This is a genomic window from Streptomyces sp. NPDC093252, assembly GCF_040683675.1.
Classification (GTDB): domain Bacteria; phylum Actinomycetota; class Actinomycetes; order Streptomycetales; family Streptomycetaceae; genus Streptomyces.
The window spans coordinates 56,889-114,559 of record NZ_JBFBEM010000007.1 but is presented as its reverse complement, the minus strand read 5'-3'; the positions used below and the strand labels follow the sequence as shown (position 1 = coordinate 114,559).

The following is a 57,671-nucleotide window of genomic DNA, read 5'->3' as shown; positions in this document are numbered from 1 at the left end:
GGGTCGGCGCCGTGGCGCCAGTCGCCGGGGACGAACTCCACCTCCAGGCCGAGCGAGCGGGCCATGTCCTGCCAGAGGGTGGCGAAGTGCCCGGTCTCGAAGCACAGCACCCGGTCCCCGGGGCTGAGCGTGTTGACCAGGGCCGCTTCCCAGGCTCCGGTGCCGGAGGCGGGGTAGATCACGACCGGTCCCTCGGTGCCGAACACCGGCTTGAGGCGCTGGAGCAGCCCGAGGGTCAGCTCCGCGAACTCGGGACCCCGGTGGTCGATGGTCGGGGCCGACATGGCGCGCAGCACCTGGTCGGGGACGTTGGTGGGGCCGGGGATCTGGAGGAAGTGGCGGCCGGTGTGGAGAGTCATCCGGGAAAGCTCCTCGCTAGGGCTTGTGCCGTGAGGCGGCACGCTATACCGTCTTGTGGCATGGCGGAGCATAGGTACCGCTGTGCGAGGGAGTCAATGGACGGGATAACCTCCAGAAAGTTCCGTCGCACCCTCTTGACGCATGCCGATTTACGGGGCTTCCATACTCCCCATCGCGGAACTGCCCTTCCGCATATCGGAATTCACTGCGTCGGGTTGCCGCCGGAACGGGACACGGAGACAGAGCTGATCCGCCGGCACCATGCCGGGCCACGGCACACCCACCCCTTTTTCCCCCGCCCTCCCCCACAGGGTCTCGCCGGTGCGCCCGCACCATGACCGTCGACCGAAGGCGAGGAAGCCTCGTGTCAGATCACGTCATTTCCATCATCGCGCTGGCGTTGGTATTCACCATCGCCACCTTCACCTCCGTACATATGGGAGCGCTGGCGATCGTCGCCGCCTTCCTCGTCGGCACCTTCTTCGTCCACGAGACCACGGACGAGATTTTCGGCGGCTTTCCCGGCGATCTGTTCGTCGTCCTGGTCGGCGTCACCTTTCTCTTCGCCATCGCCAAGAACAACGGCACGGTGGATTGGCTCGTGCATGCCTCCACCCGGGCCGTGCGCGGTCGTATCGCCCTGATTCCCTGGGTGATGTTCCTGGTCACGGCCGTACTGACGGCGGTCGGCGCGGTCGTGCCGGCGGCGGTCGCGATCATCGCCCCGATCGGCATGGGATTCGCGGTCCGCTATCGCATCAATCCGGTGCTGCTCGGGCTGTTCATCATCAACGGGGCCAGCGCCGGGGGATTTTCCCCGATCAGTATCTTCGGGTCCATCACCAATGGGGTGGTGGAGCGGAACGATCTGCCGGGGAATCCGACGCTGCTGTTCGTTAGTTCGTTTGTGTTCAATGTGGTGTTGTGTGTGGTTGTCTTCTTCATGTTCGGGGGGCGAAAACTACTCGGGCGGCGGGCCGACGATCTGACGGACGCCCTGGGCGGTGGCACGGGGACGGCGCCCCGGGCCGGGGTGGGTACGCCGTCGGGGGGCGGCGGCACCGCGCTGCGCACGGCCCCGGCCCCGGCCCCCACCGGTACGGTCGCCCTCGACGACCCCGCCGGCCTGCGCCTCAACCGGGTGCGCGCCCTCACCCTGACCGGGCTGCTCGGCCTCGTCGTCGGCGCGCTCTTCTTCGATCTGAACGTGGGGATGCTCGCGCTGACCGTGACCGTGGTGCTGTCGCTGCTGTCCCCCGAGTCGGCCAAGGGGGCCGTCGACCGGTGCGCCTGGTCGACCGTGCTGCTGGTCTGCGGGATCGTCACCTTCGTCAGCATGATGGAGCGCATCGGCACCATCGACTGGCTCGGCACGAGTGTCGCCGACATCGGGGCGCCGCTGCTGGGCGCGCTGCTGATCTGCGGGATCGGGGCGGTGGTGTCCGCGTTCGCGTCCACCACGGGCATTCTCGGCGCGCTGATTCCGCTCGCCGTGCCGTTTCTGCTCGCCGGGGAGGTGGGGGCGGTGGGGATGGTGACGGCGCTCGCGATCTCGTCGTCGGTGGTCGACTCCTCGCCGATCTCCACCAGCGGGGCGCTGGTGACCGCGAACGCGCCCGAGGAGCAGCGGGATGTGGTGTTCCGGCGGCTGATGACCTGGGGGATGAGCATGGCGGTGATCGCACCGCTGGTGACCTGGACGATCTTCGTGGTGCCCGGCTGGCTCTGAGCGGATCTTCGCCCGTCCTGCCTCAGGGGGTGTCGTTCGGTACAACCCGCACCTTCCCTCCCATGTCCGAAAACTCCTCCTCCGGCCCGTCACAGGCTTGCGCGTTCCGCCGTCCGGCGGAGAGCCTGTGGCGGGCCACGGCGGTGTTCAATCCGGTGGGGGGATTGCGGGAATGGTTGCGCCTGCGGACATACATGCCTACGACTTGCGGCGGGCCCCGTACAAAATTCACTACCTCAAGATGATTGAGTTTCTCCGCGAGCGGTTTGCGACGTATGACCCGAACGGTCGGGGTGATGCGCGCTTCTTCCGGGTAAATGTGATGCTGGGTATCGATGAGAGCCTTAAAGAGACACCGGCTGTCGATCGGCAGGTACGTCTCTACTTCCTCAAGGAGAATCTGTACCTGGAGGGCTGGTCGATCCTGCACAACGGTACCGAACGATACTTGGCGGTGGACAAGAGGCAGGGGATGACCCCTCTGGGCCTCAACGACGCTGCCCCGCGCACAGCGATCCCACTCGCCTATGCCGGGAACACTTCGAAAGACCATCTCGGCGCGGATAGATTTGTCAAAGACTTACGATACCTCCACGCCTTCCTGTCCGAAGAACTGACTCCGAGGCCCAAAAACCGGAATACGAATCAAGAAAAAGCTCAAGCCTCATTCCACAGAATCATTCGGGTGACTGCGGAGATGGCCCGATTCGGAGGGTTCTGCAAGAGCTTTACGACGGTCTGGCCCGTCTCATGGCATCAGGGCACGGAGATCGGCGCTGACAAGCGCAAGAAGACAGAGTCCGAGAAGGAAACGGAAAACGAACCCGAGAACGGCTTCAAAAGGCCACCCTTCCACTGGGCGGTAAACAACTGGGACGCCCTGTCCCGGAAACTCCGTCTGGACGAGACCGCGAACCCGGTGTTCAAAGCGCGGCCTGTAACCCGGGATGAGGCTGAACAGATACTGAAGGACGGCGCCCCAACCCATCCCCGCTGACCGGACATCACCCGTACCGCGATCCGACAGAGGGGGTTCGATGGATCTCGACGCTCTGCGCACGCATCTCACCGGCCTGGGCCGGCCACCCGCCCTACGTTCCACCGACACCGCACTCCCCACCCCGCTGACGGACATGCTGGCCACGTTCCCCGACGGCACCTGCCAGGGAACGGCCGACTCGGGCCCGGCGGAGATCGACGGCGGGCGCACCCGACTGACGCTCACCCTCACCTGCGCGTCCACCACCTGGCCGGTCGGCGGACACGTCACGCTCGCGGTGACCGGCGTGACCCTGACCGTCGCAGCGGACGGCATCGTCAGCCTGGTTCTCAGCGGCGCCCTCGATGCCGTCGAAGTGGTGGCCACCGTGACCGAGGACACGGACGGGCGTCTCACCGCCGAGGTACGTCCACGGAAGCCGGGGGCATTCACTGATGAACTGGACAAGCTGGGTGGACTCCTCAGCGATGCGTCCGTCTGGCAGAGCGCGCGAGAAGGGCTGCACACTCTCGACTTCGCGGCCCGCGACGTCGCCGGGTTCGACTACCGGCTGACCCCCAGGGATGGAGCCGTACCGGCCGCCTACGACGTGACGTCCATGGCCGTCGTCGCCGCGCTCGACATCAAGGGACTGGGCCTGGACATCGCGCTATGGCTGCCCGACCTGACCATCGAGGGCACACCGCACGACAGAAAGCCGGTCAACGTCCGCTCCCTGCTGAACTCGTTCGGTATACCCGGGGACGAGATACCCGCCGAACTGACCATCAGTGACTTACGTGTCGACGCGCTTCTCGGTGAGGCGTACTTCATCACCATGACGGTCACGGGCGGCTGGGACATCGGACCCCTTTCCCTGACATCCATGTCCATGTCCCTGTACTACGAACCGGCCGCGCAGTTCGTGGCCATGGTGTCCGGCACCATTTCCCTCGGTCACTCCATCGACATAGAGGTCAGCGCCGCCCAGAGCGGTGGCGGCTGGGCCTTCAACGGCGGGCTGGCGACCGGCGAGGAGATCGGCATCGGCGATGTCCTCAGCGCCCTGCGCCTTCCCGATGTCCCCGAGCCGTTCAAGTCCCTGGAACTCACCAGCCTCTGGCTCTCCTTCGACACCGGCTCGAAGGCCGTCGAGTTCACCTGCCAGGGCCGCATCACCATCGCCGACGGCATCACCGCCATCCTCTCCCTCACCATCACCCGCGACGGCGCCGCCACCCGCTACGGCGGCACCCTCGATGTCGACGGGTTCACCTTCGGGGTCACGCTCGATGAGGAGAAGACCGGGACCGATCTCCTCGTCGCCACCTACCACTCCCCCGAGGACGCCGACGCGGGTGCCAAGGTCAGTCTCAAGGACTGGGTCGCGCACTTCTCCGCCGAGCTGGCCGCCGACATCCCCGACGGTCTGCACATCGAGCTGAAGGACGCGAAGTTCGTGCGGGTCGAACCGCAGGGCGGGCCCGCGCAGTTCGCCGTCGGCGTCGATCTGTCCGCCGGGATCGATCTCGCGCGGCTTCCGCTGGTCGGCGGGTTCCTCGCCCAGCTCGGCGGCACCCTCGCCGTCGACAACCTCCAGGTCCTGTACGCGTCCGGGGTGATCGACGCCGCCGCGACCGGCGCCGCCAACGCGCTGCTCGCGCAGGCCCAGGTGGTGGCGTTACCCGAGGGCGGGCTGAAGGGCGGGCCCGCCGCGCTCGCGGAGCTGCGGATCGGCGAGGAGCGCACCCCGGTCGCCCTCGGCCTGCCCGCCACGAGCGGTACGTCATCCGCAGGGAACGGCAGCGCCCCGGCCCAGAACGGCAACCAGGGAGCGAACCAGACAGCCAACGCCCCCGCGAAGACCGCCGGCACCCCCTCCACCTCCGGCGTCTGGATCACCGTCCAGAAGACGATCGGCGTCGTCCAGATCAACCGCGTCGGGGTCATCTACCAGCACAACACGCTGCTCTTCGGGCTCGACGCCGGGATTCAGCTCGGGCCGCTCGGGATGTCGCTGGACGGGCTGGCGGTCGGGTCGTCGCTGGAGCGGTTCGCGCCCGCGTTCCGGCTCGACGGGGTCGGGATCGGGTATGTGGCGCCGCCGATCGAGATCGAGGGCGCGCTGCTGCATCTGCCCGACGACCAGCTCGACGCGGATGTGGCGTTCCAGTACGACGGGACGGCGACGGTCGCCGTGCCGGACTTCTCGCTCGCGGCGGTCGGCTCGTACGCTCAGCTCAAGAGCGGGGAACCGTCGTTGTTCGTGTTCGCGCAGGTCGAGGCGCCGATCGTGGCGGCGCCGCCGATTCTGATCACCGGGCTGATGGCGGGGTTCGGGTTCAATCGGGAGCTGACGCTGCCGACGCCCCGTGAGGTGTCGGGGTTTCCGCTGCTCGCCCTGAACAAGCAGGGGCCGGACGCCAATCTGAAGCCCTCCGGGATGCTGGAGGTGCTGGAGGGGCGGGCGTCCGCCGTGCAGGGCAGTCCGGCGCGGAAGTGGATCGCCCCGCGCCAGGGGTCGTACTGGCTGGCCCTCGGGATCGAGTTCAGTGTCGCCGAGGTGGTCAACTCCAAGGTGCTGCTGGCCGCCGAGTTCGGGGCGGAGCTGGCGCTGGCCGTGCTGGGGATCGCCACGGTCCAGTTGCCGATGCCGGCCGAGTCGGCGACCCGTACCTATGTGTACGCGGAGCTGGGTCTTGAGGCGGTGATCCGGCCGCTGGCGGGGAGTTTCGAGCTGGCGGCGGAGCTGGCGCCGGTGTCGTACGTGCTGACTCCGGACTGTCATCTCACCGGGGGGTTCGCGGCGTCGGTGTGGTTCGGGTCGCATCCGAACGCGGGGCAGTTCGTGGTCACCCTGGGCGGCTATCACCCGTCGTTCCGGCGGCCCGCGTCCTATCCGGACGTGCCCCGGCTGGGGATCAAGTGGGCGGTGAGCGACAAGGTGTCGATCACCGCGGAGGCGTATCTCGCGGTGACGCCCTCGTGCGCGATGGCCGGGGGGCGGCTGAGCGTCACCTTCCACGCGGGGGACTTCCGGGCCTGGTTCACGGCCCAGGCCGATCTGCTGGTGTCCTGGCGGCCGTTCTTCTTCGACGCCCGGATCTCGGTGAGCATCGGCGCCTCGTACACCGTCAACGTCGGGCCCGTCCACAAGACGATCAGTGCGTCCGTGGGCGCCGATCTGGAGGTGTGGGGGCCGCCGACCGGGGGCACGGTGACCGCGCACTTCGTGGGGCTGTCCAAGACCATCAGTTTCGGGCCGCCGCGCGACGGCGGGGAGGTGACGGCCCTCGGCTGGGACGACTTCGCGAGCATGCTGCCGAAACCGGCGGACGTCATCACCATCGGACCCGTCAACGGCATCGACAAGACCGCCGAGGACAGCGGCCCCGACCCCGCGAACAGCGGCAAGGTGTGGTACGCCCGCGCCCGCGACCTGCGGTTCTTCACCCAGTCGGCGCTGCCCGCCAGTCATCTGCGGCTCGGCGACGACCCGTTGTCCGCCCCCGCCGCCGACGACACCCCCGGCGTCGACATCCGCCCCATGAACCGCACCGGCCTCGTCGGCGAACACCGTCTGCGGCTGTTCTACGAGGACGCGGCGGCCCCGCTGGACGGCTGGACCGTCACCGCCCGCACCCACAATCTCGCCGCCTCCCTGTGGGGCGCCCCGCCCGCCCCGTTCACCCACACCCCGGGCGCGCCCGACGCCGAGGTGCTGCCGGGCCGCCCGGTCGGCTACGACCTCCAGGCGCCCCGCCCGGAACTGGCCGCCTCGCGCGGGGTGTTCCCGCTCAGCGAGTACAGCGCCGACGAGATCCCGCCCGGCCTGGCCCCCCTGCCCACCGCACCCGTCGCCGACCGGGACTACGTGTCGGTCCCCGACGACGCGTGCGTGGCGCGGATCGGGCGGACCGACGGCGGTACCGCCCGGACCGGCCGCGACCAGGTGGGCGCGGCGCTGGCCGACGCCGGGCTGCTCAAGGACCCGGGGGACGCGCTGACCGCGCTGGCGGCGGGAGCGACCCACCTCTACCACCGGGCACCGCTGGTGCAGAACCCGTAGACCCGCCCCCGCACCCAGACCCCAGGGAGAGCCGGACGTGAGCGCGAGCCAGAGCCCGCAGCACCCCGCCCGCGACACCATCCCCATCGGGGACATCGAACTGCACGACCACTATCTGCCCGCCCTCTCGGCCGGTGACTACCGGATCGAGGCCACGCACGCCCTGCGCACCGGCACCGGGGCGGGCGCGGGGACGGTCGGGGGGACGTTCCGGGCCGTGCAGCGGTTCACCGTACGGGCGCCGCAGGTGGCCCTCGACGCCACGGCCGTGGTCGCCCGGCAGCCGCCGGACGCCTCCGAGGGGCGGTTCGCGGAGGTGCTGCCGCATGTGGTGCTGGGCGATCCGATGCTGCCGTGGGAGCGTCCGCTGCGCGGGGCGGACCGGTCGGCTCCGTGGCTGGCGCTGCTGGTCCTCACCGACGACCAGCTCCTCGGCGGGACGGGGTCCCCGAACCGCAGCGAGTCGAGCACGGTGGGCGCCTTCGTCGCCGACGACCCCGAGGTGCTGGGGCCCGAGCTGCGGCGCGAGTCCGACATCGGGGACGACGACCCCTGCGAGGTGATCCGGGTTCCGGCCGCGGTGTTCGCGCAGGTGGTGCCCAAGCTGGCCGAGCTGCCGCAGCTCGCGCACTGCCGGGGCGCCAACACCGGGGACCGGCCGATCCTGGGGCTCCAGGAGGACGGGCTGTTCTCGGTGCTGGTCGCGAACCGGTTCCCGGCCGCCGCCCCACCCGGCTCACCCGCCGACGCCCGCACCAAGAACATCGTCCATCTGGTGTCCCTGGAGGGCCATGAGCACCTCCTCGGATCCGGTGCGCCGGACTTCCGGGGGCGTACGTCGGTGGCGCTGCTGTCGCTGTGCGGGTGGTCGTTCTGGGCGGACCCGGACGGCCGGGCGCACTTCCGGGCGCTGGCCGAGGGGCTCGCCCGCACGCCGGACGGTACGCGGGCCGCGACCCGGGAGGAGATGTGGCTACGGCTGCCGTCCCCGTACCGGGACGACGACGGTGTCCCGGCCGCCCGGCGGCAGGTGGCCCGGCGGATGGGGGACGGGTATGTGCCGCTGCCGTACCGGACCCGGTCGGGCGAGCGGACCTTCGGCTGGTACCGGGGGCCGCTCACGCCCGTCCTGCCCGCGCCCGTGGACCGGGTGGCGACGGCCGCCGGCGCGGACGCCCTGCTCGGCTACGACCCGGGGTGGGGCAGCTTCGACGTGTCGCTGGCCGCCGCGTTCGAGACCGGCCGCGCGCTGGCGCTGGCCGACGCGGCGTTCGTGCAGCAGCTCATCGCCTTCAAGCGGGCCACCCACGATCTGGTCGACACCCTCTACCACCGGGACACCAGCAGTCATCTGCCGGGCGGCGGGGCGGGGGACGGCGGCGCGCGGGCCGCGTTCGCGGCGCTCCTGGACGGGCCGCTGCTCGCCACGCTGAAGGCGGGGCCGGTACGGCCCGAGGACCCCTGGTCGCCGCCCGCGCCCGAGCCCCCGCCGAGCGATCCGAGCGCCGACCTGGACGCCTATCTGCGCTCCGACGCGGCCCGGTCGGCGGTCACCCGGGCCCTGGCCGAGGACGCCGGACTGACGGAGCGCCTGGCCCCGGTGGTGGACTGGCTGGCCCGGCTGCTGCTGCTGTACGGCGTGCCGTTCGCGCAGGTGGTGCCCGACGCGCGGATGCTGCCGCCGGAGTCGCTGCGGTTCTTCCACACCGACCCGAACTGGCGGGACGCGCTGATCGGCGGGGCGCTGGGGATCGGCGCCCAGTCGAGCCGGGACACCCTCCAGGACGAGATCGTGGCCTCGGTGGTGCGGGCGGCGGTGGCGGACGCGGCCTCCCGGCACCGGGACGAGCGGCGCGAGGTCGCCGGGGACGCCCCCGGGGGGCCGCTCGGCACGGTGTGCGGGCTGCTGCTGCGCTCCGGGCTGGTCTCCGGCTGGCCGAATCTCGCGGTGCGGGCGGTGGACGCGGCGGGGACGGCGCTGCCGGTGCTGCGGATGGACCATCTGTCCCCGGCGGTGCTGCTGTGCCTGTTCAACGGGGTGCCCGCGACGGTCGAACTGGCCGAACCGCAGGAGGGGTTCCGGTTCGGGGTGGAGGACGACGGGCTGATCCCGCTGCGCAGTCTGCTGCCGGACGCCGGGCCCCGGCTGCCGCTGGGCGAGCAGCTCGGCACCGAGGTCACCTTCGACGTCCTGGCCCATCTGCGGCCGTCCACCGACCCCGGCGTCCGGGTCCTGGACCTCGGCTCGCTGGTCCCGGCCCTGAAGGACGCCCTGGACCGCGCGCACGGCACGTCCGTGGGCCCGGTCGGCCCGGCCGATCTCGCCCTGCAACTGGTCAAGGTGCCCGAGGCGATCCGGTTCGACGGCCCGGACGGGGACCGCTTCCCGGCGACTGGAGGAACCCCCGCATGAGCAACTCCCCCAGCTCCCCCGGCACCTCCGGCTCCCCCGGCTCCCCCGACCCCTCCGCTTCCTCCGGCTCCCCCGCCGCCCCCCTCTCTCTCGTCGTGCCGGTCGGCCTCGACGCGCTCGCGGTGACCCCGGCCGTGCTGGGCCGGGACGGCTTCCGGACCTGGCGGCAGAACCACCTCGCCCTGCGCGACTACATCAGCCCCGAGCCCGACGAGGGGGACCGCCAGAGCGACGACCCCCTGTTCCGGCACACCGGGGTCCATCTGCACTGGACGCTGCCGCGCGGACTGCGCCACGGGGTGGAGGACCCGGCCACCGGCGAGGTCGCCTACCCGCTGCTGCCCAACCGGTGGCTGGTCACCCGGTTCAGCGGCGGCGCCCGGCGGCAGCTCCGGGCCTGGGTGATCGAGAGCGACTGCCCCCACACCTCGTACGCGGCCCAGCGCGGCCACGCCCTGGAACGGTCCAGCACCTCCCTGGTCGGCACCGGCACCCTGGACGCCTGGCGGGCCAGCGCCGACCCCTACCGCGCCGCCCGCACCTCCAAGTCGGTGCAGGTGTCGATCGGGCTGGCCTTCCCGCTCACCGACGCCACGCCCTGGACGGAACGGGCCGGGCGGGACCCGCTGTTCCTCACCGCGATGAGCGCGGGCGACCCGCACTTCACCACGTACACCCCGCACAACACCAATGTGCTGTCCTTCCTGGACGATCTCTCCGACGTGCTGGGCGCGGACACCCTCGGCTACCAGGTCGTCGGCTGGTACTCGGATCCCGGCGCCGATGTCCTCGCCGCGCTCCCCCCGGACACCACCTACGCCGAACTGCTGGCCCGGCTCGGCTGGCGGGACCCCCGGGTCACCGGCAACCCGGTGCTGGACGGCGACCTCGCCCCGGCGGTGCGCAGCCTCTACCAGGGGCTGGCGCTGACCGTGCGCTGGGACCCGGCCGCGTCCGCCCCGCCCTCCCCCGACCCGCTGCACTCCGTCAAGGACAGCGGGGCGCTGAACGTGTCCCTGGGCAGCACGACCGAGGACGCGTTCACCGCGCTCGCCGGGCACGCCCTGAAGGCGACCGGCGCCCACCCGGCGGCCGAGGACATGCAGGTGCTGCGGGCGTTCCTGCACGATGTGCTGTCCGTCGCCGACGAGAAGGGCGGCGACGAACGCGTCCGGCGCGCGGTCCACGCGGCCTCGTTCGGCGCCGCGTCGGGCGGCTACCGCTGGACGGTGACCCCGCCCCCGGCCGATCCGTCGCCCGACGGCCCCCCGCCCGCGCCCTTCGCCCCGCCGGCCTGGCTGACCACCCTCAACGACGACCAGGACCGACTGGACGCCCTCCTCGGCGAGGTGTACGACCTCCAGTGGCGGCTGAACTCGCTGTGGCTGAAGCAGGGGCTGCTCGGCATCCTGGACCCGCGCCCCGTGGGAGCGCCCGACCAGGAGGACCTCCAGGCCGAACTCGACCCCACCCGGGCGGGCTCCCTGGCACACACCGTGCGGGAGCGGGCGGGGCGGGCTCGGGAGCTGGCGGCGCGGGTGCCGCAGCCCGACCCGGCGGCCCGGGGCGCGGGTGGGCATGACGCGCTGGCCGCCGGGATCCGTGCCTTCGCCGCGGCCAGGGGGCTGCCCGAGGGGGCGGCGCTCAAGGCGGTGCCCCGGCCCTCGTTCTGGCGGGGCGTCAATCCCGTGGTGAGCGTGTCGGGGATCATGCCGCCGGGGGACGCCGTCGTCCCGGACCCGGACCGGCCGCTGCCCACCCGGGTCCTCACCGACGCCTCCGACGGCTCCCCGGGCGCGCCCGTCACCGCCCTCGCCGTGGGCGGCCGGTCGCTCACCGCGGCACCCGGGCAGGGGCCGATGCCGGAACTGCCCGGCCTCGCCGGGCTCCCGGCCGGGGTCGCCGGGCTGCTCGCCGAGTACTTCCTGCTGGACCCGGGCAACGCCGCCGCCCTCGCCGGGAGCACCGCCGGGGTGTCCACGGCCCAGGTCGGCGAGGCCCTCGCCGCGCACCGCCCCGCCGACTACACCGGCACCCTGCCCGCGCGGGGCCTGGACCCCTGGAACCAGCCCTGGCAGCCGCTGTTCATGGAGTGGCGGACCTCCTACAGCCATATCCCGCACCGCGTCGGCGGCCAGGACTGCTGGGTCTTCGACGGCACCGACTACCGGTACGTCCCGGGCTCGGCGCCCGCCCCGGAGACCGTCGCCGTGGCCGGTGTCTCGGCGCTCGGCCCGCATCCGCGCACCCTGTTCGCGGCCCGGCTGAAGGAGTTCGTCACCCGGCACGGCTCCGACACCCAGCGCGACCGGCTCGGCGCCTGGCTGGAGGAGATCGGCGACTGGGGTGTCCTCGCCCAGGAACTGACCGGCTTCAACGAACGGATCGCGGCCCGGGACACCCGCGCCTTCCGCCGCCCCACCCCCCAGGACCGGCACTTCACCGAGGTCGCGGGCCTCACCGGGTTCCCCGACGCCGAGTCCGAGGACGCCCTGCCCGCCCGGTACCGGGGCCGGGTCACCAGCGTCCCGTACCTCCCCGGCGGGGAGAGCGCCGACTTCCACGCCACCCGGCAGGGCCAGATCCATCTGGCGGAGCTGTTCCTCTACGACAAGTTCGGCCGGGTCCTCGATGTGGTCAGCCCCGACACCAAGCAGGGCGGACTGCACGACCACCGCAACTTCCCGCTGGTCATCGACTCCGGCCTGGCCACCGAGTCGTCCCTCACCCCGACCATCGCCGCCGTCGCCCAGCTCCCGCCGCGCCCGCTCCAGCCCGCCCGGCTCGACTTCGACCTCCTCGACGCCGCCACCGGCACCCGGGTGGTGGAGACCGCCGCCGACCCCAGCCCCGTCACCGGCTGGCTGCTCCCCAGCCACCTCGACGGCAGCCTCCTGCTGTACGACGCCGAGGGCCGCTTCCTGGGCACCTACCGCACCCTCACCGACGCCACCGGCGCCCGCACCGGCCAGTGGGAACCCCCGCCCGACGGCACCCTCACCACCCTCGCCGAGGTCGCGGCGCTCGCCCCGGTGATCGCCGGTCTGCTGGGCTCCCGGCGGCTCGGCGACGAGGCCAACCTCAGTGCCTTCCTCGATGTCATCGACTCCACGCTGTGGACCACCGACCCGCTGGGCCGCCGCACCGACCAGACGATGTCCGCGCTCGTCGGACGGCCGCTGGCGCTGGTCCGGGCGCGACTGCGGCTGACCCTGGACGGGCCGCCGCTGCGCGACACCGGCTGGCGGGCCAGCCTCGACCCCCCGGCGCCCGCGTTCACCGCCGACCCGTTCGCCGTCCGCCTCGGCGACCAGCCCGCCCGCGACGACGGCCTGATCGGCTTCTACCGGGGCACCGCCGACGGCGGCTACGACTACGAGCGCTTCGACAGCGTCACCGCCCCCGACGACGGCCAGGACCTCATCACCCGCATCGGCCCGCCCGGCCCGCCCGAACCGTCCTCACCCACCAACTACCTCCGGTTGACGTTCGGGGACACCGATCCCACCGCCCTGCTGCTGCTCGTCGACCCGCGCGCGAGCGTCCACGCCGTCACCGGCATCACCCCCACCGCCGCCGTGACCGTCGCGCAGCAGCATGTCGACGGCCCGCTGCGGCGGCTCCAGGCCCTCTTCCGCTTCGGCCCGGTCGTCGGCGGCGCCGAGGACGGCCCGGTCCCCTTCCCCCGGCCCAGCACCCGGCACGGCACCTGGAACTGGCTGCGCCCGGCCCCGCCCCCGGGCGGCCCCTGGACCCCGTACGACCTGGCGGCGGCACCGGCCGACGCCCGCTTCCCGGACCGCCCGCCCACCCTCGAAGAGGGCCTGCTCCACCTGCTCCCCGACGCCGACCCCGACCCCGACCGGTCCGCCGACCCCGACCGGTCCGTCGAGCCCGACCGGTCCGCCGAGCCCGACCAGTGACGCTTCACCGCATTCCACCGCACCCGCTGAGGTACGCACACCCGCCCGCCCGTATCAGGAGGTCCCGCATGTCCGATCAGCCGCTGCTCACCTACCGGGTCGCCACCAGCCCGGCCCCGCTCCAGGCCGGTACCCAGGGCACCACGTCCCAGGGCCGTATCGCCATCACCGTGGACGCCGGGGCGCAGGACGCCTACTGCGACTGGATCCAGATAGCCGTGCCGATCGACGCGAGCGCCGGGGGCGGGTACTTCGCCAAGGACCCGCACCCGGTCTTCTCCTCCGACGGCAACTGGATCGCGGGGACCATGGTCCAGGTGACCGCCGAGCATCTGGGCCTGTCCGGTGACGGCGGGTTCTACCGGGCGGTCTTCCGCTACCAGGGCGACGACGGCGAGCCGTTCGCCGGGCCGGTCCACCTCGGGGTGAGCGGCGAGCTGGTGGACAGCACCGGCACCCTCGAACTGCGCATCACCGAGCACTCCGACACCGACTCGGACCCCGAGGACTTCACCGCGCACCACAAGTCCGTGCCGCTGCCGGTCATCGAGCCCGCCTTCTACCTCAACGCGTTCCTGGCCCGCGACGACGAGAGCGCCGACGCCCCCAAGACCAAGTTCACCAGCACCGCCACCCCGTATCTCTCCTGGGAGAGCAACGGCTCGCACTACCGGCTGTTCGACGGCGACGGGAACCTCCTCTACAACGACGCCGGCACCTCCTTCACCCTCCCCAGCGGCTCGCTCCTCCAGGACACCACCTTCACCCTGGAGGCGTCCCTGGCCCCGGCGAGCGGCACCGGCTTCGAGACGGCCTACCAGTACGCGGTCCTCACCCTCACCGTGAAGGACCCGACGCTGGACCGGCTGACGGTGAAGGGCGAGATCTCGGGCTGGTCCGGGCTGGACCTGACCGGCAGCGCGACGGTGGGCAACACCCTTTCGGTGAGCAACTCCGCCACCATCGGCGGCAGCCTCTCCATCAGCGGCAGCACCGACGCCCGCAACGACGTCACGGTGCACGGCTCCCTGTACGCCAAGAGCTCCCTGTACACCGACGGCGACCTGAAGGTCAGCGGCACCCTGGACGCCGACGGCGAGCTGAACGCCAACAACACCCTCAACGCCTACGGCCAGGTCAACGCGGTCAGCGACGACCACTACGTCCGCATCCGCGAACTGCGCGGCCCCTACGGCGTGAAGCTCACCGTCAACAGCAACCTCGATGTGCTGTCGGGGTGCAGTGTCACCACGGCGGAGGACATCTGGATCAAGGGCTACAAGGTGTTCTCCAACAACGACACCGTCTCGCTCTGGAACAACCACTACTCCGGCTACTTCTACGCGACGATGTTCGTGGACGACAACCGGCGCCAGGTGGCGGTGTGGGACCCGGGCAACGATGTGAACTCGGCCCAGTGGAAGATCTCGTTCGACTGACGGGCGCGCAGCGCGCGAAGGGCCGCACCCCGGTCACCCGGGGTGCGGCCCTGTCGCGTCTTCGCGCGGGTGTCAGCCGCGGATCAGGTTGCGCAGCACGTACTGCATGATGCCGCCGTTGCGGTAGTAGTCGGCCTCGCCGGGGGTGTCGATGCGGACGACCGCGTCGAACTCGGTGCCCGTGTCGGTGGTGACCTTGACGGTGGCCGGGGTGGTGCCGTCGTTCAGCTCGGTGACGCCCGTGAAGGAGAAGGTCTCCTCACCGGTCAGGCCGAGGGAGGCGGCGGAGGTGCCCTCCGGGAACTGGAGCGGGAGCACGCCCATGCCGATCAGGTTGGAGCGGTGGATGCGCTCGTAGGACTCGGCGATGACGGCCTTGACGCCGAGCAGCGCGGTGCCCTTGGCGGCCCAGTCGCGGGACGAGCCGGAGCCGTACTCCTTGCCCGCGAGGACGACGAGCGGGATGCCCTGCTCGATGTAGTTGCGGGAGGCGTCGTAGATGAAGGAGACCGGGGCGTCCGCCTGGGTGAAGTCGCGGGTGTAGCCGCCCTCGGTGCCCGGCGCGATCTGGTTGCGCAGCCGGATGTTGGCGAAGGTGCCGCGGATCATGACCTCGTGGTTGCCGCGGCGCGAGCCGTAGCTGTTGAAGTCGCGGCGCTCGACGCCGTGCTCGGTGAGGTACTTCCCGGCCGGGGTGTCGGCCTTGATGGCACCGGCGGGCGAGATGTGGTCGGTGGTGACCGAGTCGCCGAGCTTGGCGAGGACGCGGGCGCCGGAGATGTCGGTGACCGGGGCCGGGTCCATCTGCATGCCCTCGAAGTACGGGGGCTTGCGGACGTAGGTGGACTGGGCGTCCCACTCGAAGGTGTTGCCGGTGGGGATCGGCAGCGCCTGCCACTGGGCGTCACCGGCGAAGACATCGGCGTAGGACTTGTTGAACATGTCCTCGCCGATGGCGCCCGCGACGACGTCGTTGACCTCGGCCTCGGTGGGCCAGATGTCGGTCAGGAAGACCGGCTTGCCGTCCTGGTCGGTGCCGAGGGCGTCGCGGGTGACATCGACCTTCATGGACCCGGCGAGGGCATAGGCGACCACCAGCGGCGGGGACGCCAGGTAGTTCATCTTGACGTCGGGGTTGATCCGGCCCTCGAAGTTGCGGTTGCCGGAGAGGACCGAGGTGACGGCGAGGTCGTGGTCGTTGACCGCCTGGGAGACCTCGTCGGGCAGCGGGCCCGAGTTGCCGATGCAGGTGGTGCAGCCGTAGCCGACGAGGTTGAAGCCGACCTTGTCGAGGTAGGGGGTGAGGCCCGCCTTGTCGAAGTAGTCGGTGACGACCTTGGAGCCCGGGGCGAGGGTGGTCTTGACCCAGGGCTTGCGGGTCAGGCCCTTCTCGACGGCCTTCTTCGCGACCAGCGCGGCGGCGACCATCACATACGGGTTGGAGGTGTTGGTGCAGGAGGTGATCGCGGCGACGGTCACGGCACCGTGGTCCAGCTCGTACGTCGTGCCGTCGGGGGCGGTGACGGTGACCGAGTTGGTGGGGACGCCGTTGGTGGCGGCCGGGGCGTCGGAGGCGGGGAAGGACTCCTGGCCGGCCTCGTCGGCGGTGGCGACGTAGTTGAGGACGTCCTTCTTGAACTGCTCGGCCGCGTTCGCGAGGACGATCCGGTCCTGCGGGCGCTTCGGCCCGGCGATGGACGGGACGACGGTCGCGAGGTCCAGCTCCAGCTTCTCCGAGAAGTCCGGCTCGGCGGCCGGGTCCAGCCACAGGCCCTGCGCCTTGGCGTACGCCTCGACCAGCGCGACCTGCTGCTCGGAGCGGCCGGTGAGGCGCAGGTAGTTCAGGGTCTCGCCGTCGATCGGGAAGATGGCGGCGGTGGAGCCGAACTCCGGGGACATGTTGCCGATGGTGGCGCGGTTGGCGAGGCTGGTGGCGGCCACGCCCTCGCCGTAGAACTCGACGAACTTGCCGACGACGCCGTGCTTGCGGAGCATCTCGGTGATGGTCAGCACGAGGTCGGTGGCCGTCGTACCGGGGCGCAGCTCGCCGGTGAGCTTGAAGCCGACGACGCGCGGGATGAGCATGGAGACCGGCTGGCCCAGCATCGCGGCCTCGGCCTCGATGCCGCCGACGCCCCAGCCGAGCACCCCGAGGCCGTTGACCATGGTGGTGTGCGAGTCGGTGCCGACCAGGGTGTCCGGGTACGCCTTGCCGTCGCGGACCATGACGACGCGGGCCAGGTGCTCGATGTTCACCTGGTGGACGATGCCGGTGCCGGGGGGTACGACCTTGAACTCGTCGAACGCGGTCTGGCCCCAGCGCAGGAACTGGTAGCGCTCCTTGTTGCGGCCGTACTCCAGGTCGACGTTCAGCTTGAAGGCGTCGTTGGTGCCGAACTTGTCGGCGATGACGGAGTGGTCGATGACCAGCTCGGCGGGGGCGAGGGGGTTGATCTTCGCGGGGTCGCCGCCCAGCTCCTTGACGGCCTCACGCATGGTGGCGAGGTCCACGACACAGGGCACGCCGGTGAAGTCCTGCATGATCACGCGGGCGGGCGTGAACTGGATCTCCTGGCTGGGCTGGGCCTGCGAGTCCCAGCCGCCGAGGGCGCGGATGTGGTCGGCGGTGATGTTCGCGCCGTCCTCGGTGCGCAGCAGGTTCTCCAGCAGCACCTTCAGGCTGTAGGGAAGGCGCGCGGAGCCCTCGACCTTGTCCAGCCGGAAGATCTCGTACGACTCGTCGCCCACGCTCAGCGTGGTGCGGGCGTCGAAGCTGTTCGCCGACACGACAGTCTCCTTCATTCATGTGCGCGTACCACCGCATCCTGCCGCCACGCAGACTTGGCCAATCCGCTAAGGTCAGGCTAAGTTAGGTAACCCTTACCGGCTCTCCTCACCGGGGTGGGCGGCTGCGGCACGCCTCGGCAGATATCTCGATGTCGAGATAACTCTAGTACATGGACGCGGGGCGGTCATGTGCTGGGTGCTGGGTTCTGGCTGCGCGCGGGCGTCCGGGGGCGGGTCGGGCGATGTCCGAGGGCGGTCCGGTGGTGCCGGGTGCGGTCCGGTGGTGCCGGGGGCGGTCCGATGGTGCCGGGCGGCGGCGGACGGTCCGGTGGCGGGCCGGGTGCGGTCCGGTGGTGCCGGGCGGCGGCGGACGGTCCGCCACCACCCGGTTCATCGGCAGGCGCGGGCGGCTACGCGGCGGCGTCCTGGCGGGCCAGCCATTCCAGGATCGCCCGGTTGGTCTCCTCCGGCTTCTCCTGCTGGATCCAGTGACCGCAGTCCAGACCGACCACCTCCACCCGCGGCACGAACTCCGCCAGCCGCCCGGACCTCGGGATCACATCCCGGTCGCCATAGATCATGAGCGCGGGCTGGCGGACGACCGGGTCCGCCCCGGCCAGCAGATGCCAGTTGCGGTCCAGGTTCCGGTACCAGTTCACCCCGCCCGTGAACCCGGCCGACTCGAAGGTGGAGACGAAGACCGCCAGTTCGTCATCGCTCATGACGGGGTCACCGAGCGGCTTCTCGGCCAGGGCGAGATCGATGAACGCCATTCCCGGCCGGGGCTCCTGGGGCGGCACGTTCTTCCGGTACAGATTGCGCAGGAATTGAGCGGCGTTCTCGTCGAACACGGCGTCCGCCACGCCCGGCTGCCGATTGAAGTGGACGAAATAGAAATCGCCGCCCAGCATCTCCTCCATCACCTCGATCCAGGGCCGCTCGCCGCGCTCCTGGTACGGCAGACTCAGATTGATCACCTTGTTCACCCGGTCCGGGTGCAGCAGGGTCAGCCCCCAGACGACCATGGCGCCCCAGTCGTGACCGACGAAGGTGGCGTCGTCGTATCCGTAGTGATCGAGAAGGGCGACCAGGTCACCGGTCAGGTGCTCGATGTCGTAGTCGGTGACCTCGGCCGGACGGGACGAGTTCCCGTAGCCCCGCTGGTTCGGGACGATGATATGGAAGCCGGCGGCGGCGAGGACGGGGATCTGGTGCCGCCAGGAGAAGGCGTGCTCCGGCCAGCCGTGGCAGAGCACGATGGGCCTGCCGCCATTCCGCGGGCCCGCTTCGAAGACTTCCAGTTCCACGCCGTTGACGGGAATGAGGGTGGGCTCGGGGAACTCGGCCGGATTGACATCGGACATGCGCTTTTCCTCTCGGTGATTTCTTCTTTCGATCTCCGCTGACGCCATCCTGTCGAGGAAACAGGTCACCCCATGACCGGTTTCTGTGTAAATGTTGCCGGTGTGCGAACCGACCGGCTGGTGGCCCTTCTCCTTCTGCTCCAGCGGCGCGAGCAGGTGACGGCGGCGGAGGTCGCCCGGGAGCTGGAGATCTCCGAGCGCACCGCCCGCCGCGACCTCGACGCCCTGGCCATGGCCGGGGTGCCCGTCTACTCCGTGCAGGGCCGGGGCGGCGGCTGGCGTCTCGTGGGCGGGGCCCGTACCGATCTGTCCGGGCTGACCGCGGGTGAGGCCCGCGCGCTGTTCCTGGTCGCCGGACCGGCCTCGGCGGCGACCCCGGCCGTGAAGGCGGCGCTGCGCAAACTCGTCCAGGCCCTGCCGGAGCCCTTCCGGGTGCAGGCCGAGGCCGCGGCGGCGTCGCTGGTCCTGGACCCGCAGCGGTGGGGGTCGGCTCCGGTCGAGCAGCGGCCCCCGCCCCGCTTCCTCGACGCCCTCCAGGACGCGGTGATCCGCGGCGTCCAGGTGCGGCTCGGCTATGTCGACAGCACCGGTGCCGGGACCGAGCGGACCGTCCACCCGCTGGGCATCGTCGCCAAGGGTCCGTCGTGGTACCTCGTCGCCCATACCGGGGCCGGGCGGCGGACGTTCCGGATCGACCGGGTGTCGTCCGCCGACCCGACCGGCGAACCCGTGACCCGGCCCGAGGACTTCGACCTCGCCCGGTACTGGCGCGAGATCGCCGACGAGGTCGACCGCAGACGAACGCCCCTGGAGGTCCGGGCGGTGTGCGCGCCCGAGGCGCTCGGCGCCCTCCGGCTGACCTTCGGCGCCCGGCTGGAGGTGGGGGGTCCCACGGGCGACGGCCGTATCGAGGTCGTGCTCCGCGGGCACAGCGCGTCCACGGTCGCGGGTGAGCTGGCCGGGCTGGTCGCATGGCTCGAAGTGACCGGTCCGGAGGAGGTGCGGGGCCATCTGGCCTCGATCGGGGCCGCGCTGGTGGAGCGGTACGGGTGAGGGGGTGGGGGGGTGAGGGAGGGTGGCGTGCCTTTGCCCTGTGGTTTGTGCGGCGGAGTGGCGCCGGGGGCTCGTGGCGCGGGGCCCCGCCGGTGCTCAGTAGCCCGCGTCCACCCCGAAGACCCGGCGGAGCTGGGCCATGTCGGCGCGGTCGCGGTCGGTCGGGGGGTAGCCCTGGTGGAAGGCGATCTGCTGGTCCACGGAGAGGCAGGGGACACCGGCGCCGCCGATCGTGCCGGTGGTGAAGCAGTCCGCCGGGTAGAGATACGGGCTCGCCGGGTCGAGCGACCGCTGCACGGCCGACCCGTCCGGGCGGAACGTCACCGGGTGCAGATCGATGTCCCGGCCGCGCGGGTCCGAGACGACGAAACGGGCCGGGCGCCAGTCGAGGGTCTCCACATAACCGGCGGTGGCGAGCGCGGCCAGCAACGCCGGTTCCTGGTCCTCGCGGTGCGCCAGATCGAGGTCGCGGTGGTCGCGGGTCTGCTCGCCGATCAGCGCGTCGATCCCCCAGCCACCGGCGATCCAGACATCGGCGCCCGCACCACGGGCGAGGGACAGGATGGACAGGACGTCGTCGGAAGTCATCACCCGAGGCAGGGTAGAGGGAATCGGGGGCGGGGACGGGGAACTGAGGGGAGGGGGAGACGAGGGCGGGGGGACGAGGACGGGAGGCGGGCATGGGGACGGGGGGACGGAGTGGAGCGTGCGGGCCCGGTGGCGTGGGTTTGATGTGACCATGACTTCATGCCGAGCCCTGACGCTGGTCCCCCGTCATCCCAGCCCACCCCGTCTGCCACCCCGCCGCCCTCCCCTCTCTCTCCTCCCTCCCCTCCCTCCTCTCCCGCCCGGCTCTCGCGGCGCGGGCTCGTCGCCTCGCTCGGGGCCGGGGTGGCGCTGCCGTTCGTCGCACCCCGGTTGACCGCGCGGGCCGTCACCGCCGATACCGCCGCCTCGGCGTCGGGCACCGGCACCGGCACCGGCACCGGCACCGGGGTCACCCTCGCCGCCAACGACGCCTCCCTGTACGCCGCGCTGAGCCTCGGCGCCCTGACCGCCGTACCCCTGCCGGGCACCCCCGGGCGGGTCTCCGTGCGGCAGGCGGACGGTGCCGAGATCGCGCTGCTGACCACGGGGGCGCGGACCGTACGCCTGACCGGGGCGGAGCGGACGTTCACCGAGGACAAGAAGCCCTTCACCGATCTCTTCGACCGGGAGAGACCCGGCGACTGGGGCAGCGCGCCCGCGGGCGGCTCCTGGTCGACCGTCAACGGCGCCGCCACCGACTACTCCGTCCAGCCCGGCACCGGGACCATCGTGCTGAGCAGCGCCAACCTCAGCCGCCACGCCACCCTGCGCGACGACCCGATCGCCGATGTCGAGGTCCGCGCCGACGGCTCCTTCGATCTGGCCCCCTCGGGGGCGTCCCTGTCGTTCGCGGTGTCCTTCGGCTACCAGGACACCAGGAACCACTACCGGGCCCGCCTCCTCCTCCACCCCGGCGGCGCCGCCGAACTCCGCCTGGAGCGCGAACAGGCCGACACCGTCAGCCAGTTGGCGCCCGCCGTGCCACTGCCTAGCGGTCCCGGCACCACCCCCTGGTCGATCCGGGTGCGCCGCACCGGCGACCTGATGCAGGTCCGGGCCTGGCCCACGGCAACCGCCGAACCCGCCACCTGGACCGCCGAGGCGACCGACGGCGTGTTCCGCGCGGGGCGGGTGGGGGTACGGACCGTGGCGTCCACCGGGAGCGACAACCTTCCCGTCCGGTTGCGCGTCACCCGCTTCGCCGTCTCCTCCGCGCACTGGACCGAACCGCCCGCCGTCACCCACCGGCAGTGGATCCGCGTCCTGCCCGCGCCCTTCGACGGCACCTGGACCACCGCCCTGGAACAGACCGTGCGGGCCTGGGCCGGGTCCACCGCGCCGGACGTCCTCGCGCACGCCTTCATGTTCGTCGCGGGCGCCCCCGAGGTGCGGGCGGTGGCGCTGGACGGGGCGCGGGTCCTCGGGGAGGCCGGGTACGGACCGGCGGCGACCGACGGCACCCGGCGCGAGGGCGCCGACTTCCATGAGTACATGGGCCTGCCCTGGACCTTCCCGGTCGGCGGCACCCGTCCCGCCCCGAGCGCCCTGTGGCCCGGCCATCTGGACTGCTCGGGCTATGTCCGGATGGTGTACGGCCACCACGGCGGGGTCCCCCTCGCCGCCGCCGACGACCCCGCGCGGACCGCCCTGCCCCGGCGCTCCCACGACCAGTCCCTGCACGCCCCCGGCGTCACCCTCGCCCAGTCCGCCGCCGGGCCGCCGGACCTCGCCCTGCTCCAACCCGGCGACCTGCTGTTCTTCGACGCCGACAGCGCGGACGCCGGGGAGATCGACCACGTCGGGATCCATCTGGGCACCGACCACGCGGGACGGCCCCGGTTCCTGTCCAGCCGCAAGACAGCCGACGGCCCGACCATGGCCGACCTCGGCGGCCCCTCGACGCTGGACGGCGACGGCCTCTACGCGCTCGCCCTGCGCTCGGTGCACCGCCTCTGAGCCACGCCGGGCCACCGGGTCGTCACAGGGTCACCGGGCCGCAGGGCCAACGGGTCACGGGTCACGGGTCACCGAGCCGCCGGGCGGCCGGGACAGGCCGGGCCACCGGAGCGGCTACCAAGGTGACGGCTCTCCCAGCTCCCTCAGCAGGCCGCGTTCCGCGGGGCTGAAGGGAGGGCCGTCCAGCGGGCGGCGGTGCGGTCCGGCGAGGGCGGTGAGCAGGGCGCGCGGGCTCACCAGGGAGGCGGGCGGCGCCTGGAGCGACAGGACGTCGGTCAGCGCGGTCGCCGCGTGGAAGGAACCGGTGGCCGTGTGGGAGAGCCTGCCGACGTAGCGGTGCAGCAGCCGGTCGGCGAGGTTCGGGGTGCGGCCGGTGGTGGTGGCGAAGTGGATGTCGGTGCCCACCGCGAGGTCCCAGGCGTTGCCGACGCGGGCACCGACGGCACGCTGGACGCGGCGGGCGAGGCCGGGCACCAGGCCGGTGGCGCGCAGGTCGTCCCGGAGCGCGACGGCGCCCTGTGCCGCGGCCGACATGCCCTGCCCGTACAGCGGGTTGAAGGCGGCGACGGCGTCGCCGAGCACGACCAGGCCGTCCGGCCAGGAGGGGAGGCGTTCGTAGTAGTACCGGCGGTTGGTGGTGCTGTGGGTGACGCTGACCTCGGTGAGGGGCTCGGCGTACCGGATCAGGTCGGCTATGACGGGGTGGCGCAGGGTGCGGGCGAAGGGCTCGAAGGCGTCGGGGTCGGTGGTGGGGTGGCCGCCGGGGCCGCCCATCAGGCTGACGTGCCAGCGGTCGCCCTCGACGGGCAGGATGCCGCCGGAGCCCGCCGGGCCGGGGTGCCGGGGATCGGCCTGCACGGCGACGACGGGCCAGCCGGCGGTGGGGACGGGGGCGCGGTAGAAGCGGCTGGCGTAGGCGAGTCCGGAGGTGATGTCGTCCTGGACGAGTCCGGTGACGCCCAGGGTCCTGAGCCAGTGGGGGGTGCGGGTGGCGCGGCCGGAGGCGTCGATGACCAGGTCGGCGGCGAGGTCGCGTTCCGTCCCGTCGGCGGCGCGCACCCGTACTCCGGTGACCCGGCCGCCGTCGCCGAGCAGGGCGACGGCCCTGGTGTGCGGGCGGACGCCGACGCGGGGGTCCTTGAGGATCCGGTCGCGGACGACGGAGTCGGTGAGGTCGCGGCCCGCGGTGATCACCTGGTGGGTGGCGCGCCGCCAGCGCCGGTACCAGCCCTGCGGGGAGTACACGATCATGTCGGTGGTCACCGGGATCCGGTGCGCTCCCGAGGCCAGCAGCAGATCGACGGTGCCGGGCAGCAGATCCTCCAGGGCGTCGATGCCGCCGGTCTGGAGGAGGTGGATGTGCGCGGCCTGCGGCACCCCGGCGCGCGGCACCGGCCCCTCGGGCAGTTCATGGGCCTCGACGATGACGACGGAGCCGACGTGCTCCCGCACGGCCGCCGCGGCGAGCATCCCGCCGATGCTGCCGCCGATGACGACGGCACGGGCGGGCGGGCGGCTGGTGGGTTCCGTGCTGCTGGACATGACGGACTGCCTTCTGCCGGGGCACGCGGCGCGGTCCCCACGCCGGTGCGGAACGGATCGCGGATCGGATGACGCAAGGGCTGCCATTGACGGGACTGCGGGGGGCTGGAGGTGGGTGGTTGTCAGTGGCGGGGCCTACTGTGCCGTCCATGGAGACGATCTACCAGACGTGGGCGGAGACGGTGGCGCTGTTCGAACGGCGCGGCCTGCCCGAGGAGTTGTACGGCGGCCTGTACGAGGAGGAGTACATCCTGCACCCGGGGCCCGCGGCCCCGCCCGGCTCGCTGTGGCTGGACGACCACCAGTACCGGCATCTGAACCCCTGGATCAGGGCCGGGGGGCGCCCCGAGTACGAGGGGATCGACGGCGCGGTCACCGGCTATGTCGTGGACGGCGACCTGGAGATCGACGGCAATGTCCTGAACCTGGACTTCGGCAGCCCGGCGCTGATCGTGCTCGGTGATCTGAGGGTGGCGAACCTGGTGCTGGCGGGCGATGCCCGGCTGCTGGTCCGGGGCGGCATCGAGGCCGAGACGGTCATCGGCACGACGACGGACGGGGTGTTGGCGGCGGGCGGTGATCTGCGGGCGGGGCTCGCGGTGCTGTGGGACGAGTTCCTGCCGGAGATCGGCGGACGGCTGCGCGGACGTCCGGTCGTCCCCGGGTACGCCGACCTCGCCGGGGCCGGTCTGAGCGTGGATCAGCCGGACCCGGCGCGGGAGCCGGCGGAGCTGCTGGTCCCGGAGATCCTGATCCCCGCCGGAGCCGATCCCGGCGACGACGACCGGCTCGCCGGGGCGGGCCTGCGCTACGAGGGGATGCTGGACCGGCTGGTGGCGGGTCTGCCCCTGCTACGCGACGGCCGCGCGGTCGCCCCGCTGAAGGAACTGCCGCCCCCGCGATGAACGCCGGCCCCGACTGTCCGGGAGGACATCCTGTACGTCCGGGAGGACATCCTCCACGTCCAGGAGGGGCCCTCACCCCACCTCACCCCCGCCAGACCCACCCCCGTACATCCCCCTCCACCGCCGTCACATAGGCGCGGGCCACCTCCGCCGCCGGGGTGCCGGTGGAGCCGTCGTGGCCCAGGGACTCCAGGGTTTCGCTGATCCATCCCGGGCTGACGAGATTGAGCCGTACCCCGCGCGGGAGTTCGGCGGCGGCGTTGCGGACGAAGCCCTCCAGGCCGCCGTTGACCAGGGCGCCGAGCGAGCCGCCGGGGAGGGGTTCGGCGAAGGTGCCGCCGGTGAGGGTGACGGAGCCGCCCTCCCGGACGGCCCGCGCCGCCCGCCGGGCCAGCGCGACCTGCCCCAGCAGCTTGCCCTGCACGCCCGCCGCGAACGTGTCGTCGCCCGCGGTCACGAGGTCGACCAGCGGGCCGCTCGCGGCGCAGCAGATCACCGCGTCCAGACCGGTCGCCGTCTCGAACAGGGCGTCCAGGGAGGCCGGTTCCTCCAGGTCCACCCGGAGGGGGCCGCGGCGCGAGGCCCGCACCACCTCGTGCGCCCGCTGCTCCAGCGCCCGGACGACAGCCGTCCCGATCGTGCCGCCCGCGCCGACCACCAGGATCTTCATGACGCTCCTTCGCCGGGGGCCGTGCGCAGGCCCAGGAGGCTGTGCTGGATCGCCCCTGCGGGGGTCTTGTCCGCGCCGGACTCGCTGCGTGTCAACTCCACCAGGGCGGCGCGCAGTTCAGTGGCCGGTTCGCCGAGGACGATGGCGCTGAGCACCAGTTCCAGCATCAGCCGGTCACGGTCGTCGTCCGTGGGGCGCGCGCGGGCGGGGTCGCGTTCGACCAGGGCGCGGGTGATGCGGCGCCCGCCGCCCTCGGCCGGCGCGACCTCGGCGAAGGTGGCCGCATAGATGCCGCGGCCCGTCCAACTGCGGTGCAGGAAGACCTCGTCGCCCTCGCTGAAGACATGCCATTTCTCGTCCATGTCCCGCGCCCTGTAGCCGCGCCGGATGACCTGCCAGTCCGCGTCCGACCAGATCCGGGCGGGCGGCCGGGGCAGGGGGTGCGGCGTCGAGAGGGGGTGGAGGTCGCGGAAGGAGGAACGGGTGAGGGCGGGCTCGTCGTCGGCAGACATGCCGTGATCCTAGACAGTGACCCGCGACGACGCCCGTCCCTTTTCCGGAGGCCGCCGCCCCGCTCACGCCGCCGCCGGTTCCTCCGCCCGGCCCGCCGTCGCCGTCTCCGTGTCCCGGTGGATCGGCGCGCCGCTGCCCGTCAGGGGTGAGCCGGAGCCGCCCCGGCGGGCGGCGATGACCTCCGCCGCGATGGACAGCGCCGTCTCCTCGGGGGTGCGGGCGCCCAGGTCCAGGCCGATCGGGGAGCGCAGCCGGGTGAGTTCGGCGTCGGTCAGGCCCGCCTCGCGCAGCCGGGTCTCCCGGTCGGCGTGGGTGCGCCGCGAGCCCATCGCGCCTATGTACGCCACCGGCAGCCGCAACGCCTCCACCAGCAGCGGTACATCGAACTTGGCGTCATGGGTGAGGACGCACAGCACCGTACGGGCGTCGGTCGGGGTGGTCCGGAGATAGCGGTGGGGCCAGTCGATGACGATCTCGTCGGCGTCCGGGAAGCGGGCGCGGGTGGCGAAGACCGGGCGGGCGTCGCAGACCGTGACGTGGTAGCCGAGGAACTTCCCGGCCCGGACCAGCGCCGCCGCGAAGTCGATCGCGCCGAAGACGATCATCCGGGGCGGCGGCACGCTCGACTCCACGAACAGGGTGAGTCCGCCGGGGCAGTGCGAGCCGTTCTCCGAGATCTCCACACTGCCCGTGCGGCCCACCTCCAGGAGGGCGCGGGCCTCGGCGGCGGCGACCCGGTCGAGCCCCCGGGAGAGTCCGAACCCGCCCTCGTGGGAGCCGTCGGGGCGGACCGTCATGGCCCGGCCGAGCTGCTCGCGCGGGCCCCGGGCGACCCGGACCACCGCCGCGCCCTCGCCGCGGGCGGCGGCGGCCAGCGCCGCGGCGACGACCGGGCGGTCGGGGGATCCCACCCCGACCGGGGTGACGAGTACCTCGACCGTGCCACCGCAGGTCAGGCCGACGGCGAAGGCGTCGTCGTCGCTGTAGCCGAAGCTCTCGCGCAGGGTCTCGCCGTCGCGCAGGGCGCGCTCGCACAGTTCGTAGACCGCGCCCTCCACGCAGCCGCCGGAGACCGAGCCGATCGCCGTGCCCTCGCTGTCCACGGCGAGGGCGGCGCCGGGGCCCCGGGGGGCGCTGCCGCCCGTCGCCACGACCGTGGCGACGGCGAACGCGCGCCCTTCGGCCACCCAGTGGTCCAGCTCCCGGGCGATGTCGAACATCCTTGCCTCCGTGCACCGGCCGCGGAGCGGCCCGGCGGGTTCGGCCCCGGTGTCCCGCGGCACCGGGGTGTGGGGTGGTGTGTGCTCTGAGGTGAACGTGGGGGTCGGTTCGCCGGTTCCCCGGGCCGGTGTGCGGGACCCGTTCCCGGGGGCCGGTGTGCCGGTGACCGGGGCTGCGGGGCTGCGGGGCTGCGGGGCTGCGGGGCTGCGGGGCTGCGGGGCTGCGGCGAGGATCCTGTGCCGGTGGTCGGGCCTCCGGCTCCCTAGGGTCTCTCTCCGGGGCCGGGGGAGGATGCGGCCCCGATGGTCGGGCCCTGGACCCCTGTTCACGGATGCGGTGGCCGGGGTGCATGCGGTCCCGGCGGTCGGGCCCGCCTGCCGGGAATCCGCACCCGGAGCCGAGGCGAGGACGCAACCCCCGGCGATCAGGCACCCGACGGCCGGGAAGCCGTGCCCGGGGCCGGGGCGAGGACGCACCCCCGGTGACCCATCCCCCGGCCCCCGCGAGCCCGTCCCCGGAGCCCCAGCGAGGACGCCCCCCCGGGGGACCGGCCCCCCGATCCCGCAGGCCCGCCGCACCCGGAAAGGCCACGGCAAGGAAGCGCCCCCCGGCGATCAGCCCCCCAACCCCCCAGCATCCGCGCCCAGGGTCGCGCCCAGGACGCGGTCCGGGCGGAGCGGCAGGTCGCGGTGGCGGACGCCGGTCGCGTGCCAGACGGCGTTGGCGATGGCCGCCGCCGTGCCGACGATGCCGATCTCGCCGATGCCCTTGATGCCGACGGGGTCGTCGTCGTCCTCCGGCGGGGCGAGCCAGTGGGCCTCGATGGCGGGGACGTCGGCGTGGGCGGCGAAGTGGTAGCCCGCGAGGTCGGGGCCGACCGGGGCGCCGGAGAGGGGATCACGGGCGGCCTCCTCGTGCAGGGCCATGGACAGGCCCCAGGTCATCCCGCCGACGAACTGCCCCCGGGCGGTGAGCGGATTGACGATCCGCCCGGCGGCGAAGACGCCGAGCAGCCGCCGGACCCGGATCTCCCCGGTCCCGGTGTCGACGGCGACCTCGGCGAACTGGGCGCCGTAGGAGTGCCGTTCGCGGGCGGGCAGGGCGGCGAGGGCGGCGGCGGTGTCGGCGCGGGCGGTGATGCCCTCCGGGGGCGGGGCGGCACCGGGGACCAGTTGTTCGCGCAGGTCGCGGGCGGCGGTGGTGACGGCCAGGGCCCAGGAGCGGGTGCCGGTGGAGCCGCCCGCGATCGACGCCGGTCCGAAGTCGCTGTCGCCGATGCGGACCCGGACCCGGCCGGGCGGCACGTCCAGCGCGTCGGCGGCGATCAGGGTGAGCGCCGTGCGGGCGCCGGTGCCGATGTCGGCGGCGGTGATACGGACGGTGAAGGTGCCGTCGGCCTCGGCGGTGACGGCCGCGGTGGAGGGCCCGGCACCGGCCGGGAAGCAGGCGGCGGCGGTGCCGGTGCCGAGCAGCAGCGGGCCCTCGCGGCGCAGCCCGGGGCGGGGGTCACGCCCGGCCCAGCCGAATCGGGCGGCGCCCTCGCGGAAGCAGTCGAGGAGCTGCCGTCCGGCGAAGGGGAGGCCGGAGACCGGGCCGAGCGCGGGTTCGTTGCGGGCGCGCAGATCGATGGGGTCGAGGCCGAGGCGGGCGGCGAGTTCGTCGAGGGCGCACTCCAGGGCGAAGGAGCCGGGTGCCTCGCCGGGGGCGCGCATGTAGGTCGGGGAGGGCACGTCGAGGCGGACCAGGCGGTGGGCGGTGTGGTGGGCGTCGGCGGCGTAGAGCACGCGGCCGGTGGCGGCGGCGGGCTCGGTGAACTCGTGGACGGTGGAGGTGGGGTTGAGTCCCTGGTGCTCCAGGGCGCGCAGGTGTCCGTCGGGTCCGGCGCCGAGCCGCACCCGCTGGACGGTGGGGCTGCGGTAGCCGGCGAGGGAGAACATCTGGCGCCGGGTCAGCACGACCCGGACCGGGCGGCGCAGCAGGGTCGCGGCCATCACGGCGGCCACCTGGTGGGCGCGCAGCCCCTTGGAGCCGAAGCCGCCGCCGATGTGCTCGGAGCGGACGCGCACCGCGCCCGGGTCGAGCGAGAACATCCGCGCCAGGCCGCCCTGGACCCAGGCGGCACCCTGGTTGGAGTCGATGAGTTCGAGTCGGCCGTCGTCCCAGCGGGCGGTGGCGGCGTGCGGCTCCATGGGGTTGTGGTGCTGCTCGGGGGTGGTGTAGCGGGCGTCGACCAGGACGGCGGACGCGGCGAGCGCGGCGTCGAGATCGCCCTTGCGGACGGCGGCGGCGACATGCGCTCCGTCCGGGGGGACGTAGGCGCCGGGGTGGTCGGCGCGGAAGGCGGTGTCGTGGGGTTCGGCGTCGTACTCCACGGCGAGGGTCTCGGCGGTCTCCCGCGCCTGCTCGGGCGTCTCGGCGACGACCAGGGCGACGGGCCAGCCCCGGTGCGGCACCCGGTCGTGCTGGAAGACGGCGCTGGTGGCGTCCCCCACGTCCCGTTCGACGTGCGGGGCGTTGCCGTGGTGCAGGACGGCGAGGACGCCGGGCCGGGCGAGCGCGGAGGCGCTGTCCACGGAGCGGATGCGGCCCCGGGTGACGGTGGACAGCACCAGCCAGCCGTGCGCGAGGTCGGCGAACGGGACCTCCCCGGCGTAGCGGGCCGACCCGGTGACCTTCTCGGGCCCTTCGACCCGGGTGTGCGGGACACCGACGGCGGCGGTGGAGGTGGGGGTGAGGGTCATCGGTGGCCCCCCTGGGCGGTCGTCGGGGCGGGTCCGGCGGCTTCCGCGGGTGCCGCGAGTTCGGTGAGCAGGGCGGTGACGAGGTTGCGGACGAGGGGGATCTTGTAGGCGTTGTCCCGCAGCGGGGTGGCCGCGGCGAGTTCGGCGTCGGCGGCGCGGGTGAAGGCGTCCGGGGTGGCGGGGCCGCCGAGCAGGGCCCGCTCGGCGACGCGGGCCCGCCAGGGCCGGGAGGCGACCGCGCCGAACGCCAGCCGGACATCCCGTACGACGCCGTCGGCGGTGTCGAGGGCGGCGGCGACGGACCCGATGGCGAAGGCGTACGAGGCGCGTTCGCGGACCTTGCGGTAGCGGGAGCGGGCGGCGACCGGGGCGGGCGGCAGGGTGACGGCGGTGATCAGCGCGTCCGGGGGCAGCACGGTCTCGCGGTGCGGGGTGTCGGCGACGGGCGGGTAGAGCGCGTCGAGGGGGATCTCCCCGGCGCCGTCCCGGCTCTCGTAGGCCACGACCGCGTCGAAGGCGGTGAGGGCGACGGCGAGGTCCGAGGGGTGGACGGCGACGCAGTGCGCGGAGGCGCCGAGGACGGCGTGGCCGCGGTGCTCGCCCCGGACGGCGGAGCAGCCGGTGCCGGGGTCGCGTTTGTTGCAGGGGGCGGTGAGGTCGGTGAAGTAGGGGCAGCGGGTGCGCTGGAGGAGGTTGCCGCCGATGGTGGCCATGTTGCGGAGCTGGCCGGAGGCGCCGGACAGGACGGCCTGCGCGAGCGCGGGGTGGGCGCGGCGGACGTCCGGGTGGGCGGCGAGGTCGCTGTGGGTGACGGTGGCGCCGATGCGCAGGGAGCCGTCGGCGGTGCGCTCGACGCGGTCCAGGGGGAGGCGGCGGATGTCGACGAGGCGGGTGGGGCGTTCGACGCCGGACTTCATCAGGTCGACGAGGTTGGTGCCGCCGCCGAGGTAGCGGGCGTCGGGGTCGCGGCCGTGGAGGGCGAGGGCGCCGGGGATGTCGTGGGCGCGGTCGTAGCCGAACTCCCTCACGCGGCGCCCTCCTCGGGGGTGCTGGAGGTGGCGCCGGTGAGGCGGGCGGCGTGCGCGACGGCGTCGACGATGGCGACGTAGGCCCCGCACCGGCAGAGGTTGCCGCTCATCCGCTCGCGGATCTCGGCCGGGGTGAGGGGCGGGGGCCCGCTCTCCGGACGGAGGTCGGTGGTGACGGCGCTGGGCCAGCCGGCCGCGTGCTCGTCCAGGACGGCGACGGCGGAGCATATCTGGCCGGGGGTGCAGTAGCCGCACTGGTAGCCGTCGAGGTCGAGGAACGCCTGCTGGACGGGGTGCAGTCGGCCGCCGTCCCGGGCGAGCCCCTCGACGGTGGTGATCTCGGTGCCCTCGGCGGCGACGGCGAGGGTCAGGCAGGCCAGGGTGCGGCGTCCGCCGGTGAGGACGGTGCAGGCGCCGCACTGTCCGTGGTCGCAGCCCTTCTTGGTGCCGGTGAGGTCGAGCCGCTCGCGCAGGGCGTCGAGGAGGGTGGTGCGGTGGTCGGCGGTCAGCGCGTACTTCTCTCCGTTGATGTGGAGGGTGAGGTCGCTGGAGGTCGGCGCGGGGGCCGAAGCCATGGTCAGCCTTCTTTCGCGGATCGGTCGCGGATCGGTCGCGGGTCCGGGCGTCTTGGGGCCTTGCGGGCGCCGGTGGGCGCGGGTGGGAACCGGTGGGCGCGGGGGTGGGAACCGGCGATCGCGCGCTGCGAGACTGGGCTCGGCGCCGCCACCCCCGGAGACTCAACCGGACAACTGTCCGGATACGCTCAGGAACGTAGCGGACAGCCGTCCGGTTGGCAAGATCGAGTGCGCGTGGGACAGGCCGGGAGGGGCGACTATGAGACAGCCGAGGGGCGAGGCGGCGCGGGGGCCGGACGGCCCCGCCCAGCGGGTGGACGCCCAGCGCAACCGCGAACGCATCCTGGCGGTCGCCCTCACCGAGCTGACCCGCGACGCCGGGGCCCCGCTGAGCGCCATCGCCAGGAAGGCGTGCGTCGGACAGGGCACGCTCTACCGCCACTTCCCGAACCGCGAGGCGCTGGTCATCGAGCTGTACCGGCACGAGATGCAGCAGGTGGCGGACGCGGCGCCGGAACTGCTGCGCACCCGCGCCCCGGAGCGGGCCCTGCGCGAGTGGATGGACCATCTGGCCCGCTACTACATGACCAAAATCGGACTGGCCGAGGCGATCCGCCGGGCGACGACCGCGCCCGGCGGATCACCCCGGCCGGGCGCCGCCCCCCTGCTGGAGGCGATCGAACTCCTCCTGTCCGCGGGCGAGCGGGCGGGGACCGTCCGCCCCGGTGTCACCGCCGACGATTTCGTGCTGGCCATCGCGGGCCTCTGGCAGATCGACCCGGCCGACGACTGGCAGCCGAGGGCGCAGCGGCTGCTGGACCTGGTGATGCGGGGCCTGAGCACCACACCCCCCACCAACCACAACACACTCCCCCATCCACCCCACCAACCCCCAATCCCCCCCACCTCCGACACAAGCGTCCCCACCAGCGGCTCTTGACGCCCTTTCACCCGAACGGACCCCCCAGCGAGCGCCATCTCATATCTGAGATAGCCTCAACGTCATGGCAGACGACTACCTCGAACGCATCGGCAAGCTCATCCGAGACGCCCGTCAGCACCGGGGCTGGACCCAGTCGCAGCTCGCGGAGGCACTGGGCACCAGCCAGAGCGCCGTCAATCGCATCGAGCGCGGCAACCAGAACATCAGCCTTGAGATGATCGCCCGAATCGGTGAAGCCCTGGACAGCGAAATCGTCTCGCTGGGCTACGCGGGCCCGATGCACCTCCGCGTCGTCGGCGGTCGCCGCCTGTCCGGCGCGATCGACGTCAAGACGAGCAAGAACGCGTGCGTGGCGCTGCTGTGCGCGACGCTGCTGAACAAGGGCCGTACGGTGCTGCGCCGGGTGGCGCGGATCGAGGAGGTCTACCGTCTGCTGGAGGTGCTGGGCTCCATCGGCGTCCGCACCCGCTGGATCAACGGCGGGGTGGACCTGGAGATCGTGCCCCCGGCCGACCTCGACATGGACGCGATCGACGCGGACGCCGCCGTACGCACCCGCTCGATCATCATGTTCTTCGGCCCGCTGCTGCACCGCATGGACCGCTTCAAGCTGCCCTACGCCGGTGGCTGCGACCTCGGCACCCGGACGATCGAGCCGCACATGATCGCGCTGCGCCGGTTCGGGCTGGACATCGCGGCGACGGAGGGCCAGTACCACGCGCTGGTGGACCGGGCCGTCCGCCCCGACCGCCCGATCGTCCTGACCGAGCGCGGCGACACGGTGACCGAGAACGCGCTCCTCGCCGCCGCCCGCCACGACGGGGTCACCACGATCCGCAACGCCTCCTCCAACTACATGGTCCAGGACCTGTGCTTCTTCCTGGAGGCGCTGGGCGTGCGGGTGGACGGCATCGGCACCACCACACTCACCGTCCACGGGGTCCCCACGATCGACGTGGACGTGGACTACTCCCCCTCCGAGGACCCGGTGGAGGCGATGAGCCTGCTGGCCGCCGCGGTGGTCACCGAGTCCGAACTCACCGTCCGCCGGGTGCCCATCGAGTTCCTGGAGATCGAGCTGGCGGTCCTGGAGGAGATGGGCCTCGACCACGACCGCAGCCCCGAGTACGTCGCCGACAACGGCCGCACCCGGCTGGCCGACCTGACCGTGCGCCCCTCGAAACTCGAAGCGCCGATCGACAAGATCCACCCGATGCCGTTCCCCGGCCTCAACATCGACAACGTCCCCTTCTTCGCGGCCATCGCCGCGGTGGCCCAGGGCAAGACCCTGATCCACGACTGGGTCTACGACAACCGCGCGATCTACCTCACCGACCTCAACCGCCTCGGCGGCCGGCTCCAGCTCCTGGACCCCCACCGCGTCCTGGTCGAGGGCCCCACCCGCTGGCGCGCCGCGGAAATGATGTGCCCCCCGGCGCTCCGCCCCGCGGTGGTCGTCCTCCTGGCGATGATGGCGGCGGACGGGACATCGGTGCTGCGGAACGTGTATGTCATCAACCGGGGGTACGAGGATCTGGCGGAGCGGCTGAATTCGATCGGGGCGCAGATCGAGATCTTCCGGGATATTTAGCGGGCGGGGGGCTGCCGCTCCCCCGTTGACCTGCTGCTGTGGTGAGTCAGAAGCTCTCGGATCCGGGCCGGCGCGAACGGATCCAGGCGATGGTGTCCCGATGGACCCGCTCCACCGGGTGCGCGGTCTCCGGCCATTCCCGCAAGCGGATGGTCAGGGGCCGCGCAACGGCACCCGGCTGAACAGTCCTACGGTGGAGCCGGCCCGCAGTGACTGTCGGTCATCCCGGCGCCGTGCGCTCACCCTCCCAGCGCCGGGCGAGGTCAACCGCCGTCGCCCGGCGGTCGCTTCCCTCTGGTGGCCGGACGGCGTGGCGTCAGTCCGCGTCGGCGGTGGGCGGCGCCGGGTCCGACACCTGCGCCCGGACCGGTGATTCCGTCTCCCGTGCCGTCTTCGTCGCGGCCACCGGGAGTACGTACTCGCCGGCCAGCCGGGCCAGGTGGAGCGGGAGCGGGCGGGCGAGCGGGGGATAGTCGTCCAGGTAGCGCATCTGATGGGCGAGCGTCGCCCAGTCGGCGGGCCGGTCGGGCTCCTTGCCTTCGCGCCCCGAGTCCGCCAGGGCCTTCTCCGAGAGACAGCCCAGTACGGTGATCTCCAGTTGCGCGGGGTTCCAGGCGGTCTTTCCGGGTGCCCTGCGGTCCTCCGCCGTGGGCACCAGCTTCATCAGCCCCTTGTGCAGTTTCGCCGTGTGCGGCTTGGCGGCCGTACTGGCGAAGACCCGGTTCTCGGGCTCCACCGCGCCCCACACCCCCTCGGCAAAGCCGACCCGGCCCCGGGCGTCGTAGGCGTACCACTCCGCGACCTCCTCCCGGTTGTTCGCGTCGCGCACACTCACCAGGCGCAGATCGCTCCCGTAGGTCGTGAGTCGCTGGTCGGGTTCGGTGCCGAAGCCGAGCATGTCGCGGGCCAGCGAGCCGTTGCGCAGCCGGGGCCAGCACTGACGCAGATTCGCCGCGTCCACCATCAGCAGCGTCGGCCGGTCGCGGAGCTGGAAGAGCAGGGCCCGGACCTGGCTCTCGGTCTCGCGCTGCGCCCGCAGCGCCGCGCCCTCGCTGTCGACGGCGCGGCGTTCTCGCGGGGTGGCGTCCGGGTGTTCCCCCCGGTGGTCGGTGCCGCTGTCCTCCGCGGCCGGTTCGGGTGTCGTGGACAGGAGCCGCAGCAGCTTCGGATACGGCACCCACTCGGCCCGCTCGGCGTCCCAGCCCTGAAGGGCGCCCGGGCCGTCTCCGGGGCGTACCCGCACCGCGACGAGCCGGCGGACCGGGCAGCGCGTGGGTCCCTTGCGGGTGTGACGGACAAGCCACAGCGCCGCGTACTGGAGGTCGCCCGGGATTCCGGCGCCCGCCCGGTGCGCGGGCGTGGTGACGGCGCCGAGCTGCCGGAACGCGTCCAGCCAGGTCCACCGGGCACGATGCTCAAGGGCGGTGTCGGTGCCGTCGGACGGATTGACGAACTGGCTGAGCCATCCCTGCCTCGCCCAGGCGATACGCAGGGCGTGTTTGGGGTCGGAGTCCGGGACGGCGGCGAAGCGGTCCTTGTCGGCGATCTCCGCGATGACGAGGCCGAGGCCGGTCCGCGGCGGGGCCATCCGCTCCGCGACCAGTGCGCAGCGTCCCTCGACGGCCTCGGCGAACCGCACGGCCCTCGGGCGCTTGCGTTCCCGCGAGACGGGCAGGGCGTCGGCCAGAGGTCCGGCGGGGCGGGCACGCACCCTGATCTCGATGCCGTCGCTGCGCCACTGCCAGGTGCCGTCGGCGTCCGATCGCACCCGTTCCCCGGCGGTCGCGCCGATCAGCTTCGGCAGTTCCGCCAGGAGCGCGGCCCGGGTCTGCGGGGACTGCCAGTGGATCTCCACCTCCAGGGGGCGTCCGTTCAGCGCGTGGATCAGGGCGGTGCGGCGCAGCGTGGTGAGCTGTGCCTCGCGGGCCTCCGGCTCCGCCCGGGGGCCGGAGCGGGGGATCAGTGCGGGGGTGTTGTTCCGGGTGGCCCTGGTGAGGTCGGCGACCCGGCGCAGCATCGGGCGGAGTCCTTCCTCGACCCAGGCATCCAGTTCCGCCCGTTCCAGGGGCATCAGGCCACTGCCCACGCCGTGCGGGCCCAGCGAGGTGTGGTGGACGATGCCAGCGGCCACCTCGCCGCAGCCGTGGATCCAGCGTTCCGGATGGGTGAGGAGTTCCGCCGGTTCCGGGTAGTGGCGCACGATGTCCAGCTCCGGGAGGAGCGGTGCCGGGCTGCGGTGACGCCAGGTGACCTCCTTGAGGCGGCGGTCGTAGCCGAGGGAGTTCACCGCCAGCCGGTATCCCCGGTCCGGTCCCTCCGGCCACGGCAGCGGCGCGTCCAGGAGGACCGTCGCGCCGCTGAGCTGGTGGGGACGCAGGTCCAGTTGCGTGGTCCACCGGCGCACTCCGGTGGACACATGGACACGGAAGCGCGGGGCGAACGGCACCGTCTGCACGGTGATCGTGAGACAGGCCGAGTAGAACCAGGTCTGTTTGCGGTGTTCGTACTGCTGGGGTGGCCAGGAGATCAGCCGTGTGCCGTCCCCGGCGCTCTCGACGCGGAAGTGGAGCGTGGCACCGCGGGTACGGAACGGGCGGGCGGCCAGCCGGAAGGCGATCGATTCCGGCAGCAGGTGGTAGAGGCGCGAGGCGGGTTCGGCGGTGCCGCCAGCCGAGGTCACCGTTTCGGTGAGGTCGATCCGCTCGCTCTCCCAGTGCGGAAGCCGGACCGGGTCGGGCCCCTCCGTCGTCAGCAACTGCTGCTCCAGGTCGGGGCCGTCGCCGTCGTCGTCCCCTGCGAACCGCGTCGCCGCCCAGGTGCCGATGAGCGGGGCGAGCGCCTCGGGTGGGACCGCCTCGCGCGCGTAGAGCCACGGCAGGCGGCCATCGGTACCCGCCCGGCGGCCGGTCGCGATGACGCCCGGTGCCAGTGCCTGGAGCAGGGCGTTGAGCTGCCGCACGGGCAGCCGGTCGGGGTGGCGCGAGCCGCTCGCGGTCTCGCTGTGCAGACGGGTGAGCTCCTGGTGCAGCTCCTCGCCGAGCGGCAGGACCCGGAGTTCCTCCTGCCACGGGCCGTGCCGCGGGTCGGGTTCGTAGGCCGTGGCGCGAATGGCTTGGTACACGGATCGCCTCCTAGGTGGGGGACGGCTCTTGGGCGCCGGTGGTGGCGCGGGATTCGGTCAGCAGACGGGTGAGCATCCGCCGGAACGGCTCGTAGAGGGATCGGGCGATGAAGCGCTCCTCGGCGGTCTTCGTGTCGCCTTCGAAGTACGGGTCGAGTACATGGAGCACGCTGTGCAACAGGCTGGACCTGGGGGTGTCGGGGCGCGACGAGGACGCTCCGAGGTTCGGGGCGAAGGCGACATCGACGAAGACGACCCGGGCGGGTACTCCGCCGCGCACCAGCCGGCCGATCACCTGCCACATCAGTACCAGTTGGTCCCAGGTGACCCGCTCGCGTTCCTCGCCCAGGCTGTTCCAGGCCATGGACCGGTTCAGTACTTCGTGCCAGCGGGAGCGGGCGCGGCGGCGGACCTCGTCGGCGCCGGCCTCGACCGAGGGGGCACCGCGCACCCAGGAGGAGAATTCACCTCCGGGTCCCATGGCACGGACGATCCAGTCGTTGATCGCGCTGACGGCGAGGGACAGATCGTCGGGATGGGGATTGGGGCGGGCCAGGAAGTAGACCGTGCCGATCGCGGCCTCGTCGTCCTCGTTGAGGATGTTGTGGCCCCGCTCCACGGCCAGGAGCGGGGCCACCAGAACGCTCGCGGTCAGTTCCGCGAGCCGCTCGACATCGCCCCGGCGCAGTGTGCGGGCGCGGTGGGCGGAGGGCAGTTCGTCCTCGGGGGCGATCTCCTCGTCGTCGGAGACCAGACACAGCACGCTGTTGTGCCAGCGGCTGTTGAGATTGTGCAGGGTGTCGGCGACCACGCGCGCCTCGGCGTAGCTGCCGACCAGGAGCAGGATGTGGTCCCGCCCCTGCGGGAGGTCCAGCAGTTCGCGTTGGAGCGGTCCGCCGTCCAGGGCGTCGTGGTCGCCCTCACCCAGATACCGGGCGATACGCCGCAGCTTCTCCGGACGGTCCCGGGGTGCGGTGCCGGACATCCGCAGTTTCTCGTCGCCGTCGTCGATGAACTCGAAGCGCATCCTGCTCTCGTCGGCGATGCGCTCCGTTGTCTCGGCCGGTGGTTCGATGATCACGCCCACCGGGACACCCACGTGGTAGCGGCCGGAAGCACCGGCCCAGCTACTGCCGGACATGAGCAGCACATGTGCCCCGGGACGGCCGTCCACGGTGGCGAGATGGGGCATGGCGCGCAGCAGTTCGCGGCCGACGCCGCTGCACCGGAAGAAGGTGAGTTCGCCGCTGCGGACGCCGCCCTCGTCCTCTCCGGCCACCCTGAACTGAAACCCCAGGACGTTGCCCATGGGTGCCTCGGGCACCATGGGGCCGTAGTCGAGCGGGCGGCGGTACATGTCGTTGTAGCCGAGATCGAGGGCCGCCTCGACCCTGGGCCACATGGCGTTGATCATGGCCAGCCGGGGTTCGAGCGCACTGAGCAGCAGAGTGAACTCGAAGCGGGTGGCCAGCTCCTTCTGCCAGACCGCGGGGGATGCCGGGGGCTTGGCCTCCAGACGCTCCAGCGCTTTGCGGGCGCCCTTCTTCCGAAGGGCCTCCACGTCGCTTTTCCATTGGGCGAGCTCTTTCTCGTGATCCTGCTGCCGGGAGGCGAGGTACTCCGGAGTGAGTGCCATGACCTTTTCCACCTCTTCGGTCAGGCGGCGTCGGGTGTTCTCCGGGTTTCCGGTGTGCAGCAGTTCGTTGAGCAGGACGGTGAGGTGGTGGAAGTTCTCGTCGGTCCGCCGGGCCCGGTCGCCGAAGGGGTTGTCGCGGAACGCGTCGAGGAGCTTGCCCAGGCTCTCCCTCGGTGCGAGGTTCTCGTGGTCCGGACCGCTGCCGTCGGGGAGTGGATAGCGTTCGTCCAGCAGGCCGAGCTGGAGGGTCCAGGCGCTGAAGTACCCCGTCCGGACCCACTTCCGCAGGTCGGGGTCGCCGACCAGCATCGCGTACAGCCGGTCCGTCGCCAGGGCCGCGGTGCTGAGCGCGGCGGCGAAGGTCTCCACGTCCCGGTCGGAGAGCTGGGTCCGTCCGCTGGCCGCGAGCTCCCGGATCTTGTGCGAGCTGAGCGCGTCGATGAGGCCGTTGTCCTCGTCGCCGGCGAGCACGGTCGCGGGCGCGAAGATCTGGTCGAGTTGCATCTGCACCCGGTCGACCTCGTCGATGATCACGAGATCGCTGCGGCGGCAGGCGAGTTCCAGGTACCGGATGCGCTCGCCGTTCTGCGGACGGGGCGGCGCGGCGTCGATCAGACCGGCCGGGGTCGCCACCCAGATGTGCGCGTCGACCAGGACCCGGGCTCCGTGATGCCGGGGGCAGTCGGACCAGTACGGACAACTGGTGAGGTTCTTCTGCCAGGGGGACTTCCGCGCGCCGGCCGGCCCGCGTCGCGGGTCGCTGGGCGGATTCAGCCGGGCGCACGGCGCCGCGTTGAAAGCCAGGGGTTCGGCGAACGGCGAGGTGTCCTGCCTGCGGACGTTCAGGACGCAGGAGGTGCCCAGGTAGGCGAAGGCCGGGTCGTCGTGGGCGAGCAGCCGGTGCTCGCCGCGGCCGGCGAGCCGGCGGTGCAGTCGCTGGGCGTGACGCTCCCGGCCGGAGACTCCGAGTACCGGCGCGGCCCTGCCACCGGTGTACCGGTTGTACATCTCGACCAGCTTCAGGACCTCGGCGACATCGGAGACCACCACGGTGGTGCGCAGGCCGAGCTTGGCGAGGTGGACGGCGATGATGTCACGCAGTGTGCTCTTGCCGGCGCCGACGATGCCGAGCAGGTGCTGGATCTCGTCGACGGTGAACGTGAAGTCGCGGTCCTTGCGGAACGTACCGTTCTCCTTGACCGACATCTCGAAGTCGTCCAGTCGCCGCGCCCACCCCGGCCGACGCTCCTCGTCGTCACCAGCGTGCAGCGCGTCCATCTCCGCCGCGGTGCGCTCCAGATCCTTCCGGGTGAAGACCAGCGGCGCCCCCTTCGCGGCCGGGACCATGTCCAGGTCGTGGGCGATGACCGGGGCGGGGCGAACGACCGGCAGGTCGACGACGGCCAGTGAGCGGCTGACCTGGAACGCGTGCGGCCCCGGTCCCGCGACCGGCAACCGCTTGCCCGCCAGGGGCGGGGCCACCGTCAGCAGCCGGTCATAGACCTGAAGGCGGCCGGACGCGACGGAGAACTCCTGGTCCGCGGCGACCGCCTCGGTGTCCGGTACGTCGTAGGCGCGTACCGCGGCGTCGAACTCCTGATAGCGCTCCAGGGCTTCACGCCAGGCCCGGCCCCTGCGCAGTGTCCACAGCGAGTAGCGCGCGACCCGCAGTGTCTTCGCCGCGTCCGGGGGCAGGGGAACTCCGTACGCCTCCGCGAATCCGTAGCCGCTGAAGAGCACCCAGGCGCTCCCGGCGGGTGTGCCGGGCATCAGCTTCCGCTGGAGATACAGACCGAGTTCCACCTCGCAGAACGCCTCAAGGGCGGGCTTGCGGACGGACGGTCCGAGGAAGGCCATCAGGTCGGCGAGCACATCGTGCAAAGGGGGTGTGATGCTACGCATCGTCTTCGTCCTCGCTTCGCTTCGGTTCCGGGCCGCCTCGGTCCGCCGTCGAATCGGGGTCGCCCCCGGCGGCGGATGCGGTGAGGCGGTGTACGAGGTTGTCGGGTGTGGTCAGCACCAGCCGCTCCCGGAGGAGGGCGGGCAGCGCGTCGGTGAAGTGCGCGCGGTAGCCGTCGCGGTCCGCCAGCCGCTCGGGCACCACGACGAAGGTGCGGTCCGAGTGGGGGGCCGTGTCGGTGAGATGGGCGGCGAGGAGACCCGGTTGCAGCCGGTCGTACACATGCATCTCCCGCGTACCGGATCCGGTGCCCCGCAGGTGGTACGCGCCGAGGCGGCCCGCGGCGGCCTCGTACTCGATTCCGGTCCGGTCGAGTTCGCTCAGGGCCGCTTCCTCCACGGGGTGCGGCAGGACCAGGAAGGTGCGCAGGGACCGCGGGAGGATCAGAGCGAGGCCGGGTTCACGGATCGGTTCGAAACGGTCCGGCCGCACACAGTCCTCTCCCTCGCACCAGATCGCCTCCCCGGCCGCCGGCCGTACCGGGTCGGACACGATGCGACCGCACGGCAGAGCGGGAAGTCCGCACACCGGACAGGGCAGGAAGAGACCGTCGACACACAGCGCTTCCGGCAGCGGCCGGTACAGCTCCTTGACCCTGGCCCATACCTCTTTGCTCCAGCCACGCGTGCGGCGGTCCTCCTGCTGCACCACGGGGTGGCTCGCCAGGAAGTGCCGGCACCGCGCGTACCGCTCCGCCGATCCACAGCGTGCCTCCAGGTCGTCGAGGAGGGAGCGGGCCTGGGCCGCCACGCCTCCGGCCGCCCCGTGAGAGGCCAGTTCGAGGCACGTCCGGGTGGGCATCTGGCCGATGCGGTCCACCAGTGTCGCGCCCGGGGTGACGAGGGAGGCCGGCACCCCGAACAGCTCGTCGTCCGCGCCGATGTCCCGGCACCATTCCCAGAGTTCGGGCAGGCTCCTCGGGGGCCTCCTTCCGATGCCGAGGCAGCGCATCACCGTGTGATCCAGCGCCCGCTGGGCGTAACCCGGGTAGGGCAGCGTGAAGGAGCGCAGGCTCCTGGTCTCGGCCAGGGCAGCCACCATGCGGGCCAGTTCCAGGAAGAGTTCCGTACCCGCGTTCGCCGCCTCGTCCTGTTCCCGTCGGGCGCTACGGCGCCGGGCCGTGGCCGCCATCAGGCGAGCACCTCGGCAGGGCGGGAGGCCGGGCACCAGCGGGCCACCTCACAGCGACGGCATGCATCTCCGGGGGCGGGCGAGAAGTGGTCGTCACCGTGCCACTCCGTCACCATCTCCCGCAGGATGCTCTCCGCAGCCGCCCGGTTGGCCGGGGCGAGGGGGTCGATGATCTCCAGATCCGCACCGCCCGGGCGCAGCACCTCCAGTTCGACCCGGGAGCGGGCCGACCCACCGCCGAGATCGCCTCGCGCGGCGAGCAGGACCGCCAGCGCGAGCTGCGGGTAGAGGTCCAGCAACGGCTGCTTGGACCGACGGTCGGTCGCCGAGGTCTTGGTCTCGCGCCACACCCAGGAGTCCCCGTCCCGGTAGAGCAGATCGGGCTGCGCGATCACCACGACATCGGCGGCGGTGTCGTGCCGGACCACCCGGGGCTCGGTCCGGACATCCGTGCCGTTCCTGACACACCGCAGGGGGCAGACAGCGGCGTGCCTGCGCAGCAGGCGTACCCCGAGCCGACGTTCGTCATCGGGCAGGTCGTAGCCGTCCGGCACCCACTGCTCCGGGACATCGACCGTGCAGGGCCGGGGTGCCGCCTGGCCGTGCCGGTCGGCGAGGTAGGCGTGCAGCGCCCGGCCTCGCTCCGCCGTCACGTCCCGCTCCACGGAGTCCGCCGCGGGCAGGCGCAGTCGGCGCAGATGGTCACGCGCCGGACAGATCCGATAGTTCCGCCCATTGGTCACCGACCAAGTGCGCCGCGTTCGTGCCGGGTTCTCGATCCCCAGCAGTCCCGCAGCGCTCCGCAGGGCCGGGCAGACCCGCACGTACGGGCATTCTCCACAGGCGGAGCCGGGTCGGTACTCCTGGCCGTTGAGAACGTCGGCCAGCGCCCCGGGGCCGTTCTCCCGGTAGGCGGCGAGCGCCTGCGCCCTGCTTCCGGCGAAGAGTTCCCGTATCTCGCCGTCGAGCAGCGCGAACTCCACGATCCGTACCTGTTCGGGCCGGGGACCCGGCCCGCCTTCGGCCAGCACCAGGGCTGCGGCGGCGACGAATCCCTCCGCAGGAGGCTTCGGTCCCAGCCGGTGCACAGGCAGCCGGAGTTCACGAAGTTTTCCGTCACCGGAAGCCAGGCAGCGACCCCAGACGGTGAACCGGTACTCCTCCGCTGTCCGCGCGTCCGGTGTGGACGGCCGGTAGCGGTAGGTCCACCGCTCGCGCACCTCGCGCAGCGGACGCTGCGGATCCACGGGGAAGGCCGCGTCGTACCGGGCCAGTCCGTGTTCCGTCCAGGACCGGAGACCCTCGTGGAGCACGCCTTCGCGCCCGCCGACCGGGACATCCGCGGTCTCGGTGGGACGACGGGTCCGTGCGTCACAGACGGCCATGAAGGGAGCGAGAGTGAAGTGTTCCAGCCTTTCCCGACGCCGCGGAGCCGCTTCCAGGGGGAGGTAACTGCGGGCTTTGAGGGCGTCGGCGGCCGGGCAGCGGAAGTCGCCCCGCTTGAACATGCCGGCAGATACCGTGATGGTCTGGGTGGTGCGGTGCACCCGCACTCCGTCAGGGGGCAGCCAGGTTTGTGACATGGTTCTCTCCTCTTCCGAGCGATATGAGAAAGCGAATTGACTGGAAATTCGGAGGCACATCATGAATGAAATCCACGACATCGGGGACATCACCAACCACTACAAAGTCGAGGGCCGGTTCGATGACGGAGGCTACGGTGATCTCTACATCGGCAGCGACCTCCGATCCGAGAAGCAGGTAGCGATCAAGACTCAGAAGCCCTGGCGGATCGGGGCCAAGAGCATCTACCACAGCGACGGCAGGCGGCTGGTCGAGGAAGAGGGCTCTCACATGATCACGCTGAGCGGAATCGAAGCGATTCCGAAGCTGATCGCGAAAGGAACGTACCGAACAGACCGCTGCCTTGTCATGGAATTCATCAAAGGACGCCAACTCCGCACGGCCCTGGAGGAAGAACCGCCGATCAAGGATCCGGCCACAGTTGCCTCGATCATCGGGCAACTCTGTGAAATCTTCCGGGATGTGCACGAGAAGAACCTGGTGCACTGCGACCTGAAACCGGAGAACGTCATCGTGGAACCCGATGGCCGTTTACGACTCATCGACATGGGCCAGGCCGTACGCATGGAAACCCCGACCGATGACTATCGCGGCACACCGGGTTACGCCTCACCCGAGCAACTCGACGCGAACCCCGACGGCCTCACCGCCGGAGCGGACATTTTCACGTTGGGCGCCATGCTGCTGGAGATGACCGTCATGCACCTGCCCTATGGGGGGCTGGAGCGGAGGGTCGAGATCGGCCACCCCGTGCTGCCTGCCGACCTGGTCGCCAAAATCCCCGCAGAGTTCCATGATCTCGCGCTGCACATGGTCCAGTGGAATCCCGAGGATCGCCCGAAAGATGTGCAGGAGGTGTTCGATCGCATCCGCTGCCATCTGCCCGAGAAGGGCTCTCGACGCCCCCGAAAGCCCCTGCGTCCGGACCCCACGGAGTACTACCGCACCCGCGCACCCCGGCTATGGCACCGCCTTCCCCGGGGGACGACATCATCGCAGCCCTTCCAGTAGTTCCCGGATCTCCTGGACGTCGGTGCCTTTCATCTGTTCACGGAGCATCTGGACCCTTTCGAGTTCCAGCACAGCGGCAGACGTATCTCCGGACGAGATCAGCACGTCCGCCAGGTGCCGCCGGGTCTTGTCCTCGTCGGGCCAGTACTCCTGCGCCCGGAAGAGGTCGCACGCACGGTGGAGCAACTCCACACCATGGGCCCGCTCGTCCCGCGCGATCTGCACTTTCGCCAAGGTGAACAGCACGTCGGCCCGGCAGCGGTGGTCCGTCGTCCGCTCCACCACGCGGAGGGCTTCCTCGCACAGCCGGTGTGCCTCAGCATGGTCGCCCCGGTCGTTGAGGAGCGCGCCGATCGCGTTCAGCGCCGCCGCCTCGCCGACGAGGTCGAGGAGCTCCCGAGACAGCTCCAGGGCCTGCCGGAGCTTGTCCTCCGCCGACTCCCTGCTCTCGCCCTTGCGCAGGGTGATCCCGAGCGCGTAGAGCGAGCGGGCGAGGCTGAGCCGTCCGCTCGGGCTCTCGTCCTGTTCGCTCAGGCGGACAGCCCGCTTGAGCTGGGCGGCGGCCAGGTGGTAGTTGCCCAGCCGCCATTGGGTGCCGGCCTGCATCCGCCGGACCATGGCGCATTCGACCGGGGAGGCGACCGTCTCCGCGATATCGGCGGCGCGGTTGAGGTCTGTCGACGCGTCTGTCAGGTGGCGTCGACGCCATTGGTAGGGCACCAGGGCCATCGGCAGCATCCACATGTACCGATCCAGGCGTTCATTGAAGGCCAGCTCGACACCCTGCCGAAGAGTGGGGTATTCGTTGTCCAGATACTCCAGGGCCTGGTCCAGGTCCGCAGGTTCGATCACATGGACACCGACCGGTTCGCCGATATGCAGCAACCGCTGATCGTCGAGCATGCGATCCCAGGCCCAGGCATTCTGTAGCTGATGCTCCAGTACTTGCCGCACGGTCGCCTTCCTGATGGCCGCTTGACCGGCGGTCAGCTCCTCAGTGGCCTCTGCTTCGACGGTCGATCCGACCTCGGCAGTCGTCGGGCTGACATGGTGGCGGGCAAAGGCCCGCACCAAGTCATGCAACTGATAGCGATCGGACCGGAACATCACAAGGTTCGCCGCGACGAGTTCCCCCAGAACTCGCTCCGCCCGCATTCCACCCCCCGCCACACCGAGATCCTTCACTGCATGCCACGTGATACTGGGGCCGGGATGGATGCCCAACTGCCATAGCAGGAGCCTGGCTTCCTTGCTGAGCACCCGTGCGGAGCAGGTGAGCGCAACGAGCATCGACAGCTCGTGATCAGGCCGATCCAGTTCTTCGAGCCTGCGCCTTTCCATCTTCATGTCCCGCACCAGATCCGGGATGCTGTTCCGTGGCTCGTACCGCAGTCGCCGCTCCACGACGGTGAGAGCCAGCGGCAGGTTGCCACAGAGTTCCACCAGTTCACCGAAGGCGATGGCGTACGTCTCCCGATCCTTCTGAGACACCTCCTTCTGGAGTACCTCCAGGGCGGCGTGGTCAGTCAACAACTCCACTTCGCGGCGACGCACCTTCCTTCCGGAGCACAGACCACCCAGTTCACGACGACTGGTGATGATGACGGCACAATTCCCACTCCCGGGAAGCAGCGGGAGTACCTGCTTGGTACTGAAGGCGTCATCGAGCACCAGCAGCAGCGACCGATGGGCCGAGGCTGTACGGAACGCGCCACTCTTTGCCTCCAGGCCCACAGCATCGGAGTAGGGTGCGAGCTCGGCCAAGAGACCGTCCAGAATGGGTTCCGGATCGGCCGGGCCCAGATCGTTGTCGCTGAATCCGTTGAGCTCTCGTACGAAGGCTCCGCCGGGAAACTGGTCCACCACCAGTTTGGCGAGGTGGTACGCCAAGGTGCTCTTTCCCACTCCTGCCATACCGGTGAGGAAGATCAGCGGCATCCGGCCCGCACGCCTTTCCTCGGATATGTACTCCACAAGACTCCGCAGCAGGTCGTCCTGCCCAATCGGGTCGGGCACATCCGCGATCAACTGCCTGGGGATCGGCGGCAACACCGTCGCGGTCGACTGAGGAGCGGCCCCACGCAGTCGATCGATAACAGTCTGTAGTTGGGGGTCCGGGGTCGTGCCGGTATCCACTACCCATTGACCGACGAGTCTCTCAAGCTCCTCGCCGGACATCCTTCGGCCGTGTGCTATCAGGTAGTACTGAAAAATCCGCATCCGTTGCGGTAATCGGGCATACCATTTCTCCGACTCTTCTTCGAGCAACCCGGAGTATCTGGCTTTCCAAGCAGCCTCCAGCAGGGCGCACACAGCGGCGACCCGATCCTCCAACATCCGCTCCCGCCGCAGCTCGAAGCCCTTGCCGAGCAATCCGCGCAACGGCTCGCCGTCCTCACTCCACTCCTCCAAAGCGGCCCGGATCAGGGCGAACTGCTCCGGGGGAGGCAGTTCCGAAGCTCGCTGCCAGCTTTCGCGAAAGCGCAGGTAGTCCGTGCTCCCGGCCGGCGCATTGAGGGTGACGAAGCCCGACTTCCCGGCGTGGGGCAGGACTTCGCCGCCCAGTACCTTGCGAAGGTCCGTGACCACCCGGTCCACCCGGCCATCGACCCCCGTCTCGCCGGGATACAGAGCGTCGGCGATCTCCTCCCGGCTGCACCGGCATCCCGGTGAGGTGACCAACAGCGCGAACAGAGCCGCGGGCTTCCGCGTGCCCAACGCCTGTTTCCCGCCCTCGCCCTTGACACTGACCGTGCCCAGCACCCGTCCGTCCATCGCTTCCCCTCCCGCCGGGTGGCAGCAGGCCACCCCCAATGGGCCCGCACCGCGCTCCTTCAACTGTGCACATCCGACGCCCAGTTCATACACATGCGCTCCTTCGCGCCCCCCTGGTTCTCAGTTATCGCTCAGTTTTCAATCTGCGGCGCCATGGCCACCCGGGCACGATGTTCATCAGCCGCTCGCAACAGCGCGAGGGATCGGCATCGTCGTGCAACAGAAAGGGTCGTCAGTACATGAACAACCGCCAGCGCAACCGCCGGGTGATCCGGCTCCGGACCTCGCCCGGTTTCCCGCCGAGCCGTCGCAAGGAGAAGGCCGGCCTGACCGAGGGCTCGACGCCGTCGGCCGCGACCACCGAGTCGACGGACACGCCGAACACCTCGTCCACCGACACGGCCTGAGCCGTCCCGACCCGGAGGGTGCCCGTCCCATCGTCGGGGCGGGCACCCTCCCCGGCCGCCGGACCCGCGTGAGGGCCCCTTCGGCGCCTCTCATCCGCTCGGTGTCAGCGATAGCGGCAGTCCGCGTGCACGTCCGGCGCTTCATCCAGGAGTAGAACAATGGGGCGCCTGGGGCTGCTTCCCGTTTTGTCCCATTCTCAACGTCGGGACCGCCGCCTCACCGAGCCGCCGACACCCCACCCCATCTCGACCCACCCCAGGAATCTCCCTCACCACAAAGAGAGGATATTTCATGATAACTACACCTTCTGCGAGCGTGTTCACCGCAGTGAGGCAGCATTTCGACGACCTCCACACCAACGAGACGGCACCGGTGATTCTCGGCCGTCGGGCGAACGAGAGCGAAGGTGGTGAGCCGGTCCGGCTGACCGCCGCCGAGGCATACGAGGCCCTGTACGGGCCGGACCGGGATCCGCGCCTGTCCGCCACGGTCTGGGACGCCGTACTCAGTACGGCTCGGGCCGACCGCTCCCCCGACGGGACCGGGAAACTCCTGCTCATCTGGCTGGCCGCACCCCGGCTGACCGGGACGGTCCGGAGGATCTGCGGGCGCCTGCGCGTCGACCGCTCGGACGTGGAGTCCGAGATGGTCCTGGCCCTGCTCGAAGCTCTCGAGGAGCAGGCCGGTCAGGAAGAGGCCGCGCGGTCGGCCCACTGGGGCGCCATGACCGGCCTCGCCGTCGGGCCGCTGCTCAGGGCAGCCCGCACCAGGGCATGGCGATTCGCCCGTGCCGGTCTGCGGGAGACCCCTTCCACCCAGGTGGAGCGCCTCTCCGAGGACCGCGCCCTGACGCCTGCGGCGGCCGACACGGCGGAAATCGACACGGCACGCGACGGGCTCGACGTACGGGTCGACCGTCCGGACGGGCCGGACGGACTGCGGGCCTCCTTGAGGTTCCGGGTGCGTCCGGAGCAGTTGCGGGCGGAGGCACTCACCCCTACCCAAGAGGAGGCCGGGGCCCGCCCGCCCCAGGGCCACGTTCCCCGCAGGCGCGTGCCCAGGCGTCGGGTACGCACCCTCGCGTCCCGCCCCGTCACGAGGAGGCCGTGATGACCTCGTCCCACGGTCGGCTCAGTTTCACCGAACTGTTCGAACTGCCCGTCGTCATCGACCTGCGGACAGCGGCCCGTGCGCTCGGTGTCTGCAACGCGACGGCCTATCGGCTGGTGCACCGGGACGAGTTTCCCTGCCCGGTGCTCCGGGTGGGGCGCCAGTTCAGGGTTCCCACCAGCCAGTTGATGCGCGCCCTGGGGATCGAGGAGCGGCCCCTGTACGACTTGGACCTGGATCCGGACCAAGGCCCCGACACGGAACCGGACACGGACGACGACTGGCGGACGGGCTCGTAGTCCGCGCTCGGCGTCGCTGAGTTCGACCAGAAAAACCCTCCGGGCGGTGCCCCGCGCGACAACGCGTGGGGCACCGCCCGGAGGAAAATCAACCGGCGAGGAAAGCGAAGGAACTCGTGCAGTAAAGGAGTCTGAGAAGGAAGCCCCTTCATGGCCTCGCCGTTCCGTCACGCTAGCACTCACGCCGGGATCATGTCGCGCAGGTTTTCGAGGGTGATGATCCGGGAGTCCGGGTGGAGGCCCTCGGGGCGTTCCAGGCCGAGGTAGAGGACGGGCTCGGCCGGGACGGGGTCGCCGGGCCGCCGGGTGGCCACCGGTGTCGTGCCGTCGGACATCAGGTCCGCCAGGTAGCGGACCGTCAGGTACTCGCGGGCCACCACCGCCCGCACCACCTTCGCCACCGACACCTGGTTCTCCTCGACCCGGTTGGCCGCCGAGACGCCCCGCAGGTACAGGTGCAGCCACTTCGCGCTCCAGCGGCCGTCCTTCGCCCGGCGGAAGACCAGCGGCAGCGCCACCCGGCCCGTGCCCCGCAGGTCCGACTTCATGCGGACCGTGCGCGGCTCGAACGGGCGGCCCCGCTGCTCGCCGTCGCGCAGCATGAAGCCGAAGAAGGACTCCTCGACCTCGTGGAAGCCCTCGCCCTCGTAGATGTTGACCTGCGGCACGATGAAGGGGGCCCGGATCCGGTCCAGGGTCAGGCCGATGAACTCCGAGGCTCCGTCGGGCGCCTCGGTGATGTCGCCCGAGTGCCGGCCGCCGACCGTCTTGAGGGACGTGTAGGAGAGGAAGGTGTCGGTGCTGTAGTCCGTGTTGAGGAGCAGCGCGGACAGGTCGTAGTCGGTGCGGTGCCTGGTCTGCTTCCAGTGGACGAAGAAGCGCAGCTCACCGCCGTCGACCGGGGAGAGCGAACCGCGCGGGAGGATGCCGAGCCCGGCCGGGGCCGCCCGGCCGCTGAGCGGCAGCGCCACATCGAGGATGTCCGGGTCGACCAGGATCCGGCCCGGCGGCGCCGGGAGCCTGCGGCGGATCTCGGCGTCGAGGGCGGCGATCAGCCGGTCGCGGTCGGCGGCGGGGACGGGCGGCCGGGCGTCGGCGGCGACCCAGCCCCGGCCCCGGCGGTTGACGAAGATCCGGGGCGCGCCGGTCTCCCGCTCCCGGTTGTGGAAGTGCTCGCGCACCGACAGCACCACCCGCCCGGACACCTTCGGCGCGACCCGTACCGCCGCCTCCACCACCAGGTCCCGCTCGTCCTGGTCGACGGCGGCCCGCAGCAGCAGGTCCAGCGCCCGGAACAGCTTTCCCGGCGCCGACGACAGCATCCGTACCGCGCCCGGGACGTCGTGGTCGTGCAGGCGTTCGTCCACGCGGCTGTCGAGGGAGCGGCGGGGCCGCCGGTCGCCCCGGGCCACGGCGAACACGGAGGCGGCGTGCGGCCACTGCGGGTACTCGTGCGGGTGCAGTCGCTCGCCGAGCCGCTTGAACGGCTCCCGGTGCGCGAGCACATCGGCCAGCTTCGCGGGATTCGCCGCGACGATCCCGTCCAGGCCCGCGAGCAGCGCGCGGCGCACCGGCCTCGGGAGCGTCCGGAACCGGGTCGGTTCCGTCAGGGTGACATCGCCGCCGGACAGCGCGCACGCCAGCCGCAGTACGTCGGTCACCGTGTCCAGCAGCGGATCCGCCCCGGCGGAGAGCCGCGCCCCGTTGACGACCGCCCGGATCTCGCGCACCGGGATCGTCTCCGGCTGGGGCCCGAGCACACACCACCCGGCGAGGAAGGAGAGGTCGAGGAGTTCCTCCTCCCCGAGCGGCGTCGCACCTCCCGCCAGGGACAGGTACAGCTCCGTCAGTTCGTCGTCCAGGTCCCGCCCGAGATGCAGCACGGTCACCCGGTCCCCCGCGGCGGCGATCAGCTCGTCCTGCGCCGCGAGCATCTGCTCGTAGGTGTGCTGGTAGCGGCCGTAGGCGGGGAGGCTGAGCAGGTCCAGGACGCCCCGGGCCAGTTGCGACAGCACGGTGGTGCGGGATGTGCGGTCGGCGAGCGCCTTCGCCACGCACCGCATCCAGAACTCCTCGGTGTCCGGGACGTTCGCCGGGAAGTCGATGAAGTAGCTGTTGTGGCGGACGTGGTCGCCCAGCATCTCGCGCACCGTGCGCAGGGTTCCCCGCGCGGTACGGGTGACCGCCGCCGGGGTCAGCCCGGACAGCCGCTCCAGCAGCTCCGACGACAGCTTGAAACCGACCGAGGCCAGCGCGGCGTCGAACTGCCGTGCCACGACGGCCCCTTCCCCGGGGGATCCCTGGGGGGACGGAAGACGGTGTGCGTGCCGGATGACCAGCGCTTCAGGGCTCTGCTCCATCCGGGCATGGTCGCAGAGGTGTACGACTCTCCGCATCGCACTTTCGGCTCCGCCGAGGGCCTGGCGGCCGGCCGCCATCAATTCCACTCCCCTCTCATTCATTTTCCCCATCCATGAGGCGGGGGTGAATTCTCCATGCGGGGAATTCCCTGTTTGCGGGGTGCCGGTGAGAGCGAGAACGACGGCTTCGGGGAGTTCAGGCGCGGCTGCGCCAGCACCACCGCACCCAGGATCAGCACCACCCCCGCCGTCTGCGCGACGGACAGCGACTCGGCCGCGAAGACCAGCCCCAGGACGGTCGCCACGAGCGGGCTGCCGAGCGCGAGGAACGACACCGCGAGCGCCGGGAGCCGTTCGATACCGCGGAACCAGAGGGCGTAGCTGATCACCGCGCCGAAGACGATGAGGTATCCGAAGCCGAGGACGTGGGAGCCGGAGAGGGAGGGCGGAAGCCCTTCCCCGAGCAGGGTGAAGGGCAGCGACACCAGTCCCCCGGCGGCGAGTTGCCAGCCGGTGAAGGACAGCAGGCCGACCCCCTCGGGACGCCCCCAGCGCTTGGTGAAGGTGATCCCGGTGGCCATGCAGACCGCCCCGCCGAGCGCCGCCGCCACGCCCACCGGGTCGAGCGCGACCGCCCCGCGGGCCACCAGGAGCACGACCCCCGCCGCCCCCACCACACAGGCGACCGCGTGGACGGCCCGGATCCGGTCCCCCAGCAGCACGGCGGCCAGGATCAGCACCACCACCGGCTGCACCGCCATCACCATCGCCGCGACCCCGCCCGGCAGCCGGTAGGCGGCGACGAACAGCAGCAGATTGAAGGCCCCGATATTGAGCGTCCCGAGGACGAACGCCCGCCACCACCACACCCCCTGGGGCAGAACCCGGGAGAAGAGCAGCAGCGCGAGTCCGGCGGGCAGCGCGCGGACCGTGGTGGCGAGCAGGGGGCGGTCCGGCGGAAGCCATTCGGTGGTGACGAGATAGGTCGTGCCCCATATCGCGGGGGCGAGCGCGGTCAGCCCGACCACGGCAGGCCCTCCGAAGAAAGGAGAAAGGGAAGGAGAAAGGGAAGGGGAAGGGGAGGGAGAGGGGGAAGGGCGGGCGATTTCACCGGTATCGAGGAGCATTTCACTGGCGGCATACGGAAATTCTGCTGGACACCTCACCCATGAGTCCAATGCATATATGTCATCTCATTCATCAACTGTCGCGATGAATGTGGCACCATGTCCGCATGGAGCTTCACCAGATGCGCTATGTGGTCGCGGTCGCCGAGACGAACAGCTTCACCAGGGCCGCCGAGCGCTGTCATGTCGTCCAGTCGGCGCTGAGTCATCAGATCGCCCGGCTGGAACACGAGTTGGGCGCGAAGCTCTTCGAGCGCACCACCCGGCGGGTGCGGCTGACCCCGGCCGGGACGGCGTTCCTGCCCGCCGCCCGGCAGTGCCTGGACGCCGCCGATCGCGCGGCGGCCGAGGTCGCGGCGGCGATCGGCGAGGTACGGGGGCGGTTGGACGTGGGGCTCATCCCGTCCGTCGCGGCGGTGGACGTGGCGGCGGCGCTGCGCGTCTATCGCGAGCGGTATCCGCAGGTGCGGATCGGGCTGCGGGTGGGCGCGAGCGACGAGTTGATCGAGCAGGTCAAGGAGCGGTCGGTGGAGGTCGCCTTCCTGGGCCTGCCGCCCACCCTCCGGCCGCACGGCGTGCACGCCCGTGAACTCGCCCGGGACCGGCTGGTCGCCGTCGTCGCCCCCGGCCATCCGCTGGCCGACGAACCCTCCGTCGATCTGCGCCGGCTCGTCTCGGAGGACTTCGTCGACCTGCCCGCCGGGACGGCCGGGCGGATCCAGTCCGACCTGGCCTTCCAGGCCGCCGGGCTGACCCGCGAGGTCCCCTTCGAGGTGACCAACGCCGACTTCCTGGCCCGTCTGGTGAGCCAGGGCCTGGGCATCGCCCTGCTCCCCTCGGCGTATGTCTCCCGGCTGAGCGGTGTCACCACCATCGAGGTCACGGACGCCCCGACCCGTGTCGAGTACGTCATCCGGCACCGGGACGGCAGCACCCCGGCCGCCGCGGCCTTCCTGGACCTGCTGGAGTCCGAGCCCGCCGTCGGCACCGCGCCGCCCGCGGATTCCGCGCCGATGTGAACCCCCGGCAGCGGGGCTCGCCCCCGAGCCCCCTCCACCTGTGCTACCCCGGAAGTGTCCCGCGCCGCCCGCCCCCCTCGCGGAGCGCGGCGGCGCCCCCTCCCGACCTCTGGGGCCACCAACGGTGACTGAACTCAATGACCTCGCGGACTCCGTCGAATCGGCGGAGCAACTCGCCGCCGCCTGGCGGCACATGGTGCTCGACCGCACTCCCGACGCCGATGTACGTGATCTGCCCGGTGTCGCGGTGCGCTGGGCCGACAGCCGGTTCGTCTTCTGGAACTGCCTCACCCTCACCGGCGGCGGCATCGGCCCCGACGCCCTCGACCGGCGGCTGCGCGAGGCCGCCGAGGTCATGCGGGCCAAGGAACGCCCCGGGTTCCTCTGGCTGTTCGAGGCGCTGCTCGACGGGGCCGCCCGCGCCGCGCTCCCCGCCGCCGCCGAGCGCGCCGGACTCCGGTACGCCTTCCCCGGTACCGGGATGGCCGGTGACGTCCTCCCGCTGCCCGAACCCCGCCACCCCGACCTCACCTTCCTCCGGGTCACCGACGAGACCCAACTGCGGGCGTTCGCCGATCTCAACTCCCGCGCGTACGGCTTCCCGCTGGAGGACGGGCGCGACGGACTGCTCGGGTCAACCCTGTGGAAGGACGGGGCGTACGCCTATCTGGGGATGCGCGGCGACACCCCGGTGTGCTGCGCCGGGGCGCTCGCGGTGGACGGGCGGCTGTTCGTCGCGCTGGTCGCCACCGACCCGCAGTGGCAGCGCAAGGGGTACGGCGAGGCCGTCACCCGCAAGGCGCTGTACGAGGGGGCCCGCGTCACCGGGCTCACCCGGGCCGTCCTGCACGCCACCGAGGCCGGCGCCCCGGTCTACCACCGGATCGGACTGCGCCCGAACTCCCCGATCCGCTTCTACGGGCTCCAGGACTGACCCACCCTCGCGCCCCACCCACGCCCCACCCACACCCCACCCCCGAACGGCCCTCGCGACTCCCCCGAGCGCGAGGGCCGTTCCCGTTCCCGTTCCCGCACCCGTCACGCACCCCTGCCCCCACTCCCCCGCCCGCCCCACCCGCAGGCCACCCCCGCCCCCGCCCCACCCCCGTACCGATCTTTGTCATGAGCATGGACGTAGACCGCGCTTTCTGCAACGCTTCAACAGACCTACGCAAATTACTTGCAGTGCAACGCTTCTCACGATCACCCCTTCGCAACTTCTCGACATGAGCGAGAGCATCCCCCACCATCCCCCACCTCTGCGGACGAGGAGCACCATGAGCAGCACGCGTATCGGCAGTGCGCCATCCGGCGGCAAGCGGTTCAGATGGCGGACGCTCGCCATGACCCTGGCGGGCAGTCTCGTGATCGTCGGCGGGCCGACCCTGCCCGCGCTGGCGGCCGGCGGCAGCGGCGGACCGGCTCTCGCGGCGCGCGGGGCCGCCGCCGCGAGCAGCGCGGGCGGGCACGGGGCCGCCGCGCTGAACGACGGCGACCGGGACACCTACTGGCAGGGCGCCCGGGGGGACTTCCCCGCCTGGGCGCAGATCGACCTCGGGGCCAGTACCAAGATCGACCAGGCGGTGCTGAGGCTGCCCGAGGGGTTCAAGTCCCGGACGCAGACCCTCTCCGTGCAGGGCAGCGCCGACGGTGAGGCGTTCCGGATCCTGGTGCCCTCGGCGGAGTACACCTTCGCCCCGGCCGACGACAACACCGTGACCATCGGCTTCCCGGCGCTCGACACCCGTTATCTGCGGGTGGAGATCACCGGCAACAGTGCCGCGGGCGCCGGTCAGCTCGCCGAGCTGGAGGCGCACCAGGCGACCGGCAGCAGTGCCGATCTGGCCCGCGGCAAGCGGGTGACCGCCAGCAGCGCGGCGGCCGGACACGCGGCGGGCTCGGCCGCGGACGCCGACCGGGGCAGCTACTGGAAGAGCGGCAAGGGCGACTCCGCGCCCTGGGTCCAGACCGACCTGGGCGCGGCGCTGCCGGTGAACCGGGTGGTCATGAAGCTGCCCGCCGGGTTCGACGCGCGGACGCAGACGCTGAAGGTGCAGGGCAGCACCGACGGCAAGCACCGTACGGACCTCGTCGCCGAGGCGGTGTACCGGTTCGACCCGGCCGGGGGGAACCAGGCCACCATCAGCTTCGACACCACGACCACCCGGTATCTGCGGCTCGCGCTCGCCGGGGCGTCGAAGAAGAGCGGGGGGCAGTTCGGCGAGGTCGAGGTGTACGGGCCCGCGACCGGCGACACCTCGGCGCCCTCCGCGCCCGGTTCGCTCCGGCTGACCGAGCCCGCCACCGGGCAGGTCGCCCTGTCATGGGCGGCGGCGAAGGACGACACGAAGGTCACCGGGTACGACATCTATCTCGGCGGGGTGCTGCGGACCACCGTCGCCGGGAACGTCACCTCGTACACCGACGACCAGCCCGCCGACCGGACGCTCGCCTACAAGGTCACGGCCCGGGACGCGGCCGGGAACCAGTCGGCGGCGAGCGGCACGGTGACCCGTGCGGCGGCGAAGGGCGACACCGACGCGCCGACCCCGCCCACCGGACTGACCGCGCGGGCGGCGACGTCGGGCGCGGTGAGCCTGGGCTGGCAGCGGTCGGCCGATGACAAGAAGGTGACCGGGTACGACATCTACGCCGACCACAAGCGGGTCGGGAGCGTCGCCGGGAACGTCACCTCGTACACCGACGACCGGCCGGCCGGGGCGACGGTGACGTACCAGGTGCGGGCGAGGGACGCGGCCGGGAACACCTCGCCGTTCAGCGCGAAGGCGGCGACCACCGGGGACGCCGGGATCCTGGCGACCAACCTCGCGGTGGGCAAGCCGGTCACCGTCTCCGGGTATGTGCACACCTTCGTCGGGCCGAACGCGGTGGACAACAACGTCGGCACGTACTGGGAGGGCGCCAGCGGGGTGTGGCCCAGTGTGCTCACCGTGAAGCTGGGGGCCAACGCCGACATCAGCCAGGTCGTCATCAAGCTCAACCCCGACCCGATCTGGGGGGCGCGCACCCAGAACATCCAGATCCTCGGCCGGGAGCAGAGCCAGACCGCGTACACCAGTCTGGTGGCGGCCACGAACTACGGCTTCAATCCGAGCACCGGGAACACGCTCACCATCCCGGTGACCGCGCGGACCGCCGATGTCCAGGTGCGGATCAACAGCAACACCGGGGCGCCCGGCGGGCAGATCGGCGAGTTGCAGGTCATCGGTGACCCGGCGCCCAACCCGGATCTGACGGTGAGCAGTCTGACGGCCTCCCCCGCCTCCCCGGTGGAGACGGACAGCGTCAGCCTGACCGCCCGGGTCGCCAACACCGGCAGCGCCGCCTCCCCGGCCAGCAACGTCAACTTCTATCTGGGCACCACCAAGGTGGCCACCGCCAATGTCGGCGCCATCGCGGCGGGCGCGTCCAGTGATGTCACCGCTTCCATCGGCACCCGGGACGCGGGCTCGTACCAGCTCACCGCGAAGGTCGACGAGGCCAACACGGTCGTCGAGCAGAACGACACCAACAACTCCTTCACCGCCGCGAACCCGCTGGTGGTCCAGCCGGTGCAGAGCGCCGACCTGGTGGCCTCGCCGGTCGGCTGGTCCCCGGACAACCCGGCGGCGGGCGCCGCGGTGAACTTCACCGTCGCCATCAAGAACCAGGGCACCATCGCCTCCGCGTCCGGCGCGCACAATGTCACCCTGACCCTGCTCAACGAGTCCGGCGGGACGG

General features: G+C 71.8%; 36 protein-coding genes (2 of these 36 cut by a window edge). 18 read left to right on the top strand and 18 right to left on the bottom strand.

Annotated elements, in window-relative coordinates; genetic code table 11:
- Positions 1-359 carry the beginning of an aminotransferase class V-fold PLP-dependent enzyme gene (locus AB0O01_RS16400; RefSeq protein WP_365313926.1) on the bottom strand. 808 nt of this gene lie to the left of the window's left edge, so 359 of the gene's 1,167 nt are visible here — the first part of the coding sequence; it begins with the start codon at positions 357-359; its stop codon lies off the left edge, out of view.
- A 365-nt stretch (positions 360-724) separates the two neighbouring features.
- Between AB0O01_RS16400 and AB0O01_RS16395 the strand changes: the two genes are divergently transcribed.
- From AB0O01_RS16395 to AB0O01_RS16370, 6 genes are all read left to right on the top strand, one after another.
- Positions 725-2,089, top strand: a complete 1,365-nt coding sequence (locus tag AB0O01_RS16395; protein WP_365313924.1) for an SLC13 family permease — start codon at positions 725-727, stop codon at positions 2,087-2,089.
- Positions 2,090-2,330: 241 nt separating this feature from the next.
- Positions 2,331-3,086, top strand: a complete 756-nt coding sequence (locus tag AB0O01_RS16390) for a hypothetical protein (protein WP_365313922.1) — start codon at positions 2,331-2,333, stop codon at positions 3,084-3,086.
- A gap of 40 nt (positions 3,087-3,126) precedes the next feature.
- Positions 3,127-7,137 (top strand): DUF6603 domain-containing protein, encoded by a 4,011-nt coding sequence (locus tag AB0O01_RS16385; protein ID WP_365313920.1) that lies wholly within the window; start codon positions 3,127-3,129, stop codon positions 7,135-7,137.
- Between the two features lie 37 nt (positions 7,138-7,174).
- Positions 7,175-9,550 (top strand): hypothetical protein, encoded by a 2,376-nt coding sequence (locus AB0O01_RS16380; protein ID WP_365313918.1) that lies wholly within the window; start codon positions 7,175-7,177, stop codon positions 9,548-9,550.
- Positions 9,547-13,473 (top strand): hypothetical protein, encoded by a 3,927-nt coding sequence (locus AB0O01_RS16375; protein ID WP_365313916.1) that lies wholly within the window; start codon positions 9,547-9,549, stop codon positions 13,471-13,473. The genes AB0O01_RS16380 and AB0O01_RS16375 overlap by 4 nt, the downstream gene beginning before the upstream one ends.
- A gap of 68 nt (positions 13,474-13,541) precedes the next feature.
- The gene (locus AB0O01_RS16370) at positions 13,542-14,912 is read left to right on the top strand and encodes a hypothetical protein (protein ID WP_365313914.1); all 1,371 of its coding nucleotides are present in this window, start codon (positions 13,542-13,544) and stop codon (positions 14,910-14,912) included.
- Positions 14,913-14,984: 72 nt separating this feature from the next.
- Here AB0O01_RS16370 and acnA read toward each other — a convergent pair whose 3' ends face one another.
- Entirely contained in the window at positions 14,985-17,699 is a 2,715-nt protein-coding gene (gene acnA / locus AB0O01_RS16365; RefSeq protein ID WP_365313912.1) for an aconitate hydratase AcnA, read from the bottom strand.
- Between the two features lie 410 nt (positions 17,700-18,109).
- Positions 18,110-19,063 (bottom strand): alpha/beta hydrolase, encoded by a 954-nt coding sequence (locus AB0O01_RS16360; protein WP_365313910.1) that lies wholly within the window; start codon positions 19,061-19,063, stop codon positions 18,110-18,112.
- A gap of 102 nt (positions 19,064-19,165) precedes the next feature.
- Here AB0O01_RS16360 and AB0O01_RS16355 point away from each other — a divergent pair, with 102 nt between their 5' ends.
- Positions 19,166-20,116, top strand: coding sequence for a WYL domain-containing protein (locus tag AB0O01_RS16355; protein ID WP_365313908.1), 951 nt, complete (start codon positions 19,166-19,168; stop codon positions 20,114-20,116).
- A gap of 96 nt (positions 20,117-20,212) precedes the next feature.
- On the opposite strand, the gene AB0O01_RS16350 is transcribed toward AB0O01_RS16355, so the two are convergent.
- Positions 20,213-20,704 carry an amino acid transporter gene (locus AB0O01_RS16350; RefSeq protein WP_365313906.1) on the bottom strand — a complete coding sequence of 164 codons (492 nt, stop codon included), beginning with the start codon at positions 20,702-20,704 and terminating at the stop codon, positions 20,213-20,215.
- Between the two features lie 303 nt (positions 20,705-21,007).
- Between AB0O01_RS16350 and AB0O01_RS16345 the strand changes: the two genes are divergently transcribed.
- Positions 21,008-22,660 carry an NlpC/P60 family protein gene (locus AB0O01_RS16345; protein ID WP_365313904.1) on the top strand — a complete coding sequence of 551 codons (1,653 nt, stop codon included), beginning with the start codon at positions 21,008-21,010 and terminating at the stop codon, positions 22,658-22,660.
- A 114-nt stretch (positions 22,661-22,774) separates the two neighbouring features.
- Here the strand turns inward: AB0O01_RS16345 and AB0O01_RS16340 are convergent, their stop codons facing one another.
- A complete protein-coding gene (locus AB0O01_RS16340) occupies positions 22,775-24,202 on the bottom strand; it encodes an FAD-dependent monooxygenase (RefSeq protein ID WP_365313902.1) in 1,428 nt (475 codons plus the stop codon).
- 149 nt (positions 24,203-24,351) lie between these two features.
- On the opposite strand from AB0O01_RS16340, the gene AB0O01_RS16335 reads away from it, so the two are divergent.
- Positions 24,352-25,107: a hypothetical protein gene (locus AB0O01_RS16335; RefSeq protein WP_365313900.1), complete on the top strand. Its 756-nt coding sequence runs from the start codon at positions 24,352-24,354 to the stop codon at positions 25,105-25,107.
- Between the two features lie 82 nt (positions 25,108-25,189).
- Here AB0O01_RS16335 and AB0O01_RS16330 read toward each other — a convergent pair whose 3' ends face one another.
- The 6 genes from AB0O01_RS16330 to AB0O01_RS16305 all read right to left on the bottom strand — a co-directional run bounded on the left by AB0O01_RS16330 (position 25,190) and on the right by AB0O01_RS16305 (position 31,855).
- The gene (locus AB0O01_RS16330) at positions 25,190-25,777 is read right to left on the bottom strand and encodes a short chain dehydrogenase (protein WP_365313898.1); all 588 of its coding nucleotides are present in this window, start codon (positions 25,775-25,777) and stop codon (positions 25,190-25,192) included.
- A complete protein-coding gene (locus tag AB0O01_RS16325) occupies positions 25,774-26,214 on the bottom strand; it encodes a hypothetical protein (RefSeq protein ID WP_365314407.1) in 441 nt (146 codons plus the stop codon). Before AB0O01_RS16325 ends, AB0O01_RS16330 begins: the two co-directional genes overlap by 4 nt.
- Before the next feature lie 138 nt (positions 26,215-26,352).
- Entirely contained in the window at positions 26,353-27,510 is a 1,158-nt protein-coding gene (locus AB0O01_RS16320) for an XdhC/CoxI family protein (RefSeq protein WP_365313896.1), read from the bottom strand.
- 615 nt (positions 27,511-28,125) lie between these two features.
- Positions 28,126-30,252, bottom strand: a complete 2,127-nt coding sequence (locus tag AB0O01_RS16315) for a xanthine dehydrogenase family protein molybdopterin-binding subunit (protein WP_365313894.1) — start codon at positions 30,250-30,252, stop codon at positions 28,126-28,128.
- The gene (locus AB0O01_RS16310; protein WP_365313892.1) at positions 30,249-31,280 is read right to left on the bottom strand and encodes a xanthine dehydrogenase family protein subunit M; all 1,032 of its coding nucleotides are present in this window, start codon (positions 31,278-31,280) and stop codon (positions 30,249-30,251) included. Before AB0O01_RS16310 ends, AB0O01_RS16315 begins: the two co-directional genes overlap by 4 nt.
- Entirely contained in the window at positions 31,277-31,855 is a 579-nt protein-coding gene (locus tag AB0O01_RS16305) for a 2Fe-2S iron-sulfur cluster-binding protein (protein WP_365313890.1), read from the bottom strand. The genes AB0O01_RS16310 and AB0O01_RS16305 overlap by 4 nt, the downstream gene beginning before the upstream one ends.
- Positions 31,856-32,114: 259 nt before the next feature.
- On the opposite strand from AB0O01_RS16305, the gene AB0O01_RS16300 reads away from it, so the two are divergent.
- The gene (locus AB0O01_RS16300) at positions 32,115-32,795 is read left to right on the top strand and encodes a TetR/AcrR family transcriptional regulator (RefSeq protein ID WP_365313888.1); all 681 of its coding nucleotides are present in this window, start codon (positions 32,115-32,117) and stop codon (positions 32,793-32,795) included.
- Between the two features lie 64 nt (positions 32,796-32,859).
- Positions 32,860-34,389 carry a UDP-N-acetylglucosamine 1-carboxyvinyltransferase gene (locus tag AB0O01_RS16295; protein ID WP_365313886.1) on the top strand — a complete coding sequence of 510 codons (1,530 nt, stop codon included), beginning with the start codon at positions 32,860-32,862 and terminating at the stop codon, positions 34,387-34,389.
- A gap of 316 nt (positions 34,390-34,705) precedes the next feature.
- Here AB0O01_RS16295 and AB0O01_RS16290 read toward each other — a convergent pair whose 3' ends face one another.
- Genes AB0O01_RS16290 through AB0O01_RS16275 form a run of 4 tightly spaced genes read right to left on the bottom strand, consistent with a single transcriptional unit; the run spans position 34,706 to position 43,820 of the window.
- Positions 34,706-37,510, bottom strand: a complete 2,805-nt coding sequence (locus AB0O01_RS16290; protein WP_365313884.1) for a DUF3962 domain-containing protein — start codon at positions 37,508-37,510, stop codon at positions 34,706-34,708.
- Between the two features lie 10 nt (positions 37,511-37,520).
- On the bottom strand, positions 37,521-41,048 hold the full coding sequence (locus AB0O01_RS16285) for a hypothetical protein (protein WP_365313882.1): 3,528 nt from the start codon (positions 41,046-41,048) through the stop codon (positions 37,521-37,523).
- On the bottom strand, positions 41,041-42,237 hold the full coding sequence (locus AB0O01_RS16280; RefSeq protein WP_365313880.1) for a hypothetical protein: 1,197 nt from the start codon (positions 42,235-42,237) through the stop codon (positions 41,041-41,043). Before AB0O01_RS16280 ends, AB0O01_RS16285 begins: the two co-directional genes overlap by 8 nt.
- Positions 42,237-43,820, bottom strand: coding sequence for a PD-(D/E)XK nuclease family protein (locus AB0O01_RS16275; RefSeq protein ID WP_365313878.1), 1,584 nt, complete (start codon positions 43,818-43,820; stop codon positions 42,237-42,239). The genes AB0O01_RS16280 and AB0O01_RS16275 overlap by 1 nt, the downstream gene beginning before the upstream one ends.
- A gap of 61 nt (positions 43,821-43,881) precedes the next feature.
- On the opposite strand from AB0O01_RS16275, the gene AB0O01_RS16270 reads away from it, so the two are divergent.
- Complete coding sequence (locus tag AB0O01_RS16270; RefSeq protein ID WP_365313876.1) at positions 43,882-44,832, top strand: serine/threonine-protein kinase; 951 nt, start codon at positions 43,882-43,884, stop codon at positions 44,830-44,832.
- Here the strand turns inward: AB0O01_RS16270 and AB0O01_RS16265 are convergent.
- Positions 44,812-47,700 (bottom strand): tetratricopeptide repeat protein, encoded by a 2,889-nt coding sequence (locus AB0O01_RS16265; protein ID WP_365313874.1) that lies wholly within the window; start codon positions 47,698-47,700, stop codon positions 44,812-44,814. The two genes, AB0O01_RS16270 and AB0O01_RS16265, sit on opposite strands and share 21 nt — an antisense overlap.
- Before the next feature lie 146 nt (positions 47,701-47,846).
- Between AB0O01_RS16265 and AB0O01_RS16260 the strand changes: the two genes are divergently transcribed.
- From AB0O01_RS16260 to AB0O01_RS16250, 3 genes are all read left to right on the top strand, one after another.
- Positions 47,847-48,014 (top strand): hypothetical protein, encoded by a 168-nt coding sequence (locus AB0O01_RS16260; RefSeq protein WP_365313872.1) that lies wholly within the window; start codon positions 47,847-47,849, stop codon positions 48,012-48,014.
- Between the two features lie 316 nt (positions 48,015-48,330).
- Entirely contained in the window at positions 48,331-49,125 is a 795-nt protein-coding gene (locus tag AB0O01_RS16255) for a hypothetical protein (RefSeq protein WP_365313870.1), read from the top strand.
- Positions 49,125-49,424, top strand: coding sequence for a helix-turn-helix domain-containing protein (locus AB0O01_RS16250; RefSeq protein ID WP_365313868.1), 300 nt, complete (start codon positions 49,125-49,127; stop codon positions 49,422-49,424). The genes AB0O01_RS16255 and AB0O01_RS16250 overlap by 1 nt, the downstream gene beginning before the upstream one ends.
- Positions 49,425-49,603: 179 nt before the next feature.
- On the opposite strand, the gene AB0O01_RS16245 is transcribed toward AB0O01_RS16250, so the two are convergent.
- Complete coding sequence (locus tag AB0O01_RS16245) at positions 49,604-51,784, bottom strand: TerD family protein (protein ID WP_365313866.1); 2,181 nt, start codon at positions 51,782-51,784, stop codon at positions 49,604-49,606.
- A gap of 98 nt (positions 51,785-51,882) precedes the next feature.
- Positions 51,883-52,812: an EamA family transporter gene (locus AB0O01_RS16240; RefSeq protein ID WP_365313864.1), complete on the bottom strand. Its 930-nt coding sequence runs from the start codon at positions 52,810-52,812 to the stop codon at positions 51,883-51,885.
- A 206-nt stretch (positions 52,813-53,018) separates the two neighbouring features.
- Here AB0O01_RS16240 and AB0O01_RS16235 point away from each other — a divergent pair, with 206 nt between their 5' ends.
- The 3 genes from AB0O01_RS16235 to AB0O01_RS16225 form a co-directional block, all read left to right on the top strand.
- Positions 53,019-53,930 (top strand): LysR family transcriptional regulator, encoded by a 912-nt coding sequence (locus AB0O01_RS16235; RefSeq protein WP_365313862.1) that lies wholly within the window; start codon positions 53,019-53,021, stop codon positions 53,928-53,930.
- 193 nt (positions 53,931-54,123) lie between these two features.
- Positions 54,124-54,864, top strand: a complete 741-nt coding sequence (locus AB0O01_RS16230; RefSeq protein ID WP_365314406.1) for a GNAT family N-acetyltransferase — start codon at positions 54,124-54,126, stop codon at positions 54,862-54,864.
- Between the two features lie 409 nt (positions 54,865-55,273).
- A protein-coding gene (locus tag AB0O01_RS16225) for a discoidin domain-containing protein (protein ID WP_365314404.1) crosses the window boundary here: on the top strand, positions 55,274-57,671 show its 5' portion. It continues 1,865 nt past the right edge of the window; 2,398 of the gene's 4,263 nt are visible here — the first part of the coding sequence; the start codon lies at positions 55,274-55,276; its stop codon lies beyond the right edge, outside the window.

Coding starts and splice junctions, on each gene's coding strand:
- AB0O01_RS16235 (WP_365313862.1), top strand. CDS start 53,019: ATGGAGCTTCACCAGATGCGCTATGTGGTCGCGGTCGCCGAGACGAAC.
- AB0O01_RS16270 (WP_365313876.1), top strand. CDS start 43,882: ATGAATGAAATCCACGACATCGGGGACATCACCAACCACTACAAAGTC.
- AB0O01_RS16275 (WP_365313878.1), bottom strand. CDS start 43,820: ATGTCACAAACCTGGCTGCCCCCTGACGGAGTGCGGGTGCACCGCACC.
- AB0O01_RS16320 (WP_365313896.1), bottom strand. CDS start 27,510: ATGTTCGACATCGCCCGGGAGCTGGACCACTGGGTGGCCGAAGGGCGC.
- AB0O01_RS16300 (WP_365313888.1), top strand. CDS start 32,115: ATGAGACAGCCGAGGGGCGAGGCGGCGCGGGGGCCGGACGGCCCCGCC.
- AB0O01_RS16350 (WP_365313906.1), bottom strand. CDS start 20,704: ATGACTTCCGACGACGTCCTGTCCATCCTGTCCCTCGCCCGTGGTGCG.
- AB0O01_RS16305 (WP_365313890.1), bottom strand. CDS start 31,855: ATGGCTTCGGCCCCCGCGCCGACCTCCAGCGACCTCACCCTCCACATC.
- AB0O01_RS16285 (WP_365313882.1), bottom strand. CDS start 41,048: ATGCGTAGCATCACACCCCCTTTGCACGATGTGCTCGCCGACCTGATG.
- AB0O01_RS16330 (WP_365313898.1), bottom strand. CDS start 25,777: ATGAAGATCCTGGTGGTCGGCGCGGGCGGCACGATCGGGACGGCTGTC.
- AB0O01_RS16370 (WP_365313914.1), top strand. CDS start 13,542: ATGTCCGATCAGCCGCTGCTCACCTACCGGGTCGCCACCAGCCCGGCC.
- AB0O01_RS16295 (WP_365313886.1), top strand. CDS start 32,860: ATGGCAGACGACTACCTCGAACGCATCGGCAAGCTCATCCGAGACGCC.
- AB0O01_RS16340 (WP_365313902.1), bottom strand. CDS start 24,202: ATGTCCAGCAGCACGGAACCCACCAGCCGCCCGCCCGCCCGTGCCGTC.
- AB0O01_RS16390 (WP_365313922.1), top strand. CDS start 2,331: ATGATTGAGTTTCTCCGCGAGCGGTTTGCGACGTATGACCCGAACGGT.
- AB0O01_RS16375 (WP_365313916.1), top strand. CDS start 9,547: ATGAGCAACTCCCCCAGCTCCCCCGGCACCTCCGGCTCCCCCGGCTCC.
- AB0O01_RS16250 (WP_365313868.1), top strand. CDS start 49,125: ATGACCTCGTCCCACGGTCGGCTCAGTTTCACCGAACTGTTCGAACTG.
- AB0O01_RS16260 (WP_365313872.1), top strand. CDS start 47,847: ATGAACAACCGCCAGCGCAACCGCCGGGTGATCCGGCTCCGGACCTCG.
- AB0O01_RS16280 (WP_365313880.1), bottom strand. CDS start 42,237: ATGGCGGCCACGGCCCGGCGCCGTAGCGCCCGACGGGAACAGGACGAG.
- AB0O01_RS16335 (WP_365313900.1), top strand. CDS start 24,352: ATGGAGACGATCTACCAGACGTGGGCGGAGACGGTGGCGCTGTTCGAA.
- AB0O01_RS16245 (WP_365313866.1), bottom strand. CDS start 51,784: ATGGAGCAGAGCCCTGAAGCGCTGGTCATCCGGCACGCACACCGTCTT.
- AB0O01_RS16230 (WP_365314406.1), top strand. CDS start 54,124: ATGGTGCTCGACCGCACTCCCGACGCCGATGTACGTGATCTGCCCGGT.
- AB0O01_RS16315 (WP_365313894.1), bottom strand. CDS start 30,252: ATGACCCTCACCCCCACCTCCACCGCCGCCGTCGGTGTCCCGCACACC.
- AB0O01_RS16385 (WP_365313920.1), top strand. CDS start 3,127: ATGGATCTCGACGCTCTGCGCACGCATCTCACCGGCCTGGGCCGGCCA.
- AB0O01_RS16360 (WP_365313910.1), bottom strand. CDS start 19,063: ATGTCCGATGTCAATCCGGCCGAGTTCCCCGAGCCCACCCTCATTCCC.